The organism is Enterobacter sp. BNK-18, from assembly GCF_047456135.1.
Lineage (GTDB): Bacteria > Pseudomonadota > Gammaproteobacteria > Enterobacterales > Enterobacteriaceae > Enterobacter > Enterobacter ludwigii.
Genome location: NZ_CP179899.1, coordinates 4,463,225 through 4,519,358, shown reverse-complemented (window position 1 = coordinate 4,519,358; position 56,134 = coordinate 4,463,225). Strand labels below are relative to the sequence as shown.

The 56,134-nt window shown below is 55.1% G+C and carries 55 protein-coding genes, 1 pseudogene and 1 other annotated feature (2 of these 57 cut by a window edge); of the genes and pseudogenes, 18 read left to right on the top strand and 38 right to left on the bottom strand.

The window, feature by feature from the left end:
• On the bottom strand, positions 1-35 hold the beginning of the coding sequence (djlA, locus tag ACMGG3_RS21725; protein WP_014168599.1) for a co-chaperone DjlA. Its footprint begins 781 nt before the window's first position; only the first 35 of its 816 coding nucleotides appear in the window; it begins with the start codon at positions 33-35; its stop codon lies beyond the left edge, outside the window.
• Between the two features lie 239 nt (positions 36-274).
• Here djlA and lptD point away from each other — a divergent pair, with 239 nt between their 5' ends.
• From lptD to apaH, 6 genes are read left to right on the top strand one after another with little or no spacing between them, the layout of a single operon-like run.
• Positions 275-2,626: an LPS assembly protein LptD gene (lptD, locus tag ACMGG3_RS21720; RefSeq protein WP_014168598.1), complete on the top strand. Its 2,352-nt coding sequence runs from the start codon at positions 275-277 to the stop codon at positions 2,624-2,626.
• A 53-nt stretch (positions 2,627-2,679) separates the two neighbouring features.
• Positions 2,680-3,966: a peptidylprolyl isomerase SurA gene (gene surA, locus ACMGG3_RS21715; RefSeq protein WP_014168597.1), complete on the top strand. Its 1,287-nt coding sequence runs from the start codon at positions 2,680-2,682 to the stop codon at positions 3,964-3,966.
• Positions 3,966-4,952: a 4-hydroxythreonine-4-phosphate dehydrogenase PdxA gene (gene pdxA, locus ACMGG3_RS21710; protein WP_014168596.1), complete on the top strand. Its 987-nt coding sequence runs from the start codon at positions 3,966-3,968 to the stop codon at positions 4,950-4,952. The genes surA and pdxA overlap by 1 nt, the downstream gene beginning before the upstream one ends.
• The gene (gene rsmA, locus ACMGG3_RS21705; RefSeq protein WP_014168595.1) at positions 4,949-5,770 is read left to right on the top strand and encodes a 16S rRNA (adenine(1518)-N(6)/adenine(1519)-N(6))-dimethyltransferase RsmA; all 822 of its coding nucleotides are present in this window, start codon (positions 4,949-4,951) and stop codon (positions 5,768-5,770) included. Before pdxA ends, rsmA begins: the two co-directional genes overlap by 4 nt.
• A 3-nt stretch (positions 5,771-5,773) precedes the next feature.
• Positions 5,774-6,151, top strand: coding sequence for a Co2+/Mg2+ efflux protein ApaG (gene apaG, locus ACMGG3_RS21700; protein ID WP_014168594.1), 378 nt, complete (start codon positions 5,774-5,776; stop codon positions 6,149-6,151).
• 4 nt (positions 6,152-6,155) lie between these two features.
• A complete protein-coding gene (gene apaH, locus ACMGG3_RS21695) occupies positions 6,156-7,004 on the top strand; it encodes a bis(5'-nucleosyl)-tetraphosphatase (symmetrical) ApaH (protein WP_014168593.1) in 849 nt (282 codons plus the stop codon).
• A gap of 39 nt (positions 7,005-7,043) precedes the next feature.
• Here apaH and folA read toward each other — a convergent pair whose 3' ends face one another.
• The 8 genes from folA to ACMGG3_RS21655 all read right to left on the bottom strand — a co-directional run bounded on the left by folA (position 7,044) and on the right by ACMGG3_RS21655 (position 17,312).
• A complete protein-coding gene (gene folA, locus ACMGG3_RS21690) occupies positions 7,044-7,523 on the bottom strand; it encodes a type 3 dihydrofolate reductase (protein WP_008502023.1) in 480 nt (159 codons plus the stop codon).
• A 114-nt stretch (positions 7,524-7,637) separates the two neighbouring features.
• Positions 7,638-9,503, bottom strand: coding sequence for a glutathione-regulated potassium-efflux system protein KefC (gene kefC, locus ACMGG3_RS21685; RefSeq protein WP_040018605.1), 1,866 nt, complete (start codon positions 9,501-9,503; stop codon positions 7,638-7,640).
• Positions 9,496-10,026: a glutathione-regulated potassium-efflux system oxidoreductase KefF gene (kefF, locus tag ACMGG3_RS21680; protein WP_020882557.1), complete on the bottom strand. Its 531-nt coding sequence runs from the start codon at positions 10,024-10,026 to the stop codon at positions 9,496-9,498. The genes kefC and kefF overlap by 8 nt, the downstream gene beginning before the upstream one ends.
• 105 nt (positions 10,027-10,131) lie before the next feature.
• The gene (locus ACMGG3_RS21675) at positions 10,132-10,365 is read right to left on the bottom strand and encodes a YgdI/YgdR family lipoprotein (RefSeq protein WP_010427047.1); all 234 of its coding nucleotides are present in this window, start codon (positions 10,363-10,365) and stop codon (positions 10,132-10,134) included.
• Positions 10,366-10,503: 138 nt separating this feature from the next.
• Complete coding sequence (gene carB, locus ACMGG3_RS21670) at positions 10,504-13,728, bottom strand: carbamoyl-phosphate synthase large subunit (RefSeq protein ID WP_014168589.1); 3,225 nt, start codon at positions 13,726-13,728, stop codon at positions 10,504-10,506.
• Positions 13,729-13,746: 18 nt separating this feature from the next.
• The gene (carA, locus tag ACMGG3_RS21665; protein WP_414149455.1) at positions 13,747-14,895 is read right to left on the bottom strand and encodes a glutamine-hydrolyzing carbamoyl-phosphate synthase small subunit; all 1,149 of its coding nucleotides are present in this window, start codon (positions 14,893-14,895) and stop codon (positions 13,747-13,749) included.
• A 454-nt stretch (positions 14,896-15,349) separates the two neighbouring features.
• Complete coding sequence (gene dapB, locus ACMGG3_RS21660) at positions 15,350-16,171, bottom strand: 4-hydroxy-tetrahydrodipicolinate reductase (protein WP_047955034.1); 822 nt, start codon at positions 16,169-16,171, stop codon at positions 15,350-15,352.
• Between the two features lie 133 nt (positions 16,172-16,304).
• On the bottom strand, positions 16,305-17,312 hold the full coding sequence (locus tag ACMGG3_RS21655; RefSeq protein WP_073397157.1) for a LacI family DNA-binding transcriptional regulator: 1,008 nt from the start codon (positions 17,310-17,312) through the stop codon (positions 16,305-16,307).
• A gap of 188 nt (positions 17,313-17,500) precedes the next feature.
• Here ACMGG3_RS21655 and ACMGG3_RS21650 point away from each other — a divergent pair, with 188 nt between their 5' ends.
• Genes ACMGG3_RS21650 through ACMGG3_RS21630 form a run of 5 tightly spaced genes read left to right on the top strand, consistent with a single transcriptional unit; the run spans position 17,501 to position 21,804 of the window.
• Complete coding sequence (locus ACMGG3_RS21650) at positions 17,501-19,243, top strand: class I mannose-6-phosphate isomerase (RefSeq protein WP_414149454.1); 1,743 nt, start codon at positions 17,501-17,503, stop codon at positions 19,241-19,243.
• A 2-nt stretch (positions 19,244-19,245) separates the two neighbouring features.
• A complete protein-coding gene (locus tag ACMGG3_RS21645) occupies positions 19,246-19,674 on the top strand; it encodes a PTS sugar transporter subunit IIA (protein ID WP_025205457.1) in 429 nt (142 codons plus the stop codon).
• 9 nt (positions 19,675-19,683) lie between these two features.
• A complete protein-coding gene (locus ACMGG3_RS21640; RefSeq protein ID WP_414149453.1) occupies positions 19,684-20,178 on the top strand; it encodes a PTS system mannose/fructose/N-acetylgalactosamine-transporter subunit IIB in 495 nt (164 codons plus the stop codon).
• A gap of 10 nt (positions 20,179-20,188) precedes the next feature.
• On the top strand, positions 20,189-20,986 hold the full coding sequence (locus ACMGG3_RS21635) for a PTS mannose/fructose/sorbose/N-acetylgalactosamine transporter subunit IIC (RefSeq protein ID WP_025205460.1): 798 nt from the start codon (positions 20,189-20,191) through the stop codon (positions 20,984-20,986).
• Complete coding sequence (locus ACMGG3_RS21630) at positions 20,986-21,804, top strand: PTS system mannose/fructose/sorbose family transporter subunit IID (protein WP_014168581.1); 819 nt, start codon at positions 20,986-20,988, stop codon at positions 21,802-21,804. The genes ACMGG3_RS21635 and ACMGG3_RS21630 overlap by 1 nt, the downstream gene beginning before the upstream one ends.
• Positions 21,805-21,830: 26 nt before the next feature.
• On the opposite strand, the gene ACMGG3_RS21625 is transcribed toward ACMGG3_RS21630, so the two are convergent.
• The 8 genes and pseudogenes from ACMGG3_RS21625 to ACMGG3_RS21590 all read right to left on the bottom strand — a co-directional run bounded on the left by ACMGG3_RS21625 (position 21,831) and on the right by ACMGG3_RS21590 (position 29,317).
• Complete coding sequence (locus ACMGG3_RS21625) at positions 21,831-22,601, bottom strand: glucose-6-phosphate isomerase family protein (protein WP_020882549.1); 771 nt, start codon at positions 22,599-22,601, stop codon at positions 21,831-21,833.
• Positions 22,594-23,148: a glucose-6-phosphate isomerase family protein gene (locus ACMGG3_RS21620; protein WP_020882548.1), complete on the bottom strand. Its 555-nt coding sequence runs from the start codon at positions 23,146-23,148 to the stop codon at positions 22,594-22,596. Before ACMGG3_RS21620 ends, ACMGG3_RS21625 begins: the two co-directional genes overlap by 8 nt.
• A 158-nt stretch (positions 23,149-23,306) precedes the next feature.
• A complete protein-coding gene (ispH, locus tag ACMGG3_RS21615) occupies positions 23,307-24,257 on the bottom strand; it encodes a 4-hydroxy-3-methylbut-2-enyl diphosphate reductase (RefSeq protein WP_020882547.1) in 951 nt (316 codons plus the stop codon).
• 1 nt (position 24,258) lies between these two features.
• Entirely contained in the window at positions 24,259-24,708 is a 450-nt protein-coding gene (gene fkpB / locus ACMGG3_RS21610; RefSeq protein ID WP_020882546.1) for an FKBP-type peptidyl-prolyl cis-trans isomerase, read from the bottom strand.
• 93 nt (positions 24,709-24,801) lie between these two features.
• Positions 24,802-25,302: a signal peptidase II gene (lspA, locus tag ACMGG3_RS21605; protein WP_020882545.1), complete on the bottom strand. Its 501-nt coding sequence runs from the start codon at positions 25,300-25,302 to the stop codon at positions 24,802-24,804.
• Positions 25,302-28,118 (bottom strand): isoleucine--tRNA ligase, encoded by a 2,817-nt coding sequence (gene ileS, locus ACMGG3_RS21600; RefSeq protein ID WP_410392835.1) that lies wholly within the window; start codon positions 28,116-28,118, stop codon positions 25,302-25,304. Before ileS ends, lspA begins: the two co-directional genes overlap by 1 nt.
• Positions 28,119-28,152: 34 nt before the next feature.
• A complete protein-coding gene (ribF, locus tag ACMGG3_RS21595; protein ID WP_014168574.1) occupies positions 28,153-29,091 on the bottom strand; it encodes a bifunctional riboflavin kinase/FAD synthetase in 939 nt (312 codons plus the stop codon).
• Positions 29,092-29,098: 7 nt separating this feature from the next.
• A pseudogene (locus tag ACMGG3_RS21590) lies at positions 29,099-29,317 on the bottom strand (DUF2575 domain-containing protein).
• A gap of 102 nt (positions 29,318-29,419) precedes the next feature.
• On the opposite strand from ACMGG3_RS21590, the gene rpsT reads away from it, so the two are divergent.
• Complete coding sequence (gene rpsT / locus ACMGG3_RS21585; protein WP_008502037.1) at positions 29,420-29,683, top strand: 30S ribosomal protein S20; 264 nt, start codon at positions 29,420-29,422, stop codon at positions 29,681-29,683.
• Between the two features lie 59 nt (positions 29,684-29,742).
• Here rpsT and nhaR read toward each other — a convergent pair whose 3' ends face one another.
• The 4 genes from nhaR to dnaK form a co-directional block, all read right to left on the bottom strand.
• A complete protein-coding gene (gene nhaR, locus ACMGG3_RS21580; RefSeq protein ID WP_014168572.1) occupies positions 29,743-30,642 on the bottom strand; it encodes a transcriptional activator NhaR in 900 nt (299 codons plus the stop codon).
• A 57-nt stretch (positions 30,643-30,699) separates the two neighbouring features.
• Positions 30,700-31,872: a Na+/H+ antiporter NhaA gene (gene nhaA, locus ACMGG3_RS21575; protein WP_414149452.1), complete on the bottom strand. Its 1,173-nt coding sequence runs from the start codon at positions 31,870-31,872 to the stop codon at positions 30,700-30,702.
• Positions 31,873-32,054: 182 nt separating this feature from the next.
• Positions 32,055-33,200: a molecular chaperone DnaJ gene (gene dnaJ / locus ACMGG3_RS21570; protein WP_020882543.1), complete on the bottom strand. Its 1,146-nt coding sequence runs from the start codon at positions 33,198-33,200 to the stop codon at positions 32,055-32,057.
• 87 nt (positions 33,201-33,287) lie between these two features.
• Positions 33,288-35,201 (bottom strand): molecular chaperone DnaK, encoded by a 1,914-nt coding sequence (gene dnaK / locus ACMGG3_RS21565; RefSeq protein ID WP_014168568.1) that lies wholly within the window; start codon positions 35,199-35,201, stop codon positions 33,288-33,290.
• Positions 35,202-35,498: 297 nt separating this feature from the next.
• On the opposite strand from dnaK, the gene satP reads away from it, so the two are divergent.
• The gene (satP, locus tag ACMGG3_RS21560) at positions 35,499-36,065 is read left to right on the top strand and encodes an acetate uptake transporter (protein WP_020882542.1); all 567 of its coding nucleotides are present in this window, start codon (positions 35,499-35,501) and stop codon (positions 36,063-36,065) included.
• On the opposite strand, the gene ACMGG3_RS21555 is transcribed toward satP, so the two are convergent.
• The 3 genes from ACMGG3_RS21555 to tal all read right to left on the bottom strand — a co-directional run bounded on the left by ACMGG3_RS21555 (position 36,042) and on the right by tal (position 39,139).
• Positions 36,042-37,364 carry an MFS transporter gene (locus tag ACMGG3_RS21555; RefSeq protein ID WP_333178653.1) on the bottom strand — a complete coding sequence of 441 codons (1,323 nt, stop codon included), beginning with the start codon at positions 37,362-37,364 and terminating at the stop codon, positions 36,042-36,044. The genes satP and ACMGG3_RS21555 overlap by 24 nt on opposite strands.
• 122 nt (positions 37,365-37,486) lie before the next feature.
• Positions 37,487-38,074: a molybdopterin adenylyltransferase gene (gene mog / locus ACMGG3_RS21550; RefSeq protein ID WP_020882540.1), complete on the bottom strand. Its 588-nt coding sequence runs from the start codon at positions 38,072-38,074 to the stop codon at positions 37,487-37,489.
• A gap of 111 nt (positions 38,075-38,185) precedes the next feature.
• Positions 38,186-39,139 (bottom strand): transaldolase, encoded by a 954-nt coding sequence (tal, locus tag ACMGG3_RS21545; RefSeq protein ID WP_014168563.1) that lies wholly within the window; start codon positions 39,137-39,139, stop codon positions 38,186-38,188.
• Between the two features lie 262 nt (positions 39,140-39,401).
• On the opposite strand from tal, the gene ACMGG3_RS21540 reads away from it, so the two are divergent.
• Together ACMGG3_RS21540 and yaaA are read left to right on the top strand one after the other, a co-directional pair.
• Positions 39,402-40,832 (top strand): alanine/glycine:cation symporter family protein, encoded by a 1,431-nt coding sequence (locus tag ACMGG3_RS21540; RefSeq protein WP_032681687.1) that lies wholly within the window; start codon positions 39,402-39,404, stop codon positions 40,830-40,832.
• Positions 40,833-40,898: 66 nt separating this feature from the next.
• Positions 40,899-41,672 carry a peroxide stress protein YaaA gene (gene yaaA, locus ACMGG3_RS21535; RefSeq protein ID WP_414149451.1) on the top strand — a complete coding sequence of 258 codons (774 nt, stop codon included), beginning with the start codon at positions 40,899-40,901 and terminating at the stop codon, positions 41,670-41,672.
• Between the two features lie 31 nt (positions 41,673-41,703).
• On the opposite strand, the gene ACMGG3_RS21530 is transcribed toward yaaA, so the two are convergent.
• The 7 genes from ACMGG3_RS21530 to yjjY all read right to left on the bottom strand — a co-directional run bounded on the left by ACMGG3_RS21530 (position 41,704) and on the right by yjjY (position 48,485).
• Positions 41,704-42,003, bottom strand: coding sequence for a DUF2502 domain-containing protein (locus ACMGG3_RS21530; RefSeq protein WP_020882537.1), 300 nt, complete (start codon positions 42,001-42,003; stop codon positions 41,704-41,706).
• A 211-nt stretch (positions 42,004-42,214) separates the two neighbouring features.
• Entirely contained in the window at positions 42,215-43,501 is a 1,287-nt protein-coding gene (thrC, locus tag ACMGG3_RS21525) for a threonine synthase (protein ID WP_020882536.1), read from the bottom strand.
• Between the two features lie 3 nt (positions 43,502-43,504).
• A complete protein-coding gene (gene thrB / locus ACMGG3_RS21520) occupies positions 43,505-44,434 on the bottom strand; it encodes a homoserine kinase (protein WP_014168558.1) in 930 nt (309 codons plus the stop codon).
• A gap of 1 nt (position 44,435) precedes the next feature.
• Positions 44,436-46,898 (bottom strand): bifunctional aspartate kinase/homoserine dehydrogenase I, encoded by a 2,463-nt coding sequence (gene thrA / locus ACMGG3_RS21515; protein ID WP_153852713.1) that lies wholly within the window; start codon positions 46,896-46,898, stop codon positions 44,436-44,438.
• Between the two features lie 24 nt (positions 46,899-46,922).
• Positions 46,923-47,040, bottom strand: a sequence feature (Thr leader region).
• Positions 46,979-47,047 (bottom strand): thr operon leader peptide, encoded by a 69-nt coding sequence (gene thrL / locus ACMGG3_RS21510; RefSeq protein WP_015572623.1) that lies wholly within the window; start codon positions 47,045-47,047, stop codon positions 46,979-46,981. Its footprint overlaps the feature before it by 62 nt.
• Before the next feature lie 211 nt (positions 47,048-47,258).
• On the bottom strand, positions 47,259-47,945 hold the full coding sequence (locus ACMGG3_RS21505; RefSeq protein ID WP_032679596.1) for a tRNA/rRNA methyltransferase: 687 nt from the start codon (positions 47,943-47,945) through the stop codon (positions 47,259-47,261).
• Positions 47,946-48,344: 399 nt separating this feature from the next.
• Positions 48,345-48,485, bottom strand: coding sequence for a protein YjjY (gene yjjY, locus ACMGG3_RS21500; protein WP_001541509.1), 141 nt, complete (start codon positions 48,483-48,485; stop codon positions 48,345-48,347).
• Positions 48,486-48,580: 95 nt separating this feature from the next.
• On the opposite strand from yjjY, the gene arcA reads away from it, so the two are divergent.
• Positions 48,581-49,297: a two-component system response regulator ArcA gene (gene arcA / locus ACMGG3_RS21495; RefSeq protein ID WP_003856501.1), complete on the top strand. Its 717-nt coding sequence runs from the start codon at positions 48,581-48,583 to the stop codon at positions 49,295-49,297.
• Between the two features lie 43 nt (positions 49,298-49,340).
• Here arcA and creD read toward each other — a convergent pair whose 3' ends face one another.
• The 4 genes from creD to creA are packed head-to-tail and all read right to left on the bottom strand — an operon-like array spanning position 49,341 to position 53,348.
• Positions 49,341-50,693 (bottom strand): cell envelope integrity protein CreD, encoded by a 1,353-nt coding sequence (creD, locus tag ACMGG3_RS21490; protein ID WP_153852711.1) that lies wholly within the window; start codon positions 50,691-50,693, stop codon positions 49,341-49,343.
• Between the two features lie 56 nt (positions 50,694-50,749).
• Positions 50,750-52,174 carry a two-component system sensor histidine kinase CreC gene (gene creC / locus ACMGG3_RS21485; protein WP_049023052.1) on the bottom strand — a complete coding sequence of 475 codons (1,425 nt, stop codon included), beginning with the start codon at positions 52,172-52,174 and terminating at the stop codon, positions 50,750-50,752.
• Positions 52,174-52,863 (bottom strand): two-component system response regulator CreB, encoded by a 690-nt coding sequence (gene creB, locus ACMGG3_RS21480; protein WP_044857571.1) that lies wholly within the window; start codon positions 52,861-52,863, stop codon positions 52,174-52,176. Before creB ends, creC begins: the two co-directional genes overlap by 1 nt.
• A 14-nt stretch (positions 52,864-52,877) precedes the next feature.
• A complete protein-coding gene (creA, locus tag ACMGG3_RS21475) occupies positions 52,878-53,348 on the bottom strand; it encodes a protein CreA (protein ID WP_014168552.1) in 471 nt (156 codons plus the stop codon).
• 211 nt (positions 53,349-53,559) lie between these two features.
• Between creA and robA the strand changes: the two genes are divergently transcribed.
• Positions 53,560-54,429 (top strand): MDR efflux pump AcrAB transcriptional activator RobA, encoded by an 870-nt coding sequence (robA, locus tag ACMGG3_RS21470; RefSeq protein ID WP_014168551.1) that lies wholly within the window; start codon positions 53,560-53,562, stop codon positions 54,427-54,429.
• Here the strand turns inward: robA and gpmB are convergent.
• A complete protein-coding gene (gene gpmB / locus ACMGG3_RS21465; RefSeq protein ID WP_014168550.1) occupies positions 54,426-55,073 on the bottom strand; it encodes a 2,3-diphosphoglycerate-dependent phosphoglycerate mutase GpmB in 648 nt (215 codons plus the stop codon). The genes robA and gpmB overlap by 4 nt on opposite strands.
• 50 nt (positions 55,074-55,123) lie before the next feature.
• Here gpmB and yjjX point away from each other — a divergent pair, with 50 nt between their 5' ends.
• Positions 55,124-55,639: an inosine/xanthosine triphosphatase gene (gene yjjX / locus ACMGG3_RS21460; RefSeq protein ID WP_148576544.1), complete on the top strand. Its 516-nt coding sequence runs from the start codon at positions 55,124-55,126 to the stop codon at positions 55,637-55,639.
• On the opposite strand, the gene trpR is transcribed toward yjjX, so the two are convergent.
• Both trpR and sltY read right to left on the bottom strand, forming a co-directional pair.
• On the bottom strand, positions 55,630-55,959 hold the full coding sequence (trpR, locus tag ACMGG3_RS21455; protein WP_020885267.1) for a trp operon repressor: 330 nt from the start codon (positions 55,957-55,959) through the stop codon (positions 55,630-55,632). The two genes, yjjX and trpR, sit on opposite strands and share 10 nt — an antisense overlap.
• A 54-nt stretch (positions 55,960-56,013) precedes the next feature.
• Positions 56,014-56,134, bottom strand: partial view of a murein transglycosylase gene (gene sltY, locus ACMGG3_RS21450; RefSeq protein ID WP_414149450.1) — the 3' portion only. The gene runs 1,817 nt beyond the window's last position; only the last 121 of its 1,938 coding nucleotides appear in the window; its start codon lies off the right edge, out of view; its stop codon occupies positions 56,014-56,016.

Sequence of the window (56,134 nt, the reverse complement as noted above, 5' to 3'; positions counted from 1 at the left end):
AACGCAACGCCGATTATTTTACCCCAATACTGCATATACTCCCCGGTTAGTCATGTTCCTGGCCGACGCAACGTCATCATCACAGTGTTCAAGCCACGGTCAATTGAAGGACATCGCCTATAATTTGCTTTATCATACTCGTCATTCGATAGCGAGCCTAACACTCTGGCGCGCAAACGGGCAGGATTAACGCTGGTACTGCGCTGATGAGTAAGATAGTCTCTGAGCGTTTGTAAGCCGTAGCCACTGATGACGGAACAATAAAATACAACGTATGAAAAAACGTATCCCCACCCTCCTGGCCACAATGATTGGCACCGCCCTGTACAGCCAACAGGGACTGGCGGCCGATCTCGCCTCGCAGTGTATGCTTGGCGTCCCAAGTTATAATCGTCCACTGGTAAAGGGCGATACGAATAGCTTGCCGGTAACCATTACTGCCGATAGCTCTAAAGGCACATATCCTGACAATGCGACATTTACTGGCAATGTGGATATTAACCAGGGCAACAGCCGTCTGCAGGCAGATGAAGTGCAATTACATCAGAAGCAGCCGGAAGGTGCGGCCGAGCCGGTACGAACGGTGGATGCGCTGGGTAATGTGCACTATGACGACAATCAGGTCATCCTGAAAGGTCCGAAAGCCTGGTCAAACCTGAATACCAAAGACACTAACGTCTGGGAAGGTGATTACCAGATGGTAGGTCGCCAGGGGCGCGGTGATGCAGACCTGATGAAACAGCGCGGTGAAAACCGCTATACGATTCTCGAAAACGGCTCCTTCACGTCCTGTCTGCCCGGGTCTAATACCTGGAGCGTGGTCGGAAGTGAAGTCATCCATGACCGTGAAGAGCAGGTTGCAGAGATCTGGAACGCCCGCTTCAAGCTCGGTCCGGTGCCTGTTTTCTACAGCCCTTACCTGCAGCTTCCTGTGGGTGACAAACGCCGCTCAGGTTTCCTGATCCCGAATGCCAAATACAGCACCACGAACTACTTTGAGTTCTATCTGCCGTATTACTGGAACATCGCGCCCAACATGGACGCCACGATCACGCCGCACTATATCCATAAGCGCGGCAACGTTATGTGGGAAAACGAGTTCCGCTACCTGACGCAGGCGGGTACTGGCCTGATGGAACTGGATTATCTGCCGTCGGATAAAGTCTTCCAGGATGAGCATCCAACAGAAGGTGATAAACACCGCTGGTTGTTCTACTGGAAACATGCCGGGGTAATGGACCAGGTCTGGCGGTTTAACGTCGACTACACCAAAGTCAGCGACCCTTACTATTTCAACGACTTTGACTCCAAATACGGGTCCAGTACCGATGGCTACGCCACGCAGAAATTCAGCGTGGGATACGCTATTGAGAACTTCAACGCCACGGTCTCTACCAAGCAATTCCAGGTCTTTGATACCCAGACGAGAAGCACTTATGGTGCAGAACCGCAGCTGGACGTTAACTGGTACCAGAACGATGTTGGCCCGTTTGACACCCACGTGTACGCCCAGGCCGTGCACTTCGTTAACACCAACTCGGATATGCCGGAATCCACGCGTGTTCACCTCGAGCCAACCATCAATTTGCCGGTGTCAAATGACTGGTCGAGCCTGAATACCGAGGCCAAACTGATGGCCACCCATTACCAGCAGAAGAATCTCGACTGGTATAACAACCGTTACGGCACCGATCTCGAAGAATCCGTGAACCGCGTCCTGCCGCAGTTCAAAATGGACGGCAAACTGATCTTCGAACGCGATATGGGTCTTCTGGCGGAGGGTTATACCCAGACGCTTGAGCCACGTATGCAGTATCTGTACGTCCCGTATCGCGATCAGAGCAACATTCAGAACTATGACTCCTCATTCCTGCAGTCTGACTACAGCGGTCTGTTCCGCGACCGTACCTACGGTGGCCTCGACCGTATTGCGTCAGCAAACCAGTTAACGACCGGCGTCACAACGCGCGTTTATGATGATGCCGCCGTTGAACGTTTTAACGTTTCTGTTGGTCAAATCTACTATTTCACCGAGTCCCGGACCGGTGATGACGACATTAACTGGGAAAAAGACAACAAAACGGGTTCTCTGGTGTGGGCGGGTGATACCTACTGGCGTATGACCGATCGCTGGGGTTTACGCGGGGGTGTGCAGTACGATACGCGTCTCAACAACGTTGCGACAAGCAGTGCGGCGATTGAATACCGTCGTGATGAAGACCGTATGCTGCAGTTGACCTATCGTTACGCCAGCCCAGAATATATTCAGGCCACGTTGCCAAACTATGCGAATACGGATCAGTACAAAGACGGCATCTCGCAGGTGGGTGGCGCAGCGAGCTGGCCAATCGCCGATCGCTGGTCAATCGTCGGTGCTTACTACTTTGACACCAACACCAGTAAACCTGCTGACCAGATGGTTGGTCTGCAATATAACTCCTGCTGCTACGCGCTGCGTGTCGGTTACGAACGTAAGCTTAACGGCTGGGATACCAAGAATGAACAGGGCAAATACGATAACGTGATTGGCTTTAATGTCGAACTGCGCGGCCTGAGCTCCAACTACGGCCTGGGCACGCAGCAGATGCTGCGCTCGAACATTCTGCCGTACCGCAGTTCCTTGTAATGTGCTTAATTTGCAACGTAATCCGCTTTGCGGTTAATTGAAATGGAAAAAGTATGAAGAACTGGAAAACGCTGCTGCTCGGTGTCGCTATGGTCGCGAATACCAGCTTCGCGGCCCCCCAGGTTGTTGATAAGGTCGCCGCTGTGGTTAACAACGGCGTCGTGCTCGAAAGCGACGTTGACGGTTTGATGAAATCTGTGAAGCTCAATTCGGGTGAAGCAGGTCAGCAACTTCCGGATGACGCTACCCTGCGCCATCAGATCCTGGAACGTCTGATCATGGATCAGATTGTCCTGCAAATGGGTCAGAAAATGGGTGTGAAGGTCACTGACGAGCAGCTCGATCAGGCCATTGCTAACATCGCGAAGCAGAACAACATGAGCCTGGACCAGATGCGCAGCCGTCTGGCCTATGATGGCATCAGCTATGCAACGTACCGTAATCAGATCCGTAAAGAGATGCTGATTTCGGAAGTACGTAACAATGAAGTCCGTCGCCGCGTCACGATCCTGCCTCAGGAAGTGGACGCGCTGGCAAAACAGGTGGGTAACCAGAACGACGCCAGCACCGAACTGAACCTGAGCCACATTCTGATCCCGCTGCCAGAGAACCCAACCTCCGACCAGGCTGCGGAAGCTGAAAGCCAGGCGCGTTCGATTGTCGAGCAGGCACGTAACGGCGGTGACTTTGGCAAACTGGCCATCACCTACTCCGCTGACCAACAGGCGCTGAAAGGCGGCCAGATGGGCTGGGGACGTATCCAGGAGCTGCCTTCCATCTTTGCTCAGGCGCTGAGCACGGCGAAGAAAGGTGACATCGTGGGTCCCATCCGTTCAGGCGTGGGCTTCCACATCCTGAAAGTGAACGATCTGCGCGGTCAGAGTCAGAACATTTCGGTTACCGAAGTTCACGCTCGCCATATTCTCCTCAAGCCGTCACCTATCATGACTGACGATCAGGCGCGCGTGAAACTGCAACAGATTGCCGCAGACATTAAGAGCGGAAAAACCTCGTTTGCGAATGCCGCGAAAGAGTTCTCTCAGGATCCCGGCTCTGCTAATCAGGGCGGCGATCTGGGCTGGGCGGCCGCGGATATCTACGATCCTGCGTTCCGTGACGCACTGATGAAGCTGAACAAAGGCCAGATGAGCGCCCCGGTGCACTCCTCCTTCGGCTGGCATCTGATCGAACTGTTGGATACCCGCAATGTTGATAAAACGGACGCGGCGCAGAAAGACAGAGCCTACCGCATGCTGTTTAACCGTAAGTTCTCTGAAGAAGCAGCAACCTGGATGCAGGAACAACGCGCCAGCGCTTATGTGAAAGTACTGAGCAACTAATGAAACAGCATCGTGTTGTGATCACTCCCGGCGAACCTGCCGGGATTGGGCCTGACCTCGTTGTCCAGCTCGCCCAGCGCAGCTGGCCGGTGGAACTGGTTGTCTGCGCTGATGCAACACTGTTACAAGACCGGGCAACGCTGCTCGGTCTGCCTTTAACGCTCATCCCCTACGTTGAAGGCCAGCAGCCTGCACCACAGCAAGCCGGCACGCTTACGCTTCTTCCTGTTCCACTTCGTACTCCCGTCATCCCGGGTCAGCTCAGTACCGAAAACGGCCACTATGTTGTAGAGACGCTGGCGCGTGCCTGCGACGGTTGCCTGAAGGGCGAATTTGCCGCCCTGATCACCGGTCCCGTGCACAAAGGCGTTATCAACGAGGCGGGGATACCGTTTACCGGGCACACGGAGTTCTTTGAAGAGCGCTCGCACAGCCCGAAAGTGGTCATGATGCTGGCGACAGAAGCAATGCGCGTTGCCCTCGTGACGACCCATTTGCCCATCAGGGCCATTCCGGATGCCATTACTCCGTCTCTTTTACGGGAGATCATCGGGATCCTGCATCACGACCTGCAAACCAAATTCGGCATCAAACAGCCGCATGTGCTGGTCTGCGGCCTGAACCCGCACGCCGGTGAAGGCGGACATATGGGTACCGAAGAGATCGACACCATTATTCCGGTGCTTCAAGAAATGCGGGCAAAAGGGATGAACTTAAGCGGGCCGTTGCCTGCCGATACCCTTTTCCAGCCAAAATACCTGGATAATGCGGACGCCGTGCTCGCGATGTACCACGATCAAGGCCTGCCCGTGCTAAAATACCAGGGCTTTGGCCGCGGGGTGAATATCACCCTCGGTTTACCTTTTATTCGAACGTCCGTTGACCACGGTACTGCGCTGGATCTGGCAGGCCAGGGGAAAGCGGATGTCGGCAGTTTTATTACGGCGCTTAATCTCGCCATCAAAATGATTGTTAATACTCAATGACTAATCGAGTCCATCAGGGCCACTTAGCCCGAAAACGCTTCGGGCAAAACTTCCTCAACGATCAGTTCGTGATCGACAGTATCGTGTCTGCCATTAATCCGCAGAAAGGTCAGGCTATGGTCGAAATCGGCCCGGGTCTTGCCGCTCTGACTGAACCCGTAGGCGAACGCCTGGACGAACTGACCGTTATCGAACTCGATCGCGATCTCGCCGCACGCCTGCAAACTCATCCGTTCCTGGGGCCAAAGCTGACGATTTATCAGCAGGATGCCATGACCATGAACTTTGGTGAGCTGTCGGAAAAAATGGGCCAACCGCTGCGCGTGTTCGGTAACCTGCCGTACAACATTTCCACACCGCTAATGTTCCACCTGTTTAGCTATACTGATGCCATTGCCGACATGCACTTCATGTTGCAAAAAGAGGTGGTTAACCGTCTGGTTGCAGGGCCGAACAGTAAAGCGTATGGTCGTTTGAGCGTGATGGCGCAATATTTCTGCAACGTGATCCCGGTGCTCGAAGTACCGCCAACCGCCTTTACGCCGCCACCAAAAGTGGACTCTGCGGTAGTGCGTCTTGTACCGCATAAAATAATGCCGTACCCGGTGAAAGACCTGCGCGTGCTGAGCCGCATTACTACGGAAGCGTTTAACCAGCGCCGTAAAACGATCCGTAACAGCCTGGGCAATCTGTTTACCGTTGAAGTGCTGACTGAGTTGGGTATTGACCCGGCAATGCGTGCAGAAAATATTTCCGTAGAACAGTACTGCAAGCTGGCTAATTACATCAGCGAAAATGCGCCGCCGAAGGAGAGTTAAGCCATGATTGATTCGCCCCGCGTATGTGTCCATGTACAAAGCGTTTATGTTGAATCCCAGTCCTCACCGGATGAAGAACGTTTTGTCTTCGCTTACACCGTGACCATTCGCAATCTGGGGCGGATGCCTGTGCAACTGCTTGGGCGCTACTGGCTTATCACCAACGGCAACGGCCGCGAAATCGAAGTTCAGGGTGAAGGTGTGGTTGGTGAACAGCCCCACATCGACCCTGGCGAAGAGTATCAATATACCAGCGGTGCCGTGATCGAAACGCCGCTGGGTACCATGCAGGGCCATTACGAAATGGTCGACGTCGATGGCAATGTGTTCCGCGTTGCTATTCCTGTGTTCCGTCTCGCCGTTACAACACTCATTCATTAATCTAATGTCTACATATCTGATTGGCGACGTTCACGGTTGCTACGATGAACTGATCGCATTGTTAAAACAGGTCGACTTTACGCCTGGACAAGATACGCTCTGGCTGACGGGCGATTTAGTGGCGCGTGGCCCTGGCTCGCTGGACGTTCTACGCTTCGTCAAATCACTGGGCGACAGCGTGCGCATGGTACTGGGCAACCACGATCTGCATTTGCTGGCCGTCTTTGCCGGGATCAGTCGCAACAAACCCAAAGATCGTCTCTCGCCTTTGCTGGATGCCCCGGACGCGGATGTTCTCATCAACTGGCTACGCCGCCAGCCGCTGCTGCAGATCGATGAAGAGAAAAAACTGGTCATGGCGCATGCCGGGATCACCCCTCAGTGGGATCTTGAGACGGCGAAAACCTGTGCGCGTGACGTTGAAGCGGTGCTGGCAAGCGACTCGTATCCTTTCTTCCTCGACGCGATGTACGGCGATATGCCGAATCACTGGAGCGAAGATCTTAGCGGTCTGGCCCGCCTGCGCTTTATTACGAACGCTTTCACCCGCATGCGTTTTTGCTTCCCGAACGGGCAGCTGGATATGTATTGCAAAGAGACACCGGAAAGCGCACCTGCGCCTCTTAAACCGTGGTTTGCCATTCCCGGTCCGGTGACCAACGCCTATAACGTGGTGTTTGGCCACTGGGCGTCGCTTGAAGGAAAAGGCACACCGGAGGGGATCTACGGTCTCGATACCGGCTGCTGCTGGGGTGGAGAGTTAACCTGCTTGCGCTGGGAAGATAAAACGTACTTTGTTCAGCCATCCAACCGACAGCTGGACTTAGGGGAAGACGAGGCCGTTGCCTCCTGATGAGGATTTCCCTCCCCCGGACGGGAGAGGGACATTCACTTAGCGACGTTCCAGAATTTCGAAGCAGTAGCTGTGGGAGTTCTGCGCATCCGCGTCGTGGAATTCACTGAAGACAGATTCCCACTCATCAGGATCGTAGTCCGGGAAATGCGTATCCCCTTCCACTTCCGCATCAATATGGGTCAGATACAGCTTCTGTGCTTTCGGCAGGAACTGTTCGTACACACGCCCACCGCCAATCACCATGATCTCCTCGGCATTACCGCATGCGGCAATGGCCTCGTCTACGGACTTCACCCATTCGACGCGATCGTCAGTGCCAGGCTGGCTACTGATAACGATATTTTTACGGCCCGGTAATGGACGACCAATCGACTCCCAGGTCAGGCGGCCCATCACTACCGGCTTGTTTAACGTAGTACGTTTAAACCATGCGAGATCGGCAGGCAGGTTCCACGGCATGGCATTTTCCATACCGATAACACGGTCCACCGCCAGCGCTGCAATCAGACTGATCATTGAAAATTTCCCGGATGCAAAAAATTGCCGCCACTATACGGAAAGCTTAATCTTTCGTCGACTGGCGGCTGAGTAAAGATAGAGAAATTTTTTAATATTGCTGGCAACTCCACTTCACGCGGAAGGTTTACTCTCCGGTTCGTCCGCCGGATCGCCGGTATGCTTGCCCTCTTCCGTGCCCTGCCAGCCGTGACGCTGGATAAGCGACAGGTGATTGCGGTCCTCGTTAATGATTTCCGTCAGCATCGCGCTGGTGCGTTTAAACACCGCTGCACGCTCGGTGGCTGTGCTGCCCGCCATCGCCACCATCTCTTCCACCATCTCGGTGTTAAAGCGGCGGAACAGGTCCGCACGTTCACGGGCTTCATAGGCACCTAGCCCCAGATTTTCCAGCGCCATCCGGCCAGACTTGAGCGCACCTTCGAACGTTTCACGCTCTGGCGCCTCCACACCTGCCTGACGCAGCCGGATGTAGTGATCCACATCGCGGGCGCGAGAGATAATGGTCAGCTCGGGGAAGTGTTCCTTGACCAGCTCCACCATCTGCATGCTGGTCTCCGGATCGTCGATTGCGTTAATCAACACTTCGGCTTTCGCCGCCCCGGCGGACTCCAGCAGATCGACACGCGTTGCATCCCCGTAAAACACTTTCATGTCGAATTTCCGCAGGGTCTCAACATGGTCGGGATCGTGGTCGAGGATCACCATTTTGACCCCACTCGACAACAGCAAACGGCCCACAATCTGCCCGAAGCGACCAAATCCGGCGATGATCACCCGTGGCTGCTCCTCGTCGATCTCGTCGGCTTCGCGTTCTTGCTCGCTCCCCGTTTTTTCCAGACGCGCCAGCACCACCAGCAGAACAGGCGTTGCGGCCATCGACAGTGCGACGGCAAGCGTCAGCGCTTTCGCCCACTCAGCATCCAGTACGTTGGCCATCTGCGCCGCGCCAAAGACCACGAATGCAAACTCACTCCCCTGCCCCAGCAGTACGGCAAACCAACGACGCTGCTTGTTGGGCACCTTTAATGGACGCGCTATCAGCCACAACATGCCCATCTTAATGACCAGGAAACCGACCAGCAGGATGAGGATCCGCAGCGGATGCGTTACCAGCGTGCCAAAGTCGATAGACATCCCCACGCCGATGAAAAACAGCCCCAGCAATAATCCCTTAAACGGCTCGATATCACTTTCCAGCGCATGGCGATATTCAGAGCTGGCCAGCAGCACCCCTGCCAGGAACGCCCCCATAGCCATCGATAGGCCGGCTTCCTCGAGCAGCAAACCAAAGCCAAACACCAGGAACAGCGCAACGGCACTGAAAACTTCACGCAGGCCGGAGCGAGCGACAAAGCGCAGCAGTGGTCGGGTCACGTAGCGGCCAAGCAGAATAACCAGCGCCAGGGCACCAACCACTTTCAGCGCGGAAAGCGCAAAAGCTCCCATGGTCGTTGAGGCACCGCTTGCGGCCAGCAGCGGGATCATCGCCACCAGCGGGATGGCGGCAATATCCTGGAACAGCAGCACCGAAAACGCGCTGCGCCCCATCTGAGAGACCGTCAGGTTGCGCTCGTTCATTGCCTGCATGGCAATGGCCGTAGAGGAGAGTGCCAGCGTCAGGCCGATGAGTGTCGCGACTTTCCAGTCCATGCCCAGCAGGATACAGAACCCGCCCAGCAGCAGACCACAGGCCACCATCTGCAACGCTCCCCCACCAAATACCGAAGCACGCAGTTTCCATAACCGCCGGGGATCCAGCTCCAGGCCAATTACAAACAGCATCAGCACGACGCCGATCTCAGCGAAATGGAGAATCGCCTCGGCATCGGTCACCAGACGGAAGCCCCACGGTCCAATGACACAGCCGGCAATCAGGTAGCCCAGCACCGAACCCAGCCCCAGACGTACCGCCACGGGTACAATCAGCGCAGCCGCGCCGAGGTAAATCAGCGCCTGTATCAGCGTATGGCTATCCATTGTTCGCCTCCTGCCACTCAAGTAACCGTTGTTTATAATGGCGTGCCTGCGCCTGCAACGTCTCATCATCGCAAACGAACGTACAGTGCATCGCAAAAGGAGGGAGCCAGTTCAGCCCACAATAGAGCGCCGTCGCCTGCAGCGGCTGTGACAGCACCTCAAAGCCCGGGAAAGCACCAATATCGAAGTGGCTTTCTCCCCCGCCGGTGGTCACGGCCCACATCAGGCTTTTACCTTTAAGCGCGTGACCGTTGTGGCCATACGCCCAGCCGTGGGAAAAGACTTTATCGATCCACAGTTTGAGGAGCGGAGGGGTGCTGTACCATTGCATTGGATGCTGCCAGATAATTAAATCGGCACGAGAGAGCGCCTCCTGTTCGGCGGCGATATCGATATTAAAATCGGGATAAAGTTGATAGAGGGAACGTATCTCTACGTTATCAAGCGTCCTTACCTGCTCAAGCATCCGTTTATTTGCATGCGAGTGATGCGGATAAGGATGTGCGTAAATTATCAGAATCATTAATTAGCCTGTTGTTTTACTGCCTTCTTTTACCAAAAGAGTGTAGTCAGTAATTCAACAGGCTAATAGTGAATATTATTGACGGGCTAACGTCAGAAATCTGAACTAGTTATCCAGTTCGCCCATGGATTTCACCTGGTCACGGTTGATCTGTTCAGTTTGACCCGTTTCGGCGTTTTTATAGGAAACCAGACCGGTGTCATCATCGACCTGCGGCTTACCGTCAGTCACTATCGTACGGCCATCCGTGGTTTTTACTGCCTGATTAGATGAACAGCCCGCAACGGTAAACATGGCGGTGGCAGCCAGAACGGACGCGATCAGTAGTTTATTTTGCATGGTGTTTTCCCCTGCTCTCAGTTGAATTTCGTTATCGACCTAACCATTTTAGGCTAACTGACTGAATGCGGTTGAAAAACCAGAAGGTTCTGAAGGTGGGAATAATACCCGGCAGCGAATACTGCCGGGTATGTTGGCTTACTTGTTAATCTGAGCGTGCATTTCCTGAACGGAAATCACCTTCTCGGTGGCATCAGCGTTCAGTGCCATCGCGGTGGCGAAACCACCGTTCAGGGTAGTGTCGTAATGCACTTTGTACTGCAGCGCGCTGCGGCGAATCAGCTTGGAGTCTTCAATCGCCTGACGACCTGCGGTGGTGTTAATGATGTAGGTGTATTCGCCATTCTTGATGCGATCCTGAATGTGCGGACGACCTTCATGCACCTTGTTCACCAGACGCGGATTAATGCCCGCTTCACCCAGCACAATGGCCGTGCCGTGGGTTGCATCCAGCTCGAAGCCCTGTTTCAGCAGCTTAGCCGCCAGGTCAACCACGCGCTCTTTATCGCCTTCGCGAACAGAGAGCAGCGCACGGCCAGATTTTTTCATGGTGGAGTTACTGCCTAACTGCGCCTTCGCAAACGCTTCTGCGAAGGTGCGGCCCACGCCCATCACTTCCCCGGTAGAACGCATTTCTGGCCCTAACAGCGGGTCGACGCCCGGGAATTTGTTGAACGGCAGTACCACTTCTTTCACCGAGTAGTACGGTGGGATAATTTCTTTCGTCACGCCCTGCTGTGCCAGCGTCTGGCCCGCCATCACGCGCGCCGCCACTTTCGCCAGCGGAACACCGGTAGCTTTAGAGACGAACGGTACGGTACGTGCTGCACGCGGGTTCACTTCAATCAGGTAGACTTCGTTGTCTTTGACAGCGAACTGGACGTTCATCAGACCGCGAACCTGCAGTTCGAAGGCCAGCTTCTGCACCTGCTGGCGCATCACGTCCTGAATTTCCTGGCTCAGGGTGTACGCTGGCAGGGAACATGCGGAGTCACCGGAGTGAACGCCTGCCTGTTCGATGTGCTCCATGATACCGCCAATCAGCACCATTTCGCCGTCACAGATGGCATCCACATCCACTTCAACGGCATCGTCGAGGAAGCGGTCGAGCAGAACCGGCGCATCGTTGGACACGCTCACTGCCGTCTGGAAGTAACGACGCAGATCAGCTTCGTCGTAGACGATTTCCATCGCGCGGCCGCCCAGCACGTACGAAGGACGTACCACCAGCGGGTAGCCAATCTCTTTCGCCTTCTCAACAGCCATCTCGATAGCGGTGACGGTGGCATTGGCCGGCTGTTTCAGCTTCAGACGGTCAACCGCCTGCTGGAAACGTTCACGGTCTTCTGCACGGTCGATTGCATCCGGGCTGGTACCGATTACCGGCACACCAGCGGCTTCCAGCGCGCGCGCCAGTTTCAGCGGGGTCTGGCCACCGTATTGCACGATTACGCCTTTAGGCTTCTCGATACGCACGATTTCCAGCACATCTTCCAGCGTTACCGGCTCAAAGTAGAGGCGGTCGGAGGTATCGTAGTCGGTCGACACGGTTTCCGGGTTACAGTTGACCATGATGGTCTCGTAACCGTCTTCGCGCAGTGCCAGGGAGGCGTGAACGCAGCAGTAGTCAAACTCGATGCCCTGGCCGATACGGTTAGGACCGCCGCCCAGCACCATAATCTTGTCGCGGTCGACGGACGGATTCGCTTCACACTCATCTTCATACGTGGAGTACATGTAAGCGGTGTCGGTCGCGAACTCCGCTGCACAGGTATCCACGCGTTTGTAGACCGGGTGCAGGTCATACTGGTCACGCAGCTTGCGGATTTCCGCTTCACGTACGCCCGCCAGTTTGGCCAGACGCGCATCGGCGAAGCCTTTACGCTTCAGTACGCGCAGGAAGTCAGCGTCCAGGCCATTGATACCCAGGTCCGCGACTCTTTCTTCCAGACGTACCAGCTCTTCAATCTGCACCAGGAACCAGCGGTCGATGTTGGTCAGGTTGAACACGCCATCAACAGAGAGGCCCGCACGGAACGCATCGGCGATGTACCAGATACGCTCTGCGCCTGCGTCCTTCAGCTCGCGGCGAATTTTGGTCAGCGCTTCAGGGTCTTCCAGACTCACTTTCGGGTCAAAACCCGTGGCCCCCACTTCCAGGCCACGCAGCGCTTTCTGCAGGGATTCCTGCTGAGTACGCCCAATCGCCATCACTTCGCCAACAGATTTCATCTGCGTGGTCAGACGGTCGTTTGCGCCGGCGAACTTCTCGAAGTTAAAGCGAGGGATCTTGGTCACAACGTAGTCGATGGACGGCTCGAAGGACGCTGGAGTGCGGCCACCGGTGATGTCGTTCATCAGCTCATCGAGGGTATATCCTACCGCCAGTTTCGCGGCCACTTTCGCAATCGGGAAGCCGGTGGCTTTCGAGGCCAGCGCGGAGGAGCGAGAAACACGCGGGTTCATTTCGATAACAATCAGGCGACCGTTTTTCGGGTTCACCGCAAACTGAACGTTAGAGCCACCCGTTTCTACGCCGATTTCACGCAGTACCGCCATCGAGGCGTTACGCATGATTTGATACTCTTTGTCGGTCAGCGTCTGGGCTGGCGCTACGGTGATGGAGTCGCCGGTGTGGATACCCATCGCATCGAAGTTTTCGATGGAGCAGACGATGATGCAGTTGTCGTTTTTATCACGCACCACTTCCATCTCGTACTCTTTCCAGCCAATCAGCGATTCATCAATCAGCAGCTCTTTGGTGGGGGAGAGATCCAGACCGCGTTCACAAATCTCTTCGAACTCTTCGCGGTTGTAGGCGATACCGCCGCCGGTGCCACCCATGGTGAAGGATGGACGGATGATGCACGGATAACCAACGTCAGCCGCAACAGCCAGCGCTTCTTCCATGGTATGTGCGATACCGGAACGCGCGGTGTCGAGGCCGATTTTCTTCATCGCCACGTCGAAGCGACGACGGTCTTCAGCTTTATCAATGGCATCGGCTGTCGCACCAATCATGGTCACGCCGAACTCTTCCAGCACGCCCTGACGCTCCAGCTCCAGCGCGCAGTTCAGCGCCGTCTGGCCGCCCATGGTAGGCAGAACCGCGTCCGGACGCTCTTTTTCGATGATTTTGCGTACCACTTCCCAGTGAATCGGCTCGATGTAGGTTGCATCTGCCATTTCCGGGTCAGTCATGATGGTGGCCGGGTTAGAGTTCACCAGGATAACGCGGTAACCCTCTTCGCGCAGGGCTTTACACGCCTGGGCACCGGAGTAGTCGAATTCGCAGGCCTGGCCGATCACAATCGGGCCAGCGCCAAGGATCAGGATGCTTTTTATGTCTGTACGTTTTGGCATGGTCTTCTCGGCTCCTGATTATTTAGCGGTCTTACGGTATTGCTCAATAAGTTCGATGAAGTGATCGAACAGCGGCGCGGCATCGTGCGGGCCCGGGCTGGCTTCAGGGTGGCCCTGGAAGCTGAACGCTGGCTTATCGGTACGATGAATCCCCTGCAGGGTGCCATCGAAAAGAGACTTGTGGGTCACGCGCAGGTTAGCAGGCATTGACGCCTCATCCACTGCGAAGCCGTGGTTCTGTGCCGTAATCATTACCGTGTTGTTATCGATATCTTTCACCGGGTGGTTCCCACCGTGGTGACCGAACTTCATCTTCACGGTGTTAGCACCGCTCGCCAGCGCCAGCAGCTGATGACCCAGGCAGATGCCGAATACCGGGATATCGGTTTCCAGGAAGGATTTGATGGCGTCGATAGCGTAATCGCACGGTGCCGGGTCGCCAGGACCGTTGGACAGGAAGATACCGTCCGGATTCATCTTCAGTATCTCTTCAGCAGAGGTTTTCGCCGGGACGACCGTCAGGCGGCAGCCGCGGTCGACCAGCATACGCAGGATGTTGCGCTTGGCACCAAAATCGTACGCCACCACGTGGAATGGCAGGTCGCTCTCTTTTTTCGCTTCCGGCAGGTCTCCCGCCAGCGTCCAGCTTCCCTGCGTCCAGCTGTAGGCTTCTGCTGTGGTCACTTCTTTCGCCAGGTCCATGCCGTTCAGACCCGGGAAAGCTTTCGCTTTTTCCAGCGCCAGGGCTGCATCGAGGTTATCTCCTGCGATGATACAACCGTTTTGTGCACCCTTCTCGCGCAGCAGACGCGTCAGCTTACGGGTATCGATATCAGCAATCGCCACGATGTTATGGCGCTTCAGGTAGGAAGAGAGGTCCTCGGTATTGCGGTAGTTGCTGGCAATCAGCGGCAGGTCGCGAATGACCAGGCCTTGCGCATGTACCTGAGAGGATTCTTCGTCAGCAGCATTGGTGCCGACATTGCCGATATGAGGATAAGTAAGAGTAACGATTTGGCGAGAATAGGAAGGATCAGTGAGGATTTCTTGATAACCGGTCATTGAAGTATTGAAAACGACTTCCCCAACCGCCGAACCCGTTGCCCCTATGGCCCGACCGATAAACTGGGTTCCGTCTTCCAGAACCAATAGCGCTGACTTAATCAAAACACCCTCCAGAGAATATTCACTCACTTTATTTGCATATTAATTCATAACCGCGTCATGAATCAATGCAAATGTGTTGCCAGCGGATTTTTGGCAAACGGCGGCATTCTGGGGATTTGGTGGCTAAAAGTCAACTTAAAACGGAGATTTGTCATATTCTTTTGCGAGCCTGAGAGAGCCAGGAGAGCTTAAGCGGCAAAAAGATCAGGTAAATCACTGCGGGAAACGCTTGCGCGGCAAGTTTAATGGGAAAGACAGCTTCGTGGCATCAAAAAGTGGACCAGACGGTCAAAATTTACATTCAGATAACACAAAACACGAAGAAGATATGAACTTTAGTGTGTAAATTCATGAAATGATGATGAAAGACATAAAATAAAAGGGCAATAAAATATTGCCCTATGCAATCAAAGCATTACGACTGCAATAACCACATCACGATGGGTAATAACGGTTACAAATTGTTGAGATCGAGCACATCTCGCATATCAAAAAGACCATTTCCCTTGCCTTTTAACCACAAGGCGGAGCGTACAGCGCCATTTGCAAACGTCATCCGGCTGGATGCCTTATGCGTAATCTCGACGCGTTCCCCAATATCGGCGAACATCGCCGTATGTTCGCCGACGATATCGCCCGCGCGGACGGTAGCAAAACCAATCGTGCCGGGAACACGTTCACCGGTGTGCCCTTCACGGGTGTAGACCGCGCAGTCTTTCAAATCTTTATCCAGTGCATGAGCAATCGCTTCCCCCATCGCCAGCGCCGTACCGGATGGCGCGTCGACTTTATAACGATGGTGCGCTTCAACAATCTCAATGTCGGTATAACTGCCCATGACCTTCGCTGCCTTCTCCAGCAGCTTCAGCATGACGTTCACCCCCACGCTAAAGTTTGCGGCGAAGACAATCGCAATCTCGTGTGAGGCATCCTGAATGGCCTGCTTCCCGGCATCATCAAAACCGGTGGTGCCGATCACCATTCCTTTACCGTGCTGACGGCAAAATGCCAGATGCGTGAGCGTGCCTTCCGGACGGGTAAAATCGATGAACACATCAAAGTCATCTTTTACCGCCTCCAGGCTGCTCTGCACGGTAACGCCTGTCTTACCCGCACCCGCCAGCTCACCCGCGTCAGCGCCAAGCAACGATGAGCCGTCACGCTCCAGCGCCGCGCCCAGTGCCACGCCATCCATCTGTAGTGCCGCCTGAATCAGCTGGCGACCCATACGTCCACCCGCGCCCGCAATGGCGACACGGATCTGTGCATCATGCATAGTTATTCTCTTACGTTAAAATGATGTAAACCGTTTTCAGATTAACCAGCCTTTGCAGATGCTGCCAACTGAAAACGACGATAATTAGAATTTAATGATAAACAGGAAGAAATATCAGCAAAAGGCATAATCTTCAGCGAAAACCGCACGATTCGCGGACCACCAGCGCGGGCGGTAAAATAATGCGTTTCGCCGGCTCCCGGTTCCCCTGTATCCGGCTGAAAAGCAACTCGCCGGCCTTACGTCCTATCTCCTTCGCGGCAACGGAGACGGTAGTCAGTGCAGGCTGTACCAGCCCGGCCTCGGTAATATCGTCAAAGCCCACCAGGGCAAAATGACGTCCCGGCTCGCGTCCCATTTTGCGTAAACACTGCATAACGCCAAGGGCAACAATGTCCTGGTAACATACTGCCGCGGTAATCTGCGGATGGTTCATCAACAACGCTTCCGCCACGCGCGCGCCATCACTCTGGCTTGCCTGTGAGGTGACGATCCATTCGGGATTCGGCGTCACACCATACTCCAGTAATTTACTGGTAAATCCGCCGATACGCTGAGCGCGAGACCCCGAATTCAGGCTACCGCCGATAAAGGCAATCTGACGATGCCCCATCCTCAGAAGATGCTCTGTCGCCATTTGCGTGCCAAGGAAGTTATCGGTTCCCACAAAATCAAAGTCCGGATCGCTTAGCGGTCGCACGACCATAATTGCCGGAATATTGCGTCGCTTAAGACCATCGAAAAAGGCCTGCGGGGTTTCTCGCGCGGCACACAGCACCATGCCACAGACGTTGTTACGCATCAGCGAATCCACAAACTTTTGCTGTCGCTCGGACGACTCTTCACTGTTTGCCAGGAACAGCAGAAGGTCGTGGCGTTCCATCTCATGGCTTAGACCTGCCGTCATTTCGCCATAAAAAGGGTTCGTGATGTCATGCAACAGGAGCCCCACCTGATTACTGCTGCGGTTTCGCAGGTTGGCTGCCGTCTGATTGTAAACATAGCCCGATTCATCCAGCGCCTGAAGTACGCGCTCCCGGGTCCGTTGCGAGATCCGCCCTTTATTACACAGCACCATTGATACGGTGGCGGTTGAAACCCCGGCGCGTTTTGCCACATCAGCCAGCGTGATACCCGTCATGATCGCTCCTTGTCGTTCACATCAGATTAATCGAATAACCTAAATTTTGCACTTTTGCGCGTGAGCCTCTTCACATAATGGCCGCCTTTTCGCCACTTATCGCCAGAACTGGCGGGTTAATCGCGTTAATCACCCTTCCCAAACAAGGTTAATCGAATAACCTTAAGCAACGAAGACGGAGAGAAAAGATGGCAACTTACGATAAATTCCCGGAAGTCGCAGTAGAGGGGTATGACGATTGTGCCTGGCAGGGCTGGGACGCGATTGTGCGCGAGCTTACCCACAGAGCGGGTCAATATACACGCACCGTGCTGGTCATTGACTGCTACCCCGGCGTCAGGCTGGAGGAACTGGAGACAAAACTGCTGCCAGCATTGGGGGCCACGCTGACGCTCAATGCCGAACAGATGCGTCTCGACGAACATGCTTTAAGCGGGTTGCTGGCCCGACATCTCACTGACGACCGCGTCTTCGGCGTGCTCTCCTGCCACCAGCTCGAGGAATTCATCGACCCGGTGAAACGCGAGGCGTTGCAGGCGCAGGTCGAACTGTGCCGCGAAGGGATAATCGTTATTTACGGGCCGGGTGCCGCGCTGGTTAATGCAGGCGATATTCTGGTCTACGCCGATTTACCGCGCTGGGAGATCCAGCAGCGCATGCGCAGCGGTGAACTGGCTAACTGGGGCGCAGCGAACCAACACGAGGATATTCTGCGTCGCTACAAACGCGCCTTTTTCATTGAGTGGCGCGTATTCGATCGTCACAAAACCCCGCTGCTACGGCGTACTGATTATCTCCTGGATACCACCCAGGCGGATGATCCGGCGATGGTCGGCGGCGATGCACTGCGCGCCGGGTTGCAACACACCACTCAACGTCCTTTTCGTGTAGTGCCCTTTTTCGACCCCGGCGTCTGGGGCGGACAATGGATGAAACAGAAATTCGATCTCGATCCCTCTGCGCCTAACTACGCATGGTGTTTTGACTGCGTGCCCGAGGAAAACAGCCTGTTGCTTCGTTACGGCGCGGTGCGGATCGAGATCCCCTCTCAGGATTTGGTGCTGCTGCACCCCCGGGCGCTGCTGGGTGAAAAAGTGCATGCCCGTTTTGGCGCGGAATTTCCCATCCGCTTTGACCTGCTTGATACCCTCGGCGGGCAGAACCTGAGTTTTCAGGTGCATCCGACCACGGAGTACATACAGCAGCATTTTGGTATGCATTACACCCAGGATGAGAGCTATTACATCCTTGAGGCAGAGCCAGGGGCTCAGGTGTATCTGGGGACCCGAACGGGTACCCGGCCCGAAGCGATGATGGACGACCTCAGACGGGCCAGCCGCGGTGAAAAGCCGTTCGACGACGCCCGCTTCGTCAATCATCTTGCGGCGAACAAGCACGATCATTTTTTGATCCCCGCCGGTACGGTTCACTGTTCTGGAGCAGGAACCGTGGTACTTGAGATCAGCGCCACGCCTTACATTTTTACCTTCAAGCTCTGGGACTGGGGACGGCTGGGAATGGATGGACAACCCCGCCCGGTTCATCTGGCGCATGGCGAAAAGGTGATCGACTGGCAACGCGATACGCAGTGGGTCGAACAGCATCTTGTGAATCAGTGTGAACCCCTCGGCGAAGGCACCGGCTGGCGCGAAGAGCGGACCGGGCTTCACGAACGTGAATTCATCGAAACGCGTCGCCACTGGTTCAATGAACCGGTAACGCACTCCCCCCACGGAGGCGTGAATGTCCTTAATCTTGTTGAAGGTGAAGAGGCGACGGTAGACAGCCCCGGCGGCGCATTCGCCCCGTTCGTCGTGCACTACGCAGAAACGTTTATCGTCCCCGCTGACGCAGGCGAATACCGTATTTCTCCGTCAGGACCGAGCTGCGGTAAATCCATTGCCACCATTAAAGCCTGGGTAAGAGGTTAACCATGATTCACATTATTGTGGCGACACACGGCCCGCTGGCCACCGCCCTGCTGGAAAGCGGAAAAATGGTGTATGGCGATCTCCCTCATCGACAGGCGGTATGTCTGAATGCACAGGCTGGCATAGCGGGGTTTCGCCGTGATTTCGCTGCGGCATACCACCGCGCAGGTGCGGGCGCAGACGGCATCGTCGTCCTGTGCGATATGCAGAGCGGAACACCGTGGAATGTGGCCTGTGAATACGCGTTTAATCCCCAGACGCATCCGCCGGTCGCCGTGGTGGCAGGAGTTAACTTCCCCATGCTCTTGCTCACCGACGACATCCTGATGGCCCGGGATGTCCATGCCGCCGCCGCGCAGCTCATCGAATTAACGCAGCCCACCCTGGTTCAGGCAAAACGGGTGGAATCCGCCCAGAACGACGATTTCTAAGGAGCTTATATGAGCATTTCGTTTGTACGTATTGACGACCGGGTGATCCACGGGCAGCTCGTCACACGCTGGGCCAAAGAGCTGCCCTGTGATGGCATCGTGGCAATTGACGATGCCGTCGCGGCCGATCCGCTGCTCTCGTCGGTAATGAAAGGCGCGGTGTCAGATACCAGAGTGTGGCTGTTCGATACCCTGACCGCCATCGAAAAGCTGCCGAAAGTGATTGCCAGCGATAAGCGCTACTTCGTGATTGGCAAATCGCCTGTCACCCTGCAACGCCTTGAACAGGCAGGCATAAGCCTGAAGAACGGCAATGGCAAAATTAACGTCGGGCCAATAAGTGCCCGCGCCAACACCATCACCATTGGCCCTAATCAGTCCGTAACGCCAGAGGAGGCAGCAGCCTTTGACTGGCTGACTGAACAGGGGCATGCCATCGAGTTTCGTCTGGTGCCCGATGCCAGTTTTTACAGCTGGCAGGACGCCCGGCAAAAACTGAAATAAGGAGCGCATGATGATTTTCGAAGCTTCTCTCATCGGTCTGCTTTGCTATCTCGGTGCACTCAGTAGTCCCTGGCTGTTTGGCCTGACGGGTGGCTGGTATCTCATCTCCCGCCCGCTGGTTTCGGGGATGCTGGTGGGCCTGATTCTGGGCGACGTTAAAACCGGGATCATGATTGGTGTGGCGGTGCAGGCCGTTTATATCGCGATGGTCACCCCCGGTGGTTCAATGCCTGCCGACCTCAATTTTGTCGCTTATCCCGCTATCGCGCTGGGGATTCTGTCGGGCAAAGGGCCAGAGGTGGCCGTGGCGCTGGCGGCGACCATTGGCATTGCCGGAACGATACTGTTTAACGCCATGATGGTATTGAACTCGTTCTGGAACCACCGCGCCGACGTGGCGCTTGAGCTCGGTGATGAGCGCGGAATTTATCTTAACAGCGCGGTCTGGCCGCAGGTGATGAACTTTGTTCTGCGCTTTGTGCCGACGTTTATCGCCGTCTATTTTGGCGCGCAGTACATCAGCGGGTTTATGGACAGTCTGCCCGGCATCGTGCTTTCGACCATGAACGTGCTGGGGGGCATCTTACCGGCCGTTGGGATCGCCATCCTGCTTAAGCAGATCATCAAAAGCTACAGCATGCTGATCTACTTCCTGGTGGGCTTCATATGCATTGTGTTCCTGAAGCTCAACATGGTGGCGCTGGTGATTGTGGGCGCCCTGCTGGCGTTAATTCATTACAACTACAAGCCGGAAGCGCCGCAGGCTGTCACGCCGGGTAGGCCCGCCGACGATGAGGATGAATTCTGATGGAAGACCGTAAACTGACCCGAAAAGATCTGCGCCGCTGCTGGCGAGCGTGGATGATGCATAACCTCTCTTCGATGAGCTTCGAGCGTCTGGAATCGTTCGGCTTCTGTCTGAGCATGTTACCGGTCGCCAAAAAACTCTACCCGGATGCCGCCCAGCGCACCGAGATGCTGCGCCGCCACGCCTCGTTTTACAACACGGAGCCGCAGATCGGTGCCATCGTAAACGGTATGGCGCTTGGGCTGGAAGAGAAAAAAGCCAACGGCGAGCCCATTGATGGCGAAACGATCAATACCCTGAAGGTGGGGCTGATGGGGCCAATCGCGGGGATTGGTGACTCAATGATCCCCGGCATGCTGATCCCCATTTTGCTGAGCATCGGTATGGCGCTTGCCGCCGGAGGAAATGTTCTTGGCCCGTTGTTCTACACCGTCGCCTGGCTGGCCATCATTATCCCGGGATCCTGGTTTCTGTTTCTGAAAGGCTATCAGATGGGCTCAGGGTCGGTCGAGATGCTGGTGAGCAGCAAGTCAACGCGACTGCGCGAAGCTTTGTCTCTGCTGGGTGTATTTGTGATGGGCGGCGTGGCGGCAAGCTACGTTAAGTTGGGCACCGGGCTGGAATTTATCACCCGTGACGGGGTTAACATCCATGTTCAGCAGATGCTTGACGGTATCTTCCCGCAGCTATTACCGCTTCTGGTGGTTCTGGGCACCTGGTATCTGATGGCGAGACGTGGCGTCTCCCCGGTCAGGGCCATGATTGTGCTGCTTGCGCTGGCGGCGCTGGGCGTCGCGTCAGGTCTGTTTGCCGGATAAGACAGCCGGGGCAATGCCCCGGTTTTTTATGGGTGGAAGTTATGCCACAGTTCAGCCACTTTATCCGGGCGAGAGATAAACTGAAAGCGAGCAGGATCGGCAATAAATTGCGTATAGACAGGCTCATCCGTCAGGCCGAATTCGCTGTAGCGACGCGGTGTGATCATCTGTAGCCGCCCCGGCAGATAATGCGTGTTGTGCTGCCAGATGATATGGCTCCCCTGCAGCAGCGGATACCAGGCCAGTCCTTTACGCGCCCGCACGGCATCATATTCAAAACCATATTCCCTGTCGCACCACGCACCGAAGGTCAGTGGTTCATCCGGCGAGGCAGAGATAGTGGCATGCCCCCAGCCAGGCGGAACCAGCACCTTTTCGCCCGGCCCGGCCAGTACGGCGAAACAGCGCCCGGGATCGTCCGCAACATACTCCTGCATATAGATAATGGCGCGCCCCTGCCAGATTTCATACAGCTCGGGCGGAGACCAGCCGCTGTGACGGCTTTTTCGGTGAACATGCCCCTGGCTGCGGATCGGCTCTTCACCCAGCGTTCCCGTCGCGTAGGTCACGACCCCAAACAGCAGCATGCGTTTTTTCAGCTCCTGCCGGTCTGCCAGACGGGCGACATCCATCGCAATAGCATAAACGTCTTCCGGGCCTGAGCAGTCAGGATCCCGTAACGACGCGCGGATCTCATCAAGCTTACGGATCTCTGGCATCGGGCCAGTGACGTCCTCACCGTAGCTGAACCCCAGCGGGTGCCGGGTGATGGTCATGTCCAGCCCAAAGTTATCCATTCTGAACCTCCCAGCCACCGTCAGTGGTCAATACCCGCACGGCAAAACCATCGGGTAACGCGGCATAGTCGTGTCCGGCTACGGCGGGCCAGACCGCGAGTGAAGAGAGCGTGGTCTCACCGGTATTGATTAAACGGTGGGCGGTAAAAGGCGCAATAATATGGACGGATCCCGGCATCACGCACTCCAGACGGGTTTCGCCGGATGTCGTCTGGAGTAAAAGCAGGCCACTTCCCCGCAGTCCAAAATAGACTTCGCCCTGTTCACGACGTTGATGAAAATGGCCACGGGTCATAAAGAATTCCCGGCCAATTTTACCTGCATGTAAATGGGTTACGCCGACAAACAAGGCCCCTTCCTGTGCAGGCGATTCCAGCATTTCGACGTCATACACCGTCTGATGCGGATCGCATTGTGCCCAGGCGTCTCGATCGGCAAACAAACCATTGAGATCGGCAAGGCGTGTGGATTTAAGAATAAGTGCGCCGCGGGCAAGTGTACCACTGGCCCAGGCCACCAGAGGCGGCAGGATAATATCTGAAGTCATCGTCTTCTCCGGCCCGAGGAGAACAACCCGCCCAGCATAACAATTTAAACGATTAACCTGCGCATCAAAGGCGCAATGTGTCAGGTGAATCACAGTTAATCAGCAATAAAAATGCCGGCCACTGACGTGGCCGGCATTCGGGTCATGCGCGAGGAAACTTACTCGACTTCGCGTGCGTCGATACGCAGCTCTTTCGGGACCTCGAAAACAATATTCTCTTCGCGTCCTTCCAGCGGGACCGCTTCGCCGCCGCCCAGTTCCTGCAGACGGGAAATCACGTTCTGCACCAGGATATCCGGAGCCGAGGCGCCGGCGGTTACCCCGACACAGGCCACGTTTTTCACCCATGCTTCCTGGATATCGCTGGAATCATCAATCAGATAGGCCGCTTTCCCCATTCGCTGCGCAAGTTCAGCCAGACGGTTGGAGTTAGAAGAGTTTTTCGAACCGACAACCAGCACCACGTCCGCCTGTTCAGCCAGAGCACGCACCGCTTCCTGGCGATTGGTGGTGGCGTAGCAAATGTCGTCCTTACGCGGGCCGACGATTTTCGGGAAGCGCTGGCGCAGGGCGTCAATCACGTCCGACGTATCGTCAACGGAGAGCGTCGTCTGGGTCATAAACGAGAGACGCGTTTCATTTTTGACGTTCAACGTAAACACATCTTCCGGCGACTCCACCAGGTACATCCCCCCTTCCGGGTTGCTGTACTGGCCCATGGTACCTTCGACTTCCGGGTGGCCGGCATGGCCAATCAGGATCGACTCTTCACCACGACGGCTGGCGCGCGCCACTTCCATATGCACTTTGGTCACTAATGGGCAGGTGGCGTCGAACACGGTCAGATCGCGGCTTTTCGCTTCGTTACGCACAGCCTGAGAAACCCCGTGCGCGGAGAAAATCAGGATCGCGCCGTCAGGCACTTCGCTGATCTGCTCAATGAAGATCGCGCCACGCTCGCGCAGGCTGTCGACGACATAACGGTTATGCACCACTTCGTGACGCACATAAATCGGCGCGCCGTAAATCTCGAGCGCGTTTTCAACAATGCTGATAGCGCGGTCTACACCGGCGCAAAAGCCGCGCGGGTTAGCCAACAGGATCTGCATTTCAGGCCTCCAGTACCGGATCGATCTCCAGCACTTCAATATCAAAATGGACGGTGCGCCCGGCAAGCGGATGGTTGAAGTCAACGGTGATGGAGTCACCATTGATTTCGCGGATCACGCCAGGCATTTCGCTGCCATCCATAGCGGTAAAGAGCATGATCGCCCCGATTTCCGGCTCACCTGCATCCATAAACTCGCGGCGCGAGAAGTACTGAACAAGGTCCGGGCTTGGCACGCCAAACGCGGCATCCGGCTCCAGCGAAAATGCCTTTTTCTCGCCTTCTTTCAGGCCAAGCAGCTGTTGCTCAAGACCTTCAGACAGGGAGGTGTCGCCGAGACGAAACAGGGCGGGTTTGCCGTTATTGCGGGTGGATTCAGCCGTGGAGCCATCATCCAGTTTCAGCGTGAAATGAACGAGAACCGCGCTGTTGCTCTGTACGGATTTAGACATGCAAATTGCTCGCTTGTTTTGACCCACCGGTGAGAGACGGGAGGCCAGACATTCTGTAGGCCGGGGGGCTCATGCGCCACCCGGCATTTACATTTAAGCCTGTTTCTTCGCGGCCGCGTTCGGCAAGAAGCCTTCCAGCACGATTAACGCCGCGCCGATGCAAATTGCGCTGTCGGCGAGGTTAAAGGTCGCGAAGTGCCAGTCGCCGACATAGAAGTCGATCATATCGACCACAAAGCCGTGCCACAGGCGGTCAAACAGGTTGCCCAGCGCGCCACCGATAATCAGCGCATAGGCGATATTATTTAGCTTTTGTGTTGCCTTCGAACGGTACATCAGCAGCGATAGCACTACACAGATACCGATAGCGATACCTGCAAAGAACCAGCGCTGCCAGCCACCGCTGTCAGCAAGGAAACTAAACGCCGCACCGTAGTTACGTGCGTAATGCAGGTTAAGCGACGGGAACAGCGACACCGTCTCCCCCAGAGCAAAATTCTGGAGGATCAGGAACTTGCTGCCCAGATCGATAATCAGCACTACCACCACCAGCCACAGCCAGCGCAGTCCTGTCGAACAGAGAGTTTTACTCATCAGGCAAACTTACGTTTCTCGCCGTCACCGGCGACGTTGCTGACACAGCGTCCGCAGATATCTGCGTGTTCCGCCACCTGGCCGACATCAGTGGTGTAATGCCAGCAACGCGGGCATTTATCACCTTCGGCTTTGCTCAGTGCGACTTTCAGTCCTTTGAGCAGTTCGCTCTGCTGTGCATCAGCAGACGCCTGGGCATAATCCGCAACTTTCGCACCGGAGGTCAACAGGACAAATCGTAATTCATCGCCCAGCGCCGTCAGTTTCGCCGCCAGCTCTGGCTCGGCGTACAGGGTAACTGCCGCTTCCAGCGAGCCGCCGACTTTCTTGTCAGCACGCGCCTGCTCGATAACCTTGTTCACTTCGCCACGCACTTTCAGCAGATCGTCCCAGAAGGCATCGTTCATCGCTTCGGTGCTGGAGAGATCGAACAGACCTTCATACCACTCGCCGGTGAAGACATACTTCTCACGGTCGCCTGGCAGGTAACCCCAGATTTCATCTGCGGTGAAGGACATGATCGGTGCCATCCAGCGAACCAGCGCTTCTGCGATGTGGAACAGCGCAGTCTGGCAGCTACGACGCGCCACGCTGTCCGCTTTCGCGGTGTACTGGCGGTCTTTGATGATGTCGAGGTAGAACGAGCCCATCTCAATGGAGCAGAAGCGCATCAGACGCTGCACCACTTCGTGGAAATCATAAGATTCGTAAGCCTTCAGGATATCTTCCTGTGCCGCTTTCGCGCAGCCTACCGCCCAGCGATCCAGCACCACCATCTCTTCCGGTTTCACCATATCTTTTACCGGATCGAACCCGTTCAGGTTCGCCAGCAAGAAGCGCGCGGTGTTACGGATACGACGATAGCTGTCGGCAGCACGTTTCAGGATCTCGTCCGACACCGCCATTTCGCCGGTATAGTCGGTAGAAGCAACCCACAGACGCAGAATGTCCGCGCCCAGTTTGTTCATCACGTCCTGCGGAGAGACGGTGTTACCGATCGATTTAGACATCTTACGGCCCTGACCATCCACGGTGAAACCGTGGGTCAGCACCTGGCGATACGGTGCTTTACCTTTCATGGCGGTGGAAATCATCAGCGATGACATGAACCAGCCGCGGTGTTGGTCAGAACCTTCCAGATACATATCTGCCGCGTGGCCGGCAAATTCCGGACGCACGTCAACAACAGACGCGTGCGTTGAACCGGAGTCAAACCACACGTCCAGGGTATCAGGCACTTTCTCGTAGTTGTCTGCATCAGCGCCCAGGATGTCGCGGGAATCGAGATCCCACCATGCCTGAATGCCGTCAACTTCTACACGCTTCGCGACTTCTTCCATCAGCGCCAGGGTGTTCGGGTGCAGTTCCTGTGTCTCTTTGTGCACGAACAGAGACATTGGCACGCCCCAGGTACGCTGACGGGAGATACACCAGTCAGGACGGTTAGCGACCATGGACTCGATACGCGCCTGACCCCAGTCCGGGATCCACTGCACGCCTTTGATCTCTTTCAGGGACTGCTCGCGCAGGCCTTTCTGATCCATGCTGATGAACCACTGTGGAGTCGCACGGAAGATGATCGGTGATTTGTGACGCCAGCAGCACGGATAGCTGTGCTGCATTTTCTCAACGTGCAGCAGCGCGCCGCTGGTGCGCAGCATGTCAACGATGATGTCGTTCGCTTTGAAGACGTTGATACCGTCCAGCGCCGGGTAGGTGCCAGGCAGGTAAGAGCCGTCAGGACCAACCGGGTTAGCGATTTCAAGACCGTATTTCAGGCTGATGCTGTAGTCGTCAGGACCGTGGCCACCGGCGGTATGTACCGCACCGGTACCCGCATCCAGCGTCACGTGATCGCCCAGAATCGCCGGCACATCGAAGTCCAGGAACGGGTGTTTGAAGCGCATCAGCTCCAGCGCGTCACCTTTCACGGTGCCCAGCACGGTATAGTCGGTGATGTTCGCGCGTTTCAGCACGCTTTCGACCAGATCTTTCGCCAGGATCAGCGCCTGACCATCAACCTGCACCAGCGCGTACTCGAACTCGCCGGACAGGGAGATCGCGCGGTTTGCTGGCAGTGTCCACGGGGTGGTGGTCCAGATAACCAGCGAGATGGGGCCGTTGACAGAGGTCACGCCAAATTTGGCTTTCACCGCCTCCTGATCGACCGCGTGGAAGGCCACGTCGATAGACGGAGAGGTTTTGTCGTAATACTCCACTTCCGCTTCTGCCAGCGCAGAACGGCAGTCCACGCACCAGTGCACCGGCTTCGCGCCTTTGTGCAGATGGCCGTTACCGATGATTTTACCCAGCGCACGGATGATGTTGGCTTCGGTTTTGAAGTCCATGGTCAGGTACGGACGTGACCAGTCACCCAGCACGCCCAGGCGGATAAAGTCCTGACGCTGACCGTCAACCTGCGTAGCCGCGTATTCGCGACATTTTGCGCGGAATTCTGCCGCGGTGAACTTCTCACCCGGCTTACCAAACTCTTGCTCAACTTTCAGTTCAATTGGCAGACCATGGCAGTCCCAGCCCGGAACGTAAGGCGAGTCATATCCCGCGAGGCCTTTGGACTTCACGATAATGTCTTTCAGAATCTTGTTTACAGAGTGACCAATATGAATGCTGCCATTCGCATATGGAGGGCCATCATGCAGAATGAAGGTTTTTTTGCCTTTTTTGGCTGCACGGATGATGCCGTACAGGTCATCATCGGTCCAACGCGCCAGCATTCCCGGTTCGCGCTTGGCGAGATCGCCGCGCATCGGGAACCCTGTTTCCGGCAAATTCAGGGTTGATTTATAGTCACTCATCAGATTCTCGGTTCCGTATTTTTCACGTAGGCATTTAAGCCGGGTTTACTCGCCCAAAAAACTCGCGGGCCGTTAATTCATCTCGCGCGATTTGCGCCTTTAGTTCATCCAGCGAAGCAAATCGCTGCTCATTGCGTATTTTTTTACGCAGTATCACATCTATATGGCGACCATAAAGGTCCATTACAACGTCCAGCAGGTGCACTTCTAATTGTTGACGGACACCGGCGACTGTAGGACGTGTGCCAATATTGGCGACACCGAAATACGGTTTATCGCCCAGACCAGCCACTTCCACCGCATATACCCCTTTAACCGGGGAGACCTGACGACGTAGCGGTATATTCGCCGTCGGGAAACCTATGGTGCGGCCCAGCGCATCGCCATGGACCACACGGCCTGAAATGCTAAACGGATGTCCCAGCAGCGTTTCCGCCGTATCCAGTTCATCGTTGGCCAGCGCCTGACGCACCGCAGTGCTGCTAACCCGGACGCCACCTTCGCAAAAGGTCATTGCGCTGGTGACATCAAAGCCGTACTCGAGGCCAGCCTTCTGTAATAGCAAGAAATCGCCCTGACGACCAGCGCCAAAGCGGAAATCATCCCCCACGGCCAGAAACTGCACGCCAAGGCGCCTGACCAGCAGGTCACTGACGAAATTTTGTGCTGTGAGCGCGGCAAAGCGGCGATCGAAACGCACGCACAATACGTAGTCCACCCCGGACTCTGCCAGGTAGCGCAACTTCTCGCGCAGGCGAGTGAGGCGAGCCGGTGATTTATCGCCGGCAAACAGCTCCAGCGGCTGCGGCTCAAAAATCATCACTACAACGGGCAGGCCACGCGCCTCCCCTTCTTTACGCAATCCCTGCAGCAGCGCCTGATGACCACGATGCACGCCGTCGAAATTACCAATGGTCAGCACGCACCCGTGCGGTGCTCTGCTGAGATTATGTATGCCGCGTATCAGCTTCATGTCTGGCTCAAAACAGTGAAAATCGCCAAAGTATACCTTGTACAGCGGTTAAGGTTAACCGGCGATTGTTCGCGCAAAACAGAAAGCCGTAATGATTTCATCAGGCTGACCTTTCACAGCAAAAAAATCTGCCCGTGAACTGCGTTTTTTGTGCCGAAAAGCTGTATTCACGAGCGACAAGCTGGTAGAATCCTGCGCCATCACTACGTAACGTAGCGTCGCCAATCAACGGCGCTTATTTGCACAAATCCATTGACAAAAGAAGGTATAGAGGGCATATTCCTCGGCCTTTGAATTGTCCACATAGATCATATTTGGGAGTTGGACCTTGGCTAATATCAAATCAGCTAAGAAACGTGCTATCCAGTCTGAAAAGGCTCGTAAGCACAATGCAAGCCGTCGCTCTATGATGCGTACTTTCATCAAGAAAGTATACGCAGCTATCGAAGCTGGCGACAAAGCTGCTGCGCAGAACGCATTTAATGAAATGCAACCAATCGTGGATCGTCAGGCTGCTAAAGGTCTGATCCACAAAAACAAAGCAGCGCGTCATAAAGCAAACCTGACCGCGCAGATCAACAAACTGGCTTAATCGCCACTTGTTGTTGCTTGTTTTAAAAGAACCCGCTTAACGCGGGTTTTTTTATATCTTCAGATTGCCGGTGGCGTAAACAGCGCCGAGTAGTCGCGGTTACAGATGCGCTGTACCGCTGGGTGTTGAATCATCCTTTCTGCAAATATCGCGTGATACTCCTCCATCACGTTATCGACCCGGCCAATCTCCGTAATCTTGTTATCTGAATAGAGATCGTGCACGTACAGCGTCGGTGCAACGAAGATGGCGTTATGCGCCTCACCAAAGGCTTTCATTAGCGCCGCATCGTCAAACTCGCCGAGGATCTCCACCTTCAGTCCCTGAGAGTTAAACCAGTTCAGCAGTTTGCGCCCAAGCATGGAGCGCCGGCCTGGCACCAGCAAACGACGCTCCTCCAGACAGGCAGGAAACGGTTTTTCCGGCGGCGGGTTAATGCACCAGAAGCTGACCCCGCATTCGCCAATCTTCACCGAGAACAGCCCTTCCTGCTGCGTAGAGTCAATCGGGCAGTCCGAGATAATCATATCCAGCTTATGCTGGCTCAGTTGCTCCAGCAGCATCTCGTGCGTGGACTCAAAACAGCGCAGGTGGATTTGCTCATCTTCGACCACCGCCGCATCCAGCACGCCGCTGACCAGCCGTTTTGACAACGCATCCGCCACGCCGACGTCAAAGAGCAGGTTTGACTCTTTGCGGTAGTTAACAATATCCAGCATCTCCTGGCTTAAGGTGAACATCTTATCCGCGTAGCGGAAAACCAGTTCGCCCAGCTCACTTGGCTCAATCCCACGGCCCTTGCGCTTAAAGAGCTTGCCCTGCAGCCGCTCTTCCAGCGCTTTGATTTGCCCGGTGATGGTCTGCGGCGTCAGGTAGAGCGCCTCTGCCGCCCCCACGACCGAGCCCTGCTTATAGACGTGCCAGAAGTAGTAAAGGTGGTTGTAATTCAAATGAGACATCGTGTCTTCGCTCCCTGATCGTGTAGCGGGAGAAGGTGTTCTTCTCCCGGTTTCCTGTTATGCCTGAACGACCGGTCCTGGCAGTTTGACCTTCAATAAGGTATAGCCAGTGACTGCGGCCAGTAACGATCCGATAAGGATACCCAGCTTCGCCCAGACGATAAGCTCAGGCGCATGGGCAAAAGCCAGCGTTGAGATAAAGATCGACATGGTAAACCCAATGCCGCACAGCACGCCCACCGCCATGATCTGCTTAAACGTGGTACCGTGCGGCAGTGACGCCAGCTTCAGCTTCAGCGCCAGCCAGCAGAACAGGCTAATGCCCAGCGGCTTACCAATAAACAGTCCGGCAATAATGCCCAGCGGCAGCATTGAGGTCAGTCCCTCAAGGGTTACCCCTTCCAGCGAAACGCCTGCATTGGCGAAAGCAAACAGCGGCAGGATCATAAAGGCGACCCACGGGTGCAGTACATGCTCCAGCTGTTTGGCAGGCGATTTCCCGTCCTGCGGCTTAAGCGGAACGAAGAAGCCGACGATGACCCCGGCGAGCGTAGCGTGCACGCCTGATTTCAGTACCGCGGTCCACAGCACCATCCCCACCAGCACGTAGATCCCGATGCGGCGCACGTTGCAAATGTTCAACAGCGCCAGTACCGCAATCGCTCCTGCGGCAACGCTCAACGACAGGATCGACAGGTCGCTGGTGTAGAACAGCGCAATAATGACAATCGCGCCCAGGTCATCAATGATCGCCAGCGCCATCAGGAAGATTTTCAGTGCCACCGGCACGCGGCTTCCCAACAAGGCCAGCACACCCAGGGCAAACGCGATATCCGTTGCTGCCGGAATAGCCCAGCCATGACGCGATACCGGATCCTGCCAGGTGAACGCCAGGAAGAGCAACGCCGGAATGACCATCCCCCCGAATGCGGCAATCACCGGGAAAGCGGCACGCTGACGGCTGGCAAGCGAGCCCAGGACCAGCTCACGCTTAACCTCCAGCCCTACCAGCAGGAAAAACACGGCCATCAGTGCATCGTTGATCCACAGCAGCATGTTCTTGTTAATTTCCAGCGCCCCGACTTTCAGCTCAACGGGAGTTTCCAGAAACGCGTGGTAAAAGTCGCGTGTGAAACCCATATTGGCCAGCGCCATCGCGGCCGCAGCGGCAATAATCAGGATGATGCCGCCTGATGCTTCACTGCTAAAAAAACGGTGTATTAATTTCACGTAGGCTCTCTCTTACAGCAATACTTCGGTAAAACCATAATACCAGGCCGAACAGCTCGGCAAAAGCAGATTAATGTTGAGTATATATTCAGTTTTACCGAGTGATAGCCATGAGGACAGCTACAAAAAGAAAAAGCCCGAAATCGCTTCCGGGCTTTTTGAGATGAACACCAGCTAACGGATCAGCGGGTCAAATCGTCGAAGAATTTTTTGACGCCATCGAAGAAGCTTTTGGAGCGCGGGCTGTTTTTCTCACCCGTCGGGCCGCCAAAACTTTCCTGCAGCTCTTTCAGCAGCTGTTTCTGCTTGTCGTTCAGGCCAACCGGAGTTTCAACCACCACGCGGCACAGCAGGTCGCCCTGCGCACCACCGCGAACGGATTTAACACCTTTACCACGCATGCGGAACAGCTTGCCGGTCTGGGTTTCGCCTGGAACCTTCAGATTGACGCGACCATCAAGCGTTGGCACTTCAATTTCGCCACCGAGTGCCGCCATGGCGAAGTTGATGGGCACTTCACAGTACAGGTTGTTGCCTTCACGCTCGAAGATGGCGTGCTGCTTGACCTGAACCTGAACGTACAGATCGCCTGCTGGTGCACCGTGCTCGCCGGCCTCACCTTCACCTGCCAGACGGATACGGTCGCCCGTGTCCACGCCTGCCGGGATTTTAACGGACAGCGTCTTGGTTTTCTCAACGCGACCATGACCGTGGCATTTTGTGCAGGGGTCTTTAATCAGCGTACCGCGACCATGACAGTGCGGACACGCCTGCTGCACGGCGAAGAAGCCCTGCCGCATCTGCACCTGACCGGAACCGTGACAGGTTGGACAGGTTTGCGGCTGGGTGCCTGCTTTCGCGCCGCTGCCGTGGCAAACGTCGCACTCTTCCAGCGTCGGAATACGGATCTCTTTGGTGACGCCGCGTACGGCCTCTTCCAGCGTCAGATCCATGTTGTAGCGCAGGTCGGCGCCGCGCGCCGCGCGCTGACGGCCACGACCGCCGCCAAAAATGTCGCCGAAAACATCGCCAAAGATATCGCTGAAGTCAGCGCCGCCGCCAAAGCCGCCGCCACCGAATCCACCGCCGCCCATGCCGCCTTGTTCGAAGGCTGCGTGACCGTACTGGTCATAGGCCGCACGTTTCTGTGCATCGGTCAGGACTTCGTAGGCTTCTTTGATCTCTTTAAATTTGGCTTCAGCCTCTTTGTCACCCTGGTTGCGGTCCGGGTGGAATTTCATGGCCAGGCGCTTATACGCCTTTTTGATTTCACGCTCTTCCGCAGTTTTCGGAACGCCTAAAATCTCGTAATAGTCTTGCTTTGCCATTGGTTTTTTTAAGCCCCTTAACATGCGAGCACGGGCGTGGAGAGTTCTCCTACGCCCGTGCCGATTAATTACCCTGCATCAGGGCGATTATTTTTTGTCTTTCACTTCTTCGAACTCAGCGTCGACAACGTCGTCGTCTTTCGCGTTGTTCTGAGAAGCGTCAGCGCCAGCCTGCTGTTGGGCGTGCTGCTGCTGAGCGATTTCCATCAGCTTCTGAGAAGCCTGTGCCAGCTCCTGCATCTTCGCTTCGATATCCGCTTTATCTTCGCCTTTCAGAGACGTTTCCAGCGCGCTCAGTGCAGCTTCGATAGCCGTTTTGTCTTCAGCTGGCAGTTTATCGCCGGCTTCTTCAACCTGCTTACGGGTGCTGTGCAGCAGATGGTCGCCCTGGTTGCGGGTCTGAACCAGCTCTTCGAACTTACGGTCAGATTCCGCGTTTGCTTCTGCTTCACGAACCATTTTCTGGATCTCTTCTTCGTTCAGACCGGAAGAGGCCTTAATGGTGATCTTCTGCTCTTTACCGCTGTTTTTGTCTTTCGCGGAAACGTGCAGGATACCATCAGCATCGATATCGAAGGTTACTTCGATCTGCGGCATACCGCGTGGCGCCGGGTTGATGCCATCCAGGTTGAACTGACCCAGTGACTTGTTATCCGCCGCACGCTTACGCTCACCCTGCAGCACATGGATGGTTACTGCAGACTGGTTGTCTTCAGCTGTAGAGAACACCTGGCTGTGCTTAGTAGGGATAGTGGTGTTTTTGGTGATAAGCGCCGTCATCACACCGCCCATGGTTTCGATACCCAGAGACAGCGGGGTAACGTCCAACAGCAGAACGTCTTTCACATCACCCGTCAACACACCACCCTGAACGGCAGCACCGATAGCCACTGCTTCGTCCGGGTTAACGTCTTTACGTGGCTCTTTACCAAAGAATTCAGCCACTTTCTTCTGAACCATTGGCATACGGGTCTGGCCACCGACGAGGATAACGTCGTTGATATCAGACACGGACAGGCCAGCATCCTGCAGAGCAACTTTCAGTGGCTCAATGGAACGGTTCACCAGGTCTTCTACCAGGCTTTCCAGTTTCGCACGGGTCACTTTAATGTTCATGTGTTTAGGACCGGTCGCGTCTGCAGTGATATACGGCAGGTTCACGTCGGTCTGCTGAGCGGAAGACAGTTCGATCTTCGCTTTCTCAGCGGCTTCTTTCAGGCGTTGCATTGCCAGCGGGTCGTTACGCAGGTCAATGCCCTGATCTTTCTTAAACTCGTCAACGAGGTAGTTGATCAGACGGGTATCGAAGTCTTCACCACCCAGGTGGGTATCACCGTTGGTTGCCAGAACTTCGAAGGTTTTTTCGCCATCAACTTCGTCGATTTCGATAATAGAGATATCGAAAGTACCACCACCCAGGTCGTAAACCGCGATAGTACGGTTGCCAACTTCTTTATCCAGACCGTAAGCCAGTGCCGCTGCGGTTGGTTCGTTGATGATACGTTTTACTTCCAGACCTGCGATACGGCCAGCATCTTTCGTTGCCTGACGCTGAGCATCGTTGAAGTAAGCAGGAACGGTGATAACAGCTTCAGTTACCGGTTCACCCAGGTAATCTTCTGCGGTTTTCTTCATTTTTTTCAGCACTTCAGCAGAGATCTGCGGTGGTGCCGTTTTGGTGCCTTTCACATCAAGCCATGCATCGCCGTTATCTGCTGCGATGATTTTGTAAGGCATGATAGAAACGTCACGCTGAACTTCTTCGTCCTGGAAGCGGCGGCCAATCAGGCGTTTAATCGCAAACAGGGTATTTTGCGGGTTTGTCACTGCCTGACGTTTAGCCGGCTGACCAACCAGAGTTTCACCATCCTGGGTATAAGCAATGATAGAAGGCGTGGTGCGATCGCCCTCGGCGTTCTCCAGCACGCGTGCGGTAGTGCCATCCATAATCGCTACACAAGAGTTGGTAGTACCCAGGTCGATACCAATAATTTTACCCATCTAAACGTCTCCACTTAAAATTCAGTCAACATGTGGTTGTGTACCTGTAATAAGGGCAGAACGTGCTTTTTCAACTGCCCACAATTGATTTTTTTCAGGTCCACACACTGCGGTTGACTACAAGATGGGGTCGCGCCAGCGTCCATCAAGGGGGAACGGTAAAAAAAATTTTTAATTTCACCCTGATGAGATCATAGACGGCATTGATTGCGCCCATTATGATGCCGCGCCCCGTCAGGGAGAACTGACGCGGGTTTAACCATTTCACCATATTAATGATGATTTTTTTGAGGACTTATGGGCAACACTAAGTTGGCTAATCCGGCTCCGCTGGGCCTGATGGGTTTTGGCATGACCACTATCCTGCTGAACCTGCACAACATCGGGATGTTCCCGATGGATGGCATTATCCTGGCGATGGGCATTTTTTACGGCGGTATCGCGCAAATCTTCGCGGGCCTGCTGGAATATAAGAAAGGCAACACCTTCGGCTTAACCGCATTCACCTCTTATGGTTCTTTCTGGCTGACCCTGGTCGCGATCCTGCTGATGCCTAAAATGGGCCTGGCAGACGCGGCAAACGCACATTTCCTGGGCGTTTACCTTGGTCTGTGGGGCGTCTTCACGCTGTTTATGTTCTTCGGCACCCTGAAAGGCAACCGCGCACTGCAGTTTGTTTTCCTGAGCCTGACCGTGCTGTTCGCCCTGCTGGCGATCGGCCACCTCGTGGATAACGAAAGCATCGTGCATATTGCCGGCTGGATTGGTCTGGTGTGCGGCGCAAGCGCTATCTACCTGGCAATGGGTGAAGTGCTGAACGAGCAGTTTGACCGCACCATCCTACCGATTGGTGAAAAACACTGATCCTTCTGTCGTGTCCGCCTCGCGGGCACGACATCCCTGTTTCTGCCGAAGCCAAATGCCTAACACCAGCCCCATCACCGACAGCGCGAGCACATACCAGGCGGGAGCCATCGGGGATACTCCCATCAACACCGTGACCGCAATCGGCGTCAGCCCGCCAAAGATGGCGTAAGAGACGTTATAGGAGAAAGAGATCCCGGTGAAGCGGACCTCTGGCGGAAAAGCTCGCACCATCACATACGGCACTGCACCGACAACCCCCACGCACAGCCCGACCGTACCGTAGAGCAGGAACAGCTGTTCAGGATGGCTGCCTGCCAGGTGGTAAAACGCCCAGCTCGACGCAGCCAGCAGCAGGCTGCCGATGATGAAAGTCAGGCCGGCACCGATACGATCAACGGCCAGCCCCGCGGCCAGACAGCCAAAGCAGAGCATAATGGTGGCGATACTGTTTGCCTGCAACGTTACCGCCGGCGCAAAACCGTACTGCTTTTGCAGCCATACCGGAGACATTAAGATAACGACCACGATGCCCGCCGACAGCAGCCAGGTGAGCAGCATCGACACCACCACCGCGCTCCGGTGGCGCACCACCACGGCTTTTACCGGCAACTCCTGTGCCAGCGCCTTGCGCTTTTGCATCTCAAGGAAAATGGGTGTCTCCTGCAGCCAGCGGCGAAGATACATCGCCACCAGGCCAAACGCCCCGCCGAGCAGGAACGGTACGCGCCATCCCCAGTCGTGAACCGCCTGTTGCGTCATGCTGGTATTCACGATAGTGGCCACCACTGAACCGAGGAGGATACCGACAGTCAGCCCCGCCGTTAAGGTTCCACAGGCGATGCCGATGCGGCGCGCCGGCACATGCTCCGCCACAAACACCCAGGCCCCCGGCACTTCGCCGCCAATTGCCGCCCCCTGAAGAATGCGCATCAGCAACAGCAGCAGCGGAGCAACAATGCCCATTGAGGCGTAAGTGGGCAGCAGACCAATGGCCAGCGTCGGCACGGCCATCAGTAAAATGCTGAGCGTGAACATCTTCTTACGCCCGACCAGGTCACCAAAGTGGGCCATCACAATGCCACCCAGCGGTCGTGCCAGATACCCGGCGGCAAAAATGCCGAAGGTTTGCACCTGGCGCAACCACTCCGGGATATCTGCCGGGAAGAAAAGCTCCCCCACCACGGCGGCGAAGAAGACGAAGATGATAAAGTCGTAAAACTCCAGCGCACCGCCTAAGGCCGCGAGCGTGAGGGTTTTATAGTCCTGTCGATTCAGAGGTCGGGTGTTATGTGACATAGCGAACCATTTGGTTTGTGTTGTGGATTTATTTTTACAGCAAACGTAAAGAAAAAATTACTATACCGTAAAACCCTTACCACGCTACCGTCGCTTCAGCTAATGTCACATATTGATTAATTTCAGGAGATTGTCTCGCGACGGGCGTTTTTCGGACGAAAAGCTGCTACCACTTTCTCATCGGTTTCCACATACGGGCCGTCTAGCAACTGTATACAATACGGTACACTTGCAAAAATCCCGTGCACGATCACGCTGCCATCTTCCGCTTTCAGTCCTTCAAGCGTCTCTTTGATGGACTTCGGCTGGCCCGGCAAATTCAGAATCAATGCCTGCTTGCGGATCACCCCGACCTGACGGGAGAGGATCGCCGTCGGGACAAAGTGTAGACTGATCTGGCGCATCTGCTCACCGAAGCCAGGCATCTCACGATCGGCAACCGCCAGCGTGGCATCCGGAGTGACGTCCCGGCGCGCAGGCCCGGTGCCTCCCGTGGTCAATACCAGGTGGCAGCTCATCTCATCCACCAGCTCACAGAGTGTCTGTTCGATAATGGGCTGTTCGTCAGGGATCAGGCGGGTCTGGATCTCAAAGGGGGTTGTCAACGCACTGCCCAGCCATTCTTCCAGCGCGGGGATGCCTTTATCCTGATAAACACCGCTGGAGGCGCGGTCAGAAATCGACACTAAGCCGATGCGTAAGGTATTCATATCCATTCCATTCAAAAAAGTACTGATTAAAGGGAATGATACACGCAGAGGGGAAATTCAGACAGAGTACGAAAGAAGTAGCGTGACCGGGGACCCGGTCACGCAGAATGATTACAGCAGGTCGCCGATCATTTTTTCCAGTTTTTCCTGGTCGATAGCAAACTTACGGATACCGTCCGCCAGTTTATCTACAGCCATTGGATCCTGGTTATGCTGCCACAGGAACTCAGATTCAGTGATGCGCTCCGGACGCGCTTTCACTTCACCGGTGTAGGACAGTTTACGCTCGATAGCACCTTCGCTTTCAGCCAGCTCTTTCAGCAGTGCCGGGGCGATGGTCAGGCGGTCACAGCCAGCCAGTTCGATGATTTCACCTACGTTACGGAAGCTTGCGCCCATCACCACAGTCTCATAACCGTGCTGTTTGTAGTATTCGTAGATTTCGGTCACGGAAACGACGCCTGGATCTTCAGATGCCGCGTACTCTTTCTTATCCGTGTTGGCTTTGTACCAGTCCAGAATACGGCCAACGAATGGAGAAATCAGGTATACGCCGGCTTCCGCACATGCACGCGCCTGTGCGAAGGAGAACAGCAGCGTCAGGTTACAGTTGATACCGTCTTTTTCCAGCTGTTCAGCTGCACGAATACCCTGCCAGGTTGACGCCAGTTTGATCAGGATACGGTCATTGCTGATGCCAGCATCGTTGTACATTTTGATCAGACGTTTTGCTTTGGCGATAGACGCTTCGGTGTCGTAGGAGAGACGTGCGTCAACTTCGGTAGAGATGCGGCCAGGAACCAGTTTCAGAATTTCCAGACCAATGTTCACGGCCAGTTTATCAGTGGCATCAACAACCTGCTGCGCGCGGTCGTTGCTCTGTGCTTTCGCCCAGGTCACTGCGTCGTCAATCAGTTTGCGATACTCAGGGATCTGTGCGGCGTTAAGGATCAGAGAAGGGTTGGTGGTGGCATCCTGCGGCTGGTACAGCTTCATTGCCGCGATATCTCCGGTGTCAGCTACGACAGTGGTGAACTGACGAAGGGAGGTCAATTTATCCGTCATGATAGTGTTTCTCTTTTAACGTGCCCTGGATAATTCACGCTACCGACAGCATGCCTGCAGCGGAAAAATGACAGGTTTACTTGTTAGGGGGATGTAACCGGTCTGCCCTGATGATAACACGACGGAGGGGTAGCGCAACCGCAGACAGTGCGCTTAGACAGAGTATGATAAACTCAGAATATTAACAGGCTGCTAAGTAACAGCATGTCCAATCAGTGGTAGCGCTTACATATTCATTTTGGCATCAACAAGAGGGACGTTAATGCCTGATTTCCTTTTCTTTATTAATGAAGTCCTTTGGGGTTCGATAATGATATACCTGCTGCTGGGTGCAGGTATTTGGTTTACGCTACGCAGCGGGTTTATCCAGTTTCGTTATATTCGCAAATTTGGCAGAAGTCTGAAAAACAGCGTCACGCCCCAGCCGGGCGGATTAACCTCTTTCCAGGCCCTCTGCACCAGCATTGCCGCACGCCTCGGCAGCGGTAATATGGCAGGGGTAGCACTGGCCATCAGCGCCGGTGGCCCGGGCGCCGTTTTCTGGATGTGGGTCACGGCGCTTATCGGGATGGCCACCTCCTTTGCCGAAAGCGCCCTCGCCCAACTCTACAAAGAAAAAGATAAAAACGGACAGTTTCGCGGCGGCCCGGCCTGGTACATGGCGCGTGGCTTAGGAATGCGCTGGATGGGCGTGCTGTTTTCGCTGTTTTTACTGCTCGCGTACGGTCTGATTTTTAATACCGTTCAGGCGAATTCTGTCGCCCATGCCTTGCGCTATGCCTTTGCGTGTCCGGAGTGGATCACCGGGCTTGTTTTAGCCCTCTGTATCCTGCTGACCATTTCGACCGGCCTAAAAGGTGTCGCCCGCCTGATGCAGTGGCTGGTGCCGGTCATGGCGCTGCTGTGGGTTGCCGCCAGCCTGTTCGTCGCCGCACGGCATATCGAGCAGGTGCCGGAAGTGATTGCAACCATCTTCAAAAGCGCATTTGGCTGGCGCGAGGCGGCATCGGGCGCACTGGGCTATACGTTCAGTCAGGCGCTGATGTCGGGCTTTCAGCGCGGAATGTTCTCCAATGAAGCCGGTATGGGGTCAACCCCCAATGCCGCCGCCGCCGCCGCGTCCTGGCCGCCCCACCCGGCGGCACAAGGCATTGTTCAGATGATTGGCGTTTTTACGGACACCATTATTATCTGTTCCGCCAGCGCCATGATCCTGCTGCTGGCCGGCCCGGTACCTCACTCATCGGAAACAGCCGGCATACAACTGCTTCAGCAGGCACTGGTGAATCTGACGGGCGGCTGGGGAGCCGGGTTTGTCTCGCTCATCCTGCTGTTATTCGCCTTCAGCTCGATTGTTGTGAATTACCTCTACGCCGAAAATAACCTTATTTTCCTGAAAGTGGACTCCCGCCGTATGATCACGCTGCTGCGCCTCGGGGTGATACTGATGGTGTTAGCAGGTTCGCTGCTCAGCATGCCACTGGTCTGGCAACTGGCGGATGTCTTTATGGCGCTCATGGCCATCACTAACCTGACGGCGATCCTGCTGCTCTCACCCGTGGTTACGCTTATCGCACGGGACTATCTTCGTCAGCGCAAACTGGGCGTACCGCCGGTCTTTGATGCCTCGCGTTATCCCGACATCCAGGCGCAAATTGCGCCTGGCACCTGGGATGATTTGCCACGGCAATAACAGCTATCGATCAATTGAGGGCGATTTTTTGCTAAAGTCGCTCTAAATTTCCTGCAAGGACTGGATATGCTGATTCTGATTTCACCTGCTAAAACGCTCGATTACCAGAGCCCGCTCGCCACCGAGCGCTATACCCAGCCTGAACTGCTGGACTATTCGCAACAGCTGATTCACGTCGCGCGTAAGCTCTCTGCGCCACAAATTGCCTCGCTGATGAGCATCAGCGACAAACTGGCGGATCTTAACGCGACCCGTTTCCACGAGTGGCACCCGGACTTCACGCCGAACAACGCCCGCCAGGCGATTCTGGCGTTTAAAGGTGATGTGTATACCGGCCTGCAGGCGGAAGATTTTAGCGAAGCCGATTTCGACTTCGCCCAGCAGCATCTGCGCATGTTGTCAGGTCTGTACGGCGTGCTGCGCCCGTTGGACCTGATGCAGCCGTATCGTCTGGAGATGGGTATCCGCCTGGAAAACCCTAAAGGCAAAGATCTGTACCATTTCTGGGGCGATATCATCACCGACAAACTGAACGCTGCGCTGCGTGCTCAGGGCGATAATGTGGTGATCAATCTGGCCTCCGATGAATACTACAAATCGGTGAAGCCGAAAAAGCTGGATGCGGAAATTATCAAGCCCGTTTTCCTCGATGAGAAAAACGGCAAGTTCAAGGTCATCAGCTTCTACGCCAAAAAAGCGCGTGGGCTGATGAGCCGCTACATCATTCAGAACCGCCTGACGAAGCCGGAGCAACTGACCGGCTTCAACAGCGAAGGCTACTTCTTCGATGAAGAAGCGTCAGGAAAAGGCGAACTGGTGTTTAAGCGCCACGAGCAGTAAAACAAACCCCGCCAGATGGCGGGGTTTTGCATTAATGGTGTTTCCAGTCCGGGCCAGGACGCGGGTCGTCGTGACGATCGTGATGGTGGTCATCATGATGACGATCGTGATGCTCGTCATGTGGGCGCCAGTGATTATCGCGCCAGTCATAGTGAGCCTTCCACCAGTCATGGTCGCGCCAGCGACCACCATCCCAGTAGTGACCACGATTATCCTGATCGCCAATCTGCAGTTTTACCGCAGGGACGAGGGTGATTTCAGAGGCCTGAACCGCCATCGGAGCGACCAGCATCATTGAAAGCACCAGCAGAGCAGGTTTCAGTTTAGACATAGGTGACTCCTTATTCATTTACCCGATGTGGGCCGATGTAAGGAGAATACGTGAGGAGGACGGGGGATGTTATTCTCTGCAATCCTAATCGCTAAGTGACCGCATTTATTGGGAATTTCTGCTTTTTTACTGCTATTTTTCTCCTTAATTTCTCCATAAAAAAAGCCGGGTAAGTTTCACCTTACCCGGCCTGCATAGGAGGACAGAACCGTTATCCGCGCGTCATCATCAACTTACGCAGCGCGGCGAAATCCGCGGGCAGTTCATGCGAAAGCAGCGGCAGGTCCGCACGCTCGGCCAGCTCTTTTGGCAGCGGCAGCGTTTCACCCAGAATCACTTCCACGCTCTCTTTGAACTTCGCCGGATGAGCCGTTCCCAGGAACAGGCCATACTCCCCCGGATTCAGCTGATCGCGCAGCGCACGGTAAGCGATCGCCGCATGCGGTTCAGAGGTGTACCCCACCGCTTTCAGCTCACGCAGGGTGGCTTTGGTGGTCTCATCCGTCACCGCGGCGTAACCCAGATCGCCCAGACGCCAGACCTTACGGCGGAACAGCTCTTCCACACGCGGCCAGTTGTTCGGCTGGCTTACGTCCATCGCATTCGAAAGCGTCGCCTGCGTGGCGTTCGGCGCCCATTTACCGTCTTTCAGGAAGCGCGGCACGGTGTCGTTGGCGTTGGTGGCGGCGATAAAGCGTTTTACCGGCAGGCCGAGCGATTTCGCCAGCAGGCCCGCCGTCAGGTCACCAAAGTTGCCGCTTGGTACGGAGACGACCAGCTGATTGCGCGCCTCCTGTGGCAGCTGTGCAACCGCTTCGAAGTAGTAGCAGATCTGCGCCAGCAGACGGCTGATGTTAATGGAGTTCGCCGAGTTCAGACCCAGCGCCACTTTCAGCTCTTCATCATCGAAGGCCTGCTTGACCAGCGCCTGACAGGCATCGAAATCGCCGTCAATCGCCACGGTTTCAATGTTGCCCCCGAGCGTACAGAACAGTTTTTCCTGCAGCGGACTGATTTTGCCTTTCGGGTAGAGGATCACCACGCGAACGTTCTTCAGACCATAGAACGCATGGGCAACGGCCGCACCGGTATCGCCGGAGGTCGCCGTCAGAATCGTTACCGGTTTGTCGCCGCTGATGTGGGTCAGCATCTGCGCCATAAAGCGGCCACCGAAGTCTTTAAACGCCAGGGTTGGACCGTGGAACAGCTCAAGGCAGCCGACATCCGGCTCAACCTGCTTAACCGGTGCCGGGAAAGCGAACGCTGCACGCACGCGCTCTTCCAGCAGCTCCTGCGGGATTTCATCGCCGATAAAGGCAGAGAGAATTTTAGTGCTGCGGGTGACAAAGTCCTGCTTCAGCAGTTCATCAATGTCGGTCAGCTGAAATTCCGGCAGGTCATGGGGGAAGAACAGCCCCTGATTTTTGCCCAGTCCCTGAGTCACTGCCTGCGCGAAGCTGACCTGCTCGTTATGATCTTTAAGGTTGTAGAGTTTCATTCGTTATCCCAGTACTCGTGCGCCAGCCGTGTCCAGACGGCAAATATGAACAAAGCCTTCCTGATTTTGCAGGTAGTGTTTAGAGAGCCAGTCCGCCACGCGCTGCGCCGTGTCTGGCTTATCGCACAGGGCGAACAGCGTCGGGCCGGAGCCGGAGATACCGCACGCCAGTGCGCCGGTATCCATTGACGCCTGTCGCGCCTCGTTAAAGCCAGGCAACAGCTTAGTGCGGTACGGCTCGGCGATAACGTCTTTCATTAATTTTGCTGCCAGCTGCGGCTGACGGGTGTAGCAGGCGTGAATAAAGCCGGCCAGATGACGTCCGTGAGCGATACAGTCCTGACGACGATACTGCGCAGGCAGGATCGCACGCGCTTCAGCGGTAGATACCTTAATGCCGGGATAGGCCAGCACCCACAGCCACTCATCAAACCCTGGCACCTGCTGGCTGATGATGCCATTTTCTTCAATCATCAGCTGCATACCGCCGAGGAAGCAGGGGGCGACGTTGTCATAATGAATGCTGCCGGAGATGCGCCCTTCCAGCTCGCCCATTAACCCGAGCAGACGGTTATTATTCAGCGGCTTGCCGCAGTGCTCATTCATGGCCACCAGTCCGGCGACCACGGAGCAAGCGCTGGAACCCAGACCAGAGCCAATCGGCATACTTTTTTCCAGCGTCATGGCGACCGGCACATTTTTGCCGATCTCCTGACAGAACCGCTCCCAGCACTGATAAACGATATTCTCGCGCGGGTCTGTCGGCAGTTTGCTGGCGAAGCGGCCCACGTTATTCAGGCTAAAGCTCTCTGCCGCTTCAACCGTTACCGTATCGCCCAGCAGCGAACCATCCACCGGCGTCACCGCCGCACCCAGCACATCAAATCCGACGCTCATATTGGCGCTGGAAGCCGGGGCATAAACTTTCACCATGTTAAACTCCTAACTTCCATGACAGGGTACGCAGCAAATCGGCAAATACACCCGCCGCGGTAACATCATTCCCTGCGCCATAGCCGCGAAGCACCAGCGGCAGTGGCTGATAATAGTGGCTGTAAAACGCGAGGGCGTTTTCGCCGTTTTTTACTTTGAACAGCGGGTCGTTGCCATCGACTTCAGCAATCTTCACGCGGCACATACCATCGTCTTCAATATTGCCAACATAGCGCAATACCTTACCTTCATCACGGGCTTTCGCAACGCGTGCGGCAAAGGCGTCGTCTAGCTGCGCTAAATTGGCCATAAAGGTGTTCACGTCACCGCTGTCGTCAAACCCGGCAGGCAGAACAGGCTCAATCACGATATCGGAAAGCTCCAGCTCACGGCCCGTTTCACGCACCAGTATGAGCAACTTACGCGCCACATCCATACCGGAGAGATCGTCTCGCGGATCCGGCTCGGTGTACCCCAGTTCACGCGCGGCACGGGTTGCTTCCGACAGGCTCATGCCCTCATCCAGCTTGCCGAAGATAAACGACAGCGAGCCGGAAAGAATGCCGGAGAAACGCTGCAGTTCATCCCCCGCGTTCAGCAGGTTTTGCAGGTTCTCGATCACCGGCAGGCCCGCGCCCACGTTGGTGTCGTAGAGGAACTTACGCCGTGACTTGCTCGCCGCCAGACGCAGCTGGTGATAGTAATCCATCGACGAGGTGTTGGCCTTTTTGTTTGGCGTCACCACGTGGAAACCTTCGCGCAGGAAATCGGCGTACTGATCGGCCACCGCCTGGTTCGAGGTACAGTCGACAATGACCGGGTTAAGCAGGTGATACTCTTTCACCAGACGGATTAACCGGCCCAGATTAAAGGGCTCTTTGGCATCATTCATCTCAGCCTGCCAGTTTTCCAGGTTCAGGCCATGAACGTTGGTCAGCAGCGCTTTTGAGTTCGCGATACCGCACACGCGCAGATCAATGTGCTTTTTCTTCAACCACTCCTGCTGACGCTTCACCTGCTCCAGCAGCGCGCCACCCACACCGCCCACGCCAATCAGGAACAGCTCGATCACCTGATCGGTGTTGAACAGCATCTGATGAACCACGCGAACGCCGGTTGTCGCATCGTCGTTGTCAACGACCACCGAGATTGAACGCTCAGATGACCCCTGGGCAATGGCCACAATGTTGATGTTGGCCCTGGCCAGCGCGGCAAAGAATTTGGCCGAGATACCGCGCAGCGTACGCATACCGTCGCCCACCACCGAGATAACCGCCAGGCGTTCCTGGATAGAAAGCGGCTCCAGCAGCTCTTCTTTCAGCTCAAGGTAAAACTCTTCTTCCAGCGCACGACGGGCGCGCAGGCAATCCCCCTGAGGTACGCAGAAGCTGATGCTGTATTCAGAAGAGGACTGAGTGATCAGCACAACCGAGATACCGTTGCGGGACATGGCCGCGAAAACGCGGGCCGCCATACCGACCATGCCTTTCATTCCCGGGCCGGAAACGCTGAACATGGCCATATTGTTCAGGTTAGAAATGCCTTTCACCGGCAAGCCGTCTTCATCGGTACTGGCACCAATCAGCGTGCCTGGCGCTTGCGGGTTACCGGTGTTTTTAATCAGGCAAGGGATCTGGAACTGGGCAATGGGAGAGATGGTGCGAGGGTGAAGAACTTTAGCGCCGAAGTAGGAAAGCTCCATCGCTTCCTGGTATGACATCGACTTCAGCAGCCTGGCGTCCGGCACCTGGCGCGGATCGCAGGTGTATACACCGTCGACGTCAGTCCAGATCTCACAACAGTCGGCGCGCAAACAGGCTGCCAGCACGGCAGCAGAGTAGTCGGAGCCGTTACGGCCCAGTACGACAAGTTCACCCTTCTCGTTTCCGGCGGTGAAGCCCGCCATCAGGATCATATGGTCAGACGGAATTTTGCTCGCGGCAATGCGGCGGGTTGATTCGGCTATATCAACGGTAGACTCGAGGTAGTGACCCACTGCCAGCAGTTTTTCAACGGGATCGATAACCGACACATTGTGGCCACGCGCTTCCAGCAGGCCCGCCATGATGGCAATCGACAATTTTTCACCACGGCAGATTAACGCCGCGTTGATGCTGTCCGGGCACTGACCTAAAAGGCTGATACCGTGCAGCACGTGTTTGATTTGGGCGAACTCTTGCTCAACAAAGGATTTCAGCTGTGCGAGCGGGAAACCCGGCTGCGCCTCCGCCAGTCCCTGCAGCAGCTCAGCGAAGATACGCTCGGCGTCGCTCAAGTTCGGGAGTGCATCCTGGCCACCGATGGTCTTTTCAATCATCGCCACCAGGTGGTTGGTGATTTTTGCCGGGGCAGAGAGCACGGTCGCGACCTGCCCCTGCCTGGCGTTGCTCTCCAGGATATCGGCAACACGCAGAAAACGTTCTGCATTTGCCACTGATGTACCGCCGAACTTCAACACTCGCATGGTTCTACCTCGTTTCCTTTAGCCGAAAAAAAAGCCCGCACTGTTTGGGTGCGGGCTTTTTTCTGTTTTTCCTGTACGCGTCAGCCCGCATCATTTCCTGTGGTAATGATGATGGTTGTTGTAATGGTGGTGATGCTGATGCGTTTCATGGATGTTGTGTACTCTGTCATTATTATCTGTCTGTGCTGTATTCTTTTAGGGTTAAAGGATTGGGCACCTTAAGTCAATGAATTTTTAATTTGATCACAATTCGGGACGTTCTCACGTCCCGCTGCTTGCAGATTTATTTTCATCCGATTCCCCCAGACGCACCCCACCCAGACAGACGGATGCGCCATAGTAAAAACTTATGACAGCATTTTACTCGGCCAATTTTTTTTCAATATCATGCAGCAAACGGTGCAACATTGCCGTGTCTCGCTGCTCAAGACGCCCAAGTCGCTGATGCAGCCAGTCCGCCATTTTTTGATCTTCCGCGACACCGAGTTGTAATAACAGATGGTCAACGCGAGCGCGCAGCGCGGCCAGTTGGTTTTCATCTGCCCCTTCAGCCTGGGGTTGAGGAATTTGTATTAGGGAGGCTAATTGATAGCAATACACCATTACCGCCTGGCCTAAATTCAGCGACGGATAATCCGCCACCATCGGCGCACCGGTCAGGACGTCCGCCAACGCCAGCTCCTCGTTCGTCAGACCGGAATCTTCCCGCCCAAAGACCAGCGCGGCCTTCGTCAGCCACTGGCTTTTCTCCGTTAACATCGGCACCAGTTCCGCCGGCGTGGCGTAATAGTGGAACTTTGCCCGGCTGCGTGCCGTGGTCGCCACGGTAAAAGAAATGTCGTGCAGCGCAGCGGCGAGCGTGTCGTAAGTGGTTATATTATCGAGAATATCCCCTGAACCGTGCGCCACCCAACGGGCCGCAGGCTCGAGGTGCGCCTGGCTGTCCACGATGCGAAGATCGGTAAACCCCATGGTCTTCATGGCACGCGCCGCAGCGCCTATATTTTCGGCTCTGGCTGGGGCGACCAGTACAATCGACAGATGCATTTATGCTCTCTTTTTAATCAGTTAGCGGATAAAAATGTGATGCACTTCAACATATTACGCGGCGCGAATTTACAAAAATGCAACACAAATCACCGAAATAGCGTTTCAGAACAAATTAAAAACGCTAAACTATTTTGTGGCTGAACAATCAGTTAGAATGTTAACAGAAGGCTATTATCCTTATGTTTTATAATGGTAATGACCTCATGAATACTCTTTTCTGATTGGATTCGTATCGTTTATAAATCAAGGTACGCAACTAGTTGGTTTATTGAAAAATTGTGACAAAGGCTAGCATTCGGCTACGATGATTTCATCAAACTGTTAACGTGCTACAATTGAACTTGATATATGTCAACGAAGCGTAGTTTTATTGGGTGTCTGGTGTCACTTAGCCTGTTATGTTGCTGTTAAAATGGTTAGGATGACAGCCGTTTTTGACACTGTCGGGTCCAAAGGGAAAGTACCCACGACCAAGCTAATGATGTTGTTGACGTTGATGGAAAGTGCATCAAGAACGCAATTACGTACTTTAGTCACGTTAGGCCGGTCATGTTAATTTGCGACATGCATCAGGCAGGTCAGGGACTTTTGTACTTCCTGTTTCGATTTAGTTGGCAATTTAGGTAGCAAACATGCAGACCCCGCACATTCTTATCGTTGAAGACGAGTTGGTAACACGCAACACGTTAAAGAGCATTTTCGAAGCAGAAGGCTACGATGTCTTTGAAGCGACCGATGGCGCAGAGATGCATCAGATCCTTTCTGAAAATGATATCAACCTGGTGATCATGGATATCAACCTGCCGGGCAAAAACGGCCTTCTTCTGGCGCGCGAACTGCGTGAACAGGCGAATGTCGCGTTAATGTTCCTGACAGGCCGTGATAACGAAGTTGATAAAATCCTTGGCCTGGAAATCGGTGCGGATGACTACATCACTAAACCGTTTAATCCACGCGAGTTAACCATTCGTGCACGCAACCTGCTGTCCCGCACCATGAACCTGGGCACGGTCAGCGAAGAGCGTCGTAGCGTAGACAGCTACAAGTTCAACGGCTGGGAACTTGATATCAATAGCCGTTCACTGATTAGCCCGAACGGTGAGCAGTATAAACTGCCGCGCAGTGAATTCCGCGCGATGCTGCACTTCTGTGAAAATCCGGGCAAAATTCAGTCCCGTGCAGAACTGCTGAAGAAAATGACCGGCCGTGAGCTGAAGCCGCACGACCGTACCGTAGACGTGACCATCCGTCGTATCCGTAAACATTTCGAATCTACGCCTGATACGCCGGAAATTATCGCCACTATTCACGGTGAAGGTTATCGTTTCTGCGGCGACCTGCAGGAGTAATCCGGCAACTGAAGTAAAAAAAACGGCGCTTTCGCGCCGTTTTTTATTTCCAGACTCGCATCGTATCCGCATCAGGTTCAACAGGGGGGACGGGACGCTTCGGCTGAGAGAGCGAATACCAGTCAAGGTGACGCGTCAGGTACATGACCGCAAACAGTGCCATCGCCAGTACGGCAGCTCCCAGCAGCAACGCGCTGTCCTCAGAACGCAGCAGGAACCACATCACGACATCCAGCCCCAGCAGCGCCAGAATAAACACCCCGCTTCGCCTCCAGCTTTTCAGTACCGCCTGCAGGTACACACCATTCATCATCGCGCCGACAAGGCTTGCCATAATCCAGGCCGGCGTAAACCCGACATGCTCAGACAGGGCAAGTAAGACGAGATAGAAGAGGACCAGCGACAACCCCACCAGCAGATACTGCATTGGGTGCAGACGCAATCCGGTAAGGGTTTCGAACACGAAGAAGGCCATAAACGTCAGGGCAATCAGTAAAATAGCGTACTTGATCGCGCGGTCTGTCAGCTGGTACTGATCCGCTGGCGTGGCAACCGTCACGCTAAAGGCCGGGATAGAACTCCACTCTGGTGACTCGCCCTCGGCGAACCAGCTTTGCATGTTGTTAGCAAACCAGCTGCTCTGCCAGTTTGCCTGGAAACCAGACTCGCTAATCTGATGTTTAACAGGCAAGTAATATCCCATAAATCCCGGGTGCGGCCAGTTACTGCTCAGCGTCATTTCGCTGTTACGCCCGACTGGCACCACCGCAAAACTGCCCGTCCCCGCCAGGTTAAACGACATATCAAGGGCGAGCGTTTTCGGCTCAAGGGCTTTATCACTCAGCGGAATATGAATACCGGCAAGTGTGCCATACACGCCGGTTCCCGGTTCTACGCTGAGCGTCTCACCGTTGATTTTTGCGACCTTCACCGTACCAATGCCCCGGGCATCACCCACGCCAATCACCAGGAATGGCTGCCCCAGCGTCATGGTTTCGCCCTTCAGCTGCGCCATTTTCTCCGTCGAAAACTGCGCTTTTATTTTGAGATCGGTGTTCCAGATTTGCCCGTCATAGATACCGATGCTTCTGGACTCCACGCGCTGATTTCCCTCAACGAGCAGAGATTCCGGCAGGATAAAGTGCAGGTAGCTTTTTTTGTATTCGACCTTTTTCTCATCCTCAAGTTTGTAAAAAACCTCGGTGACAGGAATGGCAATCAGCGGTCCTACCAGCTTTTGCGGCCCGCTGGTGCTTTGGCGAAGCGAGTGTTCAACATCGTTACGGTAGCTCTCACGCTCCGAAATCAGGTTACTGACCATAAAGAGCGGGACTAACAACAGCAGAATGCACCCCAGCAGGGTGCTTACTTTCCAGAACAGGGGGGATTTCATCATTACGTCTCCTTTGTGATGAGGAGAGCGTACCGGGGCTATGTGGGGCCAGTTTGAAGTTATGTGAAGTGACGGTGAAGTGTCAGCGTGGCTTTCACGCCGCCTTCTGGTTGGTTATGCAGAGCAATGTCCCCCTGATGCAGACGCGCCACCTCCTGCACGAATGCCAGACCCAGCCCGCTGCTTTTCAACCCGTTCTCACGGGGGAGCGAGTAAAAACGTTCAAAAATACGCGCCATGGCATAGTCCGGTATCCCGCTTCCGCTGTCGCTTACGGTAAGCCGGATCTCGGTTGGCGTCTCCTCGGCAGCCAGCTGAAGCGTCCCGCCCTGCGGGGTAAAATCGATGGCATTATCCAGCAAATTACCCAGCGCCTGTTCAAGCAGCTCGGGGTCGCCCTGCACCTGCAGCGAAGTGGGCTGGCAGGTCAGGATGATATTTTTCGCCGTGATAACGGCGGAGCGTGAATCCGCAAGCCGTGAAAACAGCGTGCTGACACTCACGCTCACCGGCTCTATCTCTACCCGGTTTTCAAGACGCGCCTGAGAGAGCAGTTTTTCCACCAGCGACTGCATACGCGCGTTTTGCACCAGAATATTATCGATAAACCGCGCGGCCACCGCCGGCGGCGGCTGCTCATTAAGGATCTCTGCCGCGCCGCGGATTGCCGCCAGCGGGCTTTTGAGTTCGTGAGTAAGCGCATGCACATAATGCTCGATGTAATTCTTACCCTCGAGGCGAATGCGCATATTTTCCAGCGCCTGCGCCAGCTTTCGTAGCTCACTGCTGCCGGGGTTAGGCAGCGGGAGAGGCGTGTCCGTGGTCACCGCATCGGCGTAGCGCGACAATCTGCCAATGGAACGATTGATCCATCCCGCCACCAGCAGACCAATCAGCAGGGCAATGCCGAGCAGCGCCCCACCCGCCCACAGGATCCGCCGCTCGCTACGGTGAATAACCGGCGCCATGGCGCTGTTAGGTTTTCCGACCGACAGCACGCCGATAATGTTGCCCCTGTCCATTACCGGTGCGGCAACATACATCACCGTACTTTCCGGATCGTCAGGGTTGCTCTGGGTGCTGCGCGCGCCATATTCCCCGCGAAGCGTCAGCCAGACGTCATTCCAGCGGGAGTAGTCTTTTCCTACCGCCAGGCCCGCCGAATCAAACACCACCTTGCCCGTGGCATCGGTCATGTAGACGTGGTACTCGTTGCGGACTTTATGAATGCCGCCAATGTTGGCGCGAAACGGCCGCTGATGGAGCCGTGAAAAGGCCTGAGCCAGCTGGCCCTGCTGCGGATTGCCTGCGAGCAGGTCGTCTCGCCCCACTTCCGCCAGCAGGGTCGCGGTGTCAATCAGCGTGCCTTCGGTGGCTCTGCGCACGCCGGGCTTGACCTCCTGCACGAAGATAGACAGCACAAACCACGCGGCGATAGCGACAATCAGGAAATAGCCCAGCAGCAGACGCATGCCAATACGCATTAATAAAGCCCCAGACTGTAACCCATCCCGCGATGGGTACTGATGGGCGAAAGCCCGTCATTGACCGCGCGCAGCTTGGCGCGCAAGGTTTTGATATGTGTATCCACGGTACGATCGAAGCTATCGCCGTCTTCGCCCCACACTTTGTCCATAAGCTGCTGGCGAGAAAAGACCCGGCCCGGCGCCTGCAACAATGTTTTGAGCAGCAGGAACTCGTAGCGCGTGAGCGGTAAAGGCTCCCCATACCAGCTGATTCTGGCGGCGGGTTCATTCAGTTCAAACTGCCCGATACGCACGATCTCGGTGGGGGCGGTGGATTTTTGTAACCGCCGTAGAATAGTCCTCACCCGGGCACAGACTTCACGCGGGGAGAAGGGTTTAGCGACATAATCATCCGCGCCCATCTCCAGTCCGAGCAGCTTATCCACCTCGTCACTTCGCGCCGTCAGAAACAGGATCGGCAGTGACGGATGCTGCGCCAGAAGCTGGCGGCAGAGTTCAAAGCCGCTGATGTCAGGCAACCCGACATCCAGAATCGCCAGCGCGGGAACCTGCCGCCGCGCCTCTTCCAGTACCGGTAACCCACGCCCGAAAGCCTTCACCGCAAACCCCTCCTGCTGAAGCATGTAGAGTAGCGTGTCGGCAATACTGATTTCGTCCTCAACCAGCCAGACCAGAGGTTGCTGCATGATTCATCCCTGAATTAGTGCCATGGCATGATCGGCACGGCGCTGATGGCGTTTTTCGGTGAGCCTTCAACCACTTTGTCGGAATAGGCCAGATAGGCGAGCGTGTTGCGTTTGGCGTCATAAAAACGCACCACCTGCAGCTTTTTAAACACCAGCGAGGTCCGTTTCTGGAACACAACGTCGCCCTGCGCTTTGCCGTTTTTGATTTTGTCACTCAGCTCCACAGGACCGACCTGCTGGCAGGAGATTGCCGCATCGGAGGTATCTTCAGCCAGCCCAAGCCCGCCTTTAATGCCCCCGGTTTTCGCCCGACTAACGTAGCAGGTGACGTTTTTCACGTCCGGATCGTCAAACGCCTCCACCACAATCTTGTGGTCCGGGCCGAACACTTTGAAAACGGTATCGACAGAACCAATCTGTTCCGCCTGCGCGGCGTGCCCCACCGTCAACATCAGGGCAGTGAAGATCAAAGTCTTGTATTTCATATTGTTACCATTTTTAAGAATTACGCTGAGCGATTATTCAACACTGTAGACAAAAATGTAGCAAGATCACAGGATTAGAATATATTCACCCAAAACGAGGAACAAAAGGCATTAATGAGCAAAAAAAACACTGAATGCTAAAACATCAAAAAATGCTATTATCCGCTAACCTGTTATCAGGCACCTGCTGTTTTAAGGATGAGGATAGTATATGGATCAGGCTGGAATTATTCGCGACCTGCTCACCTGGCTGGAAGGTCACCTCGACCAGCCTTTGTCACTGGATAATGTGGCGGCTAAAGCAGGCTATTCCAAGTGGCATCTGCAAAGGATGTTCAAGGATGTCACCGGTCATGCTATCGGGGCCTATATCCGCGCACGTCGTCTGTCAAAATCAGCGGTGGCATTACGCCTGACCGCGCGGCCGATTCTGGATATTGCACTGCAATATCGTTTCGACTCGCAGCAAACCTTTACCCGCGCCTTTAAAAAACAGTTCTCGTTAACGCCAGCGCTCTATCGCCGCTCGCCTGACTGGAGCTCGTTTGGCATGCGTCCGCCGCTGCGTCTGGGCGAGTTTGCAATGCCGAAATATGAATTTATCACCCTGCCAGAAACGCACCTGATTGGTACGACGCAAAGCTACTCCTGTTCGCTGGAGCAGATTTCCGAATTCCGTCATCAGATGCGCGTTCAGTTCTGGCGCGACTTCCTGAGCCATGCACCGGCGATCCCGCCCATCCTGTATGGTCTCAACGAAACGCACCCAAGCCAGGAAAAAGACGACGAGCAGGAGGTGTTCTACACCACCGCGTTAACGCCAGAGCTGGCGAATGGCTATATTCAGGGTTCAAAGCCCGTGGTGCTGGAAGGCGGCGAATACGTGATGTTCGCTTATGAAGGGCTGGGAACGGGTGTACAGGAATTTATCCTGACCGTTTACGGAACCTGCATGCCAATGCTGAACCTGAATCGCCGTAAAGGTCAGGATATTGAGCGCTACTATCCGGCAAGCGATGCTAAACCGGAAGAAGGCCCAATCAATCTGCGTATGGAATTCTTAATTCCGATACGTCGTTAACGCTGAAGTTCGTCAAGTGCAGGGGCATCAAGATGCGAAATGTCCCCTGCCATCTCTACGACCCAACCTGACGCCAGCCACGCGCTTTCCTGATAGTCGATACGGGAAATAGAGCAGTTGCGCAGACGCAAACGGCGCTCTGCATACGCAGGTAACCCCAGAATCGTGCTCACCAGGCAGCCCAGCGCAATACCGTGACTCACCAGCAGCGGACGGCTCCCGGCCGGAAGCTTCAGGCATTCCGCCAGCGCGGCATGCATGCGCACGCTCAGCTCCTGCATGGATTCGCCTTCCGGAATACGGCCATCTTCGGTGCCGTTGACCAGCGTGCGACGCCAGCCCTCTTCCGTTTCCGTCAGCGTATCGATATGCCGTTTTTCCAGCACGCCCATATCCAGCTCGCGCAGACGCGGCTCGATCATGACATCACAACCACAGGCATCGGCAATGATGCGCGCCGTCTGCTGTGTGCGACCTAAGTCGCTGGTGATAACATGCGTAATGCCCAGCGTTCTGGCGCGTTCTGCCACCTGCCACGCCTGCTGCACACCCTTTTCAGTAAGAGGACTGTCTGACTGGCCTTGAATACGTCGCTCGGCGTTCCACTGCGTCTCACCGTGGCGAACAAGGTATACCTGTAACATGCTTTTTTTCCGTTATACTGCGATGAGTTTTTTTTGAATCGAGCTTAATTATGCACCATGTTGTCTCTGCTACCACCAATCCTGCCAAAATTCAGGCAATTCTAAGGGCATTCGAAGAGATTTTCGGCGAAGGATCCTGCCATATTGATGCCATCGGCGTCGAGAGCGGCGTGCCTGAACAGCCGTTTGGCAGCGAGGAAACGCGCGCTGGCGCACGAAATCGCGTGGCAAACGCCAGGGCTGCCGCACCGGATGCTGACTTCTGGGTGGCAATTGAAGCGGGTATCGACGAAGGCGCGACGTTCAGCTGGGTGGTCATCGAGAACCGTGAACAGCGTGGAGAAGCGCGTTCAGCAACCCTGCCGCTGCCAAAAATCATTCTGGAAAAAGTATCCGCGGGTGAAGCGCTCGGGCCGGTGATGTCTCAGTACACCGGCATCGATGAAATTGGCCGCAAAGAAGGCGCGATTGGCGTCTTTACCGCTGGCGCGCTGACGCGTTCAGGCGTTTACCACCAGGCGGTGATTCTGGCCCTGAGCCCGTTCCATAACACGATTTATCGCTGAGCGCCCAGCAGCACAGACTCCAGCCACTGACGCAGTTCCACCGGCGCGGATTTCAGGCTGTTCGATCCGCGGGTGATCGTCGCGATACCCGCGCCCAGCTCATTTTTAAGCTCACGCTGGCTCATCTCACCGCGCAACAGCTCTTCGATGATCCGCACGCGTGTGCCCAGGGCTTCACGCTCATCCGGCGTCAGCATCAGCTGCAATAAAGGCAAATGCAGATCCTGGTCGTAAGACTGGCGGAGCAACTCCACAAAACGAAGCCACTCCTGATGACGTTGTTCGGCCATTGCCGAGGAATACGGGGAATGCTGGGTCATGTTATGCCGCCTGTTGTACTCATTAACGAGTACAGCATAACACAACCCGCCCCATCAGTAACGTCTCTGCCACTCAGCATCGCTCATCAGGGTATCTTTTTGTCCCATGAAATAGCGATAGTAGGCGTCATAAGCCAATACGTTCTTCACATAGCCGCGGGTTTCCGAGAACGGA

Excerpts from the sequence above, each read along its gene's own strand:
- lptD (WP_014168598.1), top strand. The coding sequence starts at position 275 with ATGAAAAAACGTATCCCCACCCTCCTGGCCACAATGATTGGCACCGCC.
- surA (WP_014168597.1), top strand. The coding sequence starts at position 2,680 with ATGAAGAACTGGAAAACGCTGCTGCTCGGTGTCGCTATGGTCGCGAAT.
- pdxA (WP_014168596.1), top strand. The coding sequence starts at position 3,966 with ATGAAACAGCATCGTGTTGTGATCACTCCCGGCGAACCTGCCGGGATT.
- rsmA (WP_014168595.1), top strand. The coding sequence starts at position 4,949 with ATGACTAATCGAGTCCATCAGGGCCACTTAGCCCGAAAACGCTTCGGG.
- apaG (WP_014168594.1), top strand. The coding sequence starts at position 5,774 with ATGATTGATTCGCCCCGCGTATGTGTCCATGTACAAAGCGTTTATGTT.
- apaH (WP_014168593.1), top strand. The coding sequence starts at position 6,156 with ATGTCTACATATCTGATTGGCGACGTTCACGGTTGCTACGATGAACTG.
- folA (WP_008502023.1), bottom strand. The coding sequence starts at position 7,523 with ATGATCAGTCTGATTGCAGCGCTGGCGGTGGACCGTGTTATCGGTATG.
- kefC (WP_040018605.1), bottom strand. The coding sequence starts at position 9,503 with ATGGATAGCCATACGCTGATACAGGCGCTGATTTACCTCGGCGCGGCT.
- kefF (WP_020882557.1), bottom strand. The coding sequence starts at position 10,026 with ATGATTCTGATAATTTACGCACATCCTTATCCGCATCACTCGCATGCA.
- ACMGG3_RS21675 (WP_010427047.1), bottom strand. The coding sequence starts at position 10,365 with ATGCAAAATAAACTACTGATCGCGTCCGTTCTGGCTGCCACCGCCATG.
- carB (WP_014168589.1), bottom strand. The coding sequence starts at position 13,728 with ATGCCAAAACGTACAGACATAAAAAGCATCCTGATCCTTGGCGCTGGC.
- dapB (WP_047955034.1), bottom strand. The coding sequence starts at position 16,171 with ATGCATGATGCACAGATCCGTGTCGCCATTGCGGGCGCGGGTGGACGT.
- ACMGG3_RS21655 (WP_073397157.1), bottom strand. The coding sequence starts at position 17,312 with ATGACGGGTATCACGCTGGCTGATGTGGCAAAACGCGCCGGGGTTTCA.
- ACMGG3_RS21650 (WP_414149454.1), top strand. The coding sequence starts at position 17,501 with ATGGCAACTTACGATAAATTCCCGGAAGTCGCAGTAGAGGGGTATGAC.
- ACMGG3_RS21645 (WP_025205457.1), top strand. The coding sequence starts at position 19,246 with ATGATTCACATTATTGTGGCGACACACGGCCCGCTGGCCACCGCCCTG.
- ACMGG3_RS21640 (WP_414149453.1), top strand. The coding sequence starts at position 19,684 with ATGAGCATTTCGTTTGTACGTATTGACGACCGGGTGATCCACGGGCAG.
- ACMGG3_RS21635 (WP_025205460.1), top strand. The coding sequence starts at position 20,189 with ATGATTTTCGAAGCTTCTCTCATCGGTCTGCTTTGCTATCTCGGTGCA.
- ACMGG3_RS21630 (WP_014168581.1), top strand. The coding sequence starts at position 20,986 with ATGGAAGACCGTAAACTGACCCGAAAAGATCTGCGCCGCTGCTGGCGA.
- ACMGG3_RS21625 (WP_020882549.1), bottom strand. The coding sequence starts at position 22,601 with ATGGATAACTTTGGGCTGGACATGACCATCACCCGGCACCCGCTGGGG.
- ACMGG3_RS21620 (WP_020882548.1), bottom strand. The coding sequence starts at position 23,148 with ATGACTTCAGATATTATCCTGCCGCCTCTGGTGGCCTGGGCCAGTGGT.
- ispH (WP_020882547.1), bottom strand. The coding sequence starts at position 24,257 with ATGCAGATCCTGTTGGCTAACCCGCGCGGCTTTTGCGCCGGTGTAGAC.
- fkpB (WP_020882546.1), bottom strand. The coding sequence starts at position 24,708 with ATGTCTAAATCCGTACAGAGCAACAGCGCGGTTCTCGTTCATTTCACG.
- lspA (WP_020882545.1), bottom strand. The coding sequence starts at position 25,302 with ATGAGTAAAACTCTCTGTTCGACAGGACTGCGCTGGCTGTGGCTGGTG.
- ileS (WP_410392835.1), bottom strand. The coding sequence starts at position 28,118 with ATGAGTGACTATAAATCAACCCTGAATTTGCCGGAAACAGGGTTCCCG.
- ribF (WP_014168574.1), bottom strand. The coding sequence starts at position 29,091 with ATGAAGCTGATACGCGGCATACATAATCTCAGCAGAGCACCGCACGGG.
- nhaR (WP_014168572.1), bottom strand. The coding sequence starts at position 30,642 with ATGTCTCATTTGAATTACAACCACCTTTACTACTTCTGGCACGTCTAT.
- dnaJ (WP_020882543.1), bottom strand. The coding sequence starts at position 33,200 with ATGGCAAAGCAAGACTATTACGAGATTTTAGGCGTTCCGAAAACTGCG.
- dnaK (WP_014168568.1), bottom strand. The coding sequence starts at position 35,201 with ATGGGTAAAATTATTGGTATCGACCTGGGTACTACCAACTCTTGTGTA.
- satP (WP_020882542.1), top strand. The coding sequence starts at position 35,499 with ATGGGCAACACTAAGTTGGCTAATCCGGCTCCGCTGGGCCTGATGGGT.
- ACMGG3_RS21555 (WP_333178653.1), bottom strand. The coding sequence starts at position 37,364 with ATGTCACATAACACCCGACCTCTGAATCGACAGGACTATAAAACCCTC.
- mog (WP_020882540.1), bottom strand. The coding sequence starts at position 38,074 with ATGAATACCTTACGCATCGGCTTAGTGTCGATTTCTGACCGCGCCTCC.
- tal (WP_014168563.1), bottom strand. The coding sequence starts at position 39,139 with ATGACGGATAAATTGACCTCCCTTCGTCAGTTCACCACTGTCGTAGCT.
- ACMGG3_RS21540 (WP_032681687.1), top strand. The coding sequence starts at position 39,402 with ATGCCTGATTTCCTTTTCTTTATTAATGAAGTCCTTTGGGGTTCGATA.
- yaaA (WP_414149451.1), top strand. The coding sequence starts at position 40,899 with ATGCTGATTCTGATTTCACCTGCTAAAACGCTCGATTACCAGAGCCCG.
- ACMGG3_RS21530 (WP_020882537.1), bottom strand. The coding sequence starts at position 42,003 with ATGTCTAAACTGAAACCTGCTCTGCTGGTGCTTTCAATGATGCTGGTC.
- thrC (WP_020882536.1), bottom strand. The coding sequence starts at position 43,501 with ATGAAACTCTACAACCTTAAAGATCATAACGAGCAGGTCAGCTTCGCG.
- thrB (WP_014168558.1), bottom strand. The coding sequence starts at position 44,434 with ATGGTGAAAGTTTATGCCCCGGCTTCCAGCGCCAATATGAGCGTCGGA.
- thrA (WP_153852713.1), bottom strand. The coding sequence starts at position 46,898 with ATGCGAGTGTTGAAGTTCGGCGGTACATCAGTGGCAAATGCAGAACGT.
- ACMGG3_RS21505 (WP_032679596.1), bottom strand. The coding sequence starts at position 47,945 with ATGCATCTGTCGATTGTACTGGTCGCCCCAGCCAGAGCCGAAAATATA.
- arcA (WP_003856501.1), top strand. The coding sequence starts at position 48,581 with ATGCAGACCCCGCACATTCTTATCGTTGAAGACGAGTTGGTAACACGC.
- creD (WP_153852711.1), bottom strand. The coding sequence starts at position 50,693 with ATGATGAAATCCCCCCTGTTCTGGAAAGTAAGCACCCTGCTGGGGTGC.
- creC (WP_049023052.1), bottom strand. The coding sequence starts at position 52,174 with ATGCGTATTGGCATGCGTCTGCTGCTGGGCTATTTCCTGATTGTCGCT.
- creB (WP_044857571.1), bottom strand. The coding sequence starts at position 52,863 with ATGCAGCAACCTCTGGTCTGGCTGGTTGAGGACGAAATCAGTATTGCC.
- creA (WP_014168552.1), bottom strand. The coding sequence starts at position 53,348 with ATGAAATACAAGACTTTGATCTTCACTGCCCTGATGTTGACGGTGGGG.
- robA (WP_014168551.1), top strand. The coding sequence starts at position 53,560 with ATGGATCAGGCTGGAATTATTCGCGACCTGCTCACCTGGCTGGAAGGT.
- gpmB (WP_014168550.1), bottom strand. The coding sequence starts at position 55,073 with ATGTTACAGGTATACCTTGTTCGCCACGGTGAGACGCAGTGGAACGCC.
- yjjX (WP_148576544.1), top strand. The coding sequence starts at position 55,124 with ATGCACCATGTTGTCTCTGCTACCACCAATCCTGCCAAAATTCAGGCA.
- trpR (WP_020885267.1), bottom strand. The coding sequence starts at position 55,959 with ATGACCCAGCATTCCCCGTATTCCTCGGCAATGGCCGAACAACGTCAT.